Origin of the sequence: Cohnella suwonensis (assembly GCF_042655365.1) — a bacterium.
Lineage (GTDB): Bacteria > Bacillota > Bacilli > Paenibacillales > Paenibacillaceae > Cohnella > Cohnella suwonensis.
Map to the genome: position 1 here is coordinate 1 of NZ_JBHSMH010000072.1, position 57671 is coordinate 57671.

Genomic DNA, 57671 nt, shown 5'->3' on the forward strand with positions numbered 1-57671 from the left:
TCCAACATAATACTTTAATTATACAAGAAAAAGGCACAGCCCCCTCAAATTAATGAGAGTCTGTACCTTTTAGCGGAAATGGACTTTTTCAGTGGCCTCGCGATTCGCATGGGGGTGTTGTCGTTCAAGAATAGTTATGGAGGCTTCGCTTAGGATGCGGCGCTTAACCGTACGGAGATGCCGGCAGGATCCTGGACGAGCCAGTAGCCTTGATGCTCGGCGGCCGGAATGCCGACCTTGCCGAGTCGATCCAACGTGATCCGAAGCTGTTCGGCCGAAGGCAAGACGATCGTGTAGTAATCGAGACCGGTGCCGTTCTCCGGCGGACGGGGGGCTCCGGCGCCCGCCCAAATGTTCATGCCGATATGATGATGGTAACCGCCGGCCGAGATAAAATAGGCGCCCATCCGGCGGGACATGTCGGCGACGATGTCGAAGCCGAGAACGTCGCAGTAGAAGGCTTTGGCCGTCGCGAGATGATCGACGTGAAGATGGATGTGGCCGAGCACCGTGTCCGCAGGCAAGCCGGTCCACGGCTTGTCGCCCGCGAGGGCGAGCAACCCTTGAATATCGACCGCCTCCGTTCCCATCACGATGTTGCCGGCCTCGTCCTTCGTCCATTCCGACCGCGGACGGTCGCGATAAATTTCGATCCCGTTCTGGTCGGGGTCGGACAAGTACAGAGCTTCGCTGACGAGGTGGTCGCCTTGGCCGATACGAATGTTGGATTCCGCGAGCTTGCGAAGGGAGATGCCGAGCTGCTCTCTCGTCGGCACGAGAATCGCGAAGTGGTAAAGCCCGGTCGCCGATCTCTCGGGCACGAGTACCGCGTCCGGAAGTTGTTCCAGCGCGAGGAACACATTTTCCCCGTCCACGGTCATCAGCGCGACGTTTCCTTCTTGCTTCAATACCTTAAAGCCAATAATATCCGAGTAAAAACGCACCGAACGGGCCAGATCGCGCACCTTCAGCTTCAATTCCCCGAGCTTCGTATCCGCATGAATGGAATAGGACATCGTTAACATTCCCTCTTTCGCATGAACTAAATTACTTATTGTAAGTAACTATACATAATCATCTGAGGGATGTAAAGCGGATGGATGAAAGCGGAGCGGCTAGAAGTAGCTTTCCCGATTCGGATTGTTTTGTTGCCTCTCGAGCGTTTTCATGAACGAATATCTTAAGAGGCCTTTGGCATTCGCGATAGCCAAGTCGCCGCAGCGCTTCGCCTCCTCGATTTGGCCTTTGCGGAACGCGGCATTCGCGTCCAACGCGAACAGAACGGCGGGTTTCTTCAAGCGGCTCTTCGCCGTCTCGAATGCTTTCCAGTCTGAGCGAAGCAAGGCGATATGGGCGAAAAAAACGTAGCGGGTGTCCCGGTGCTTGATACGGGAGGCGAGTTGCGCCGCGGCTTCCGCGTTCTTCCATTCGATCTGAATGTCGGTCATAATAATGATTCTTTGCTGTTCGTTCTTAATGTTGCGGGCGACGGTCGCCGCATGAGCGATGTTGCCGTTCATCAGATCGACGCCCGCTTCATAGAACGGGTTTCTGACCGCCTTCTTTAAGTAAGCTTCTACTTCCTTCGGGTTGTTCGAGAAGCGCAGGACGTAAATCGCGTGCGCATACACGACGAGAATAGAGAAGACAAGTATCGATGCGAAGAGGACGATGGCGCTCAACGGGGTAAAGGCCTCAGTCCCTTTCGCACCGTACCAGATGCCTACGACGATTCCGCCAAGAAGCAGAATCGTCCATTTGATTGCAGATGCCATTTCTTTTCCCCTATTTCATAAGATTGGTGCAGATTGATGAATGAAGTATAGCATCTGATCGATCCGCGATATAGCGCACTTATTTTACCAGCGAAATGCTGATATTCTCCGTCGCTTTCTCATATAGATAGCGATAGCGGCAGCATCGATGCGGAGGGATTCGGATGGCGATCAAGCCACTGGCATTAAAGCGCGGGGATACGGTCGGGATCGTCACGCTGGGCAGCCCTCTCGCGCCGGAGACGATCGACGAGCGGATCGCGTATTTGGAGTCGCTTGGCCTCAATGTCATCCTCGGCCGCTTCGTATACGCCGCGAACGGTTTTCTCGCCGGTACCGACGAAGAACGCGCCGATGATCTGATGAGCATGTTCGCGAACGACGACGTCAGGCTGATCTTGCCGACGCGCGGCGGCGTGGGCGTGGCGGGCATTTTGCCGTATTTGGATTATCGTTTCATCAGGTATCATCCGAAAATCGTCAGCGGCTACAGCGACATCACGGTTCTGCTTAACGCGCTTACGCAGCTGTCAGGCATCGTGACTTTGCATAGCTTGCTGCTGATCGACTTCAAGCCGAGTACGCCGCCGTACAATTTCGAACAATTTTTCACGGCAACTTCTTCGTCCGTCGTTCCTCGCCCGTTAACCAATCCGGAAGGGACGCCGCTTATAGGAAAAGTGCCCGGAATCGCGAGTGGGCCGATCGTCGGAGGGAACCTGACTTCTTTCGTGGGCGCTCTCGGCACGCCGTTCGAGGTCGATACTCGGGGGAAAATCCTGCTGCTGGAAGAAGTACACGAGCCCGTCAACACGGTGTACCGTTATTTCGAGCAATTGAAGCTGGCAGGGAAATTCAGGGATTGCAACGGCATCTTAATGGGCGAATGCACGAGCTGCCAGGACGCTTACGGTAAATCATACGACGATTTCATCGATGAATTCATCGTGCCGCTCGGCAAACCGTTGATTATGAACGTGGCATCGGGGCACGGCGTATACAAAATGGCCATCCCGATCGGAGCTTACGCGACGATGAACGCGTACGACGCGACGATTACGCTGCTGGAGGCGGCGGTTAGCTACTAAGGAAAGCGAAGGAGAATAGGCATCGCATGTTCATCTAGACGTCCGGATGGGAACGATAAGGGTAGGAACTAATCGATGGAGGGACAAGCATGAAACGTTCGACAGTTATCGCTTTGGTCGTCGGAGCGCTCTCGATTATCCTGATTATGGCCGCCGTGAGCTCTTACAACGGTCTCGTATCGTCCGAGACGGCGGTGGACAACAAAGAAGCGCAGATCGACACGCAGCTTCAACGCAGGGAAGACGTAATTCCGAACTTGGTCAACACGGTCAAAGGCTACGCCGCTCACGAGAAAGAAGTGTTCCAATCGATCGCGGACGCTAGAAGCAAGCTAGCAGGCGCGGGCACGACGGAGGAGAAGTCCGAGGCGAACGCCGAGCTCGAAGGGGCGTTAAACAGGTTGCTCGTCGTCGTCGAGAATTATCCGAATTTGAAGGCGGACGCCCAGTTTACCCGCCTGATGGACGAACTGTCCGGCACGGAGAATCGGATCGCGGTCGCTCGCCAGGATTATAACAATTCGGTGACGACGTATAACACGAAGATCAAGAAATTCCCTGCGGCATTGTTCGCTTCGATGTTCGGATTCGATAAGAAAACGTTCTTCAAGGCGGCTCCCGGCGCGGAAACCGTGCCCGAAGTGCAGTTCTGATCATGGCCGCCTATCGTCGCGAATTCAAAGAAGCCGTCTTGCTGTCGCTACTCCTCGCGTCTGCATTCGTATCCTTCTTCGCGGGGGCGCGGCCGGCCGTCGCCGCTATGGATTACGGCGTGTACGTGCAAGACGAAGCGGGGATTCTCCCTCGGCAGACGAAGGACGAGCTTTACGGTCGCGCCGTCTGGCTGCATGAGCAGACGGGGACGGCCCAAGTCGGCGTCGTCACGGTCAAATCGCTTAAGGGAAGGACGCTGGAGGAGGTCGCGGTCGCCCGGTTCCGCTCGATGGGACTCGGAGACAAAGAGCGGAACGACGGCGTGCTATTGCTCTACGAAGCCGAGACCCGGCACGTGCGGATCGAAGTCGGCTACGGCCTCGAAGGCCGGATTACGGACGGCAAAGCCGGGGCGATTCTCGATCGTTACTTCGTCCCGAATCGGGACGCGGGCAGATTGGACGTCGCTTTCTCCCAGACGCAAGGAGCGCTCGTTGGTGAAACGGCGGCGGAATACGGGCTGGACGCTTCCGGCTCCGTGGAAGGCGTTCCGCCCCTGTCGTACGGTAATGACGACGGATTTTTTCAAGGGATGCCCGGTTACGTGAAGTTCATTCTCGGGATCGGCATCGTGTTGTTGCTCGTGCTCGATTTCAAGCTGACGGGCGGCGCCTTCACCTTCTTCCTTCTGAACATGTTCGGCAGGAGGGGCGGCGGCGGAGGCGGCGGAGGCCGGGGAGGCGGCGGCTCTTCCGGCGGTGGCGGCGCGAGCAGGTAAGCGGATTTCGAAAAAGCCCTGAACGAGAATCGTTCCGGGCTTTTTGGCTTGTACAGGGAAGGGGGCTTGTCCGTCCAAATGGAAAAATCCATTAAAAACTCACATTTCGGACTGATGCGGCTAAGTAAATGAATTTGTCCATTAAATTCTGCAGTTTTGAATGGAATTCGAAGAATAAGGTCGAAATAAATGGACTTTTCCATTTCGTGAGCGAGTTCGGAGCAATACGCAGCGAATTAACTGGATTATTCCATTCCGTATGGTACGGAATCGCGAAGTCGCATAACGCACCGAAAGCTCAGGCAGGAACGAGACCGCCGCACGTAGAATTGGATTAGGCAAAGCGAGAAAAATGTCGAAACGCGGAATGACGGAGAAAACGGACATGAAGAACAAGTGGTGGATCATCGCGATCGTGCTCGCGGTATTTTCGCTGGTCCGATTTGTCTGGATGGTTGGAGATCCGTCCGGGAAATATGCCGCGAAAGACGGTACGCTGGATTTGACCGGCTGGCAGGCCGATTCGGGCAAGGTCCTATCGCTACGCGGAGAATGGATCTTCTATCCGGGAGCGTTGCTGACTCCCGAATCGGGTCTTCCGTTAGACGGAGCCGTGCCGGGAGTCGTGTCGCTTAAAGTGCCCGGAGGCTGGGACAGCGTGGTCTCGAAGGACAAGAAAACCGCATACGGCTACGGGACGTACAAGCTGACGATCAAGCTGCCGCCCGGCGACGACAAGCCATACGCTCTTAGGGTGCAGATCGTAAGAACCGCGCACAAGCTGTACATCGACGGCAAGCTTGCCGGACAACGGGGCGTCCCCGGGGTTGACCGGATATCGACGGATCCCGAAGTCGAGCCGTACACGGCGAAGTGGACGCCGATCGGGAGCACGACGGAAATCGTCTTCGCGGCAGCCAATTTCGATTACGGCAGATTGGGCGGCCTGTTCGAAGACATCCGGTTCGGCGAGGCGGGCGCGGTCGATCGGGAGACGAAGCTGCGGTCGGTAGGCAACCTGTTCTTCATGGGTTTCTACGCGGTGAGCGGGCTGTTTTTTCTTATCCTGTACGCATACCGCAGAGAGAGAAAGGAACTGCTGTATTTCAGTTCGTTTTTCTGGTTGTCGCTGCTCTTCTGGGCTACGCACGGGGAAAGGCTGCTATTCTGGTTATTTCCGGGCATCGACTACGACTGGCAGACGAAATTGCAGACGTTATCGTCATTGGGACTTTACGGTTCGCTCTTTCTATTCGCGTGCGCGATGTTTCCGGAATACGGACGCGCCGGAACGCAGAGAACGCTTCTGGCGATCTTGGCGACATCCATTGCGTTCGTCTTGGCGACGGATGCCTCGGTGTTTTCCCGGTTCGAGCAGTTGCTGATGCTCCTCGACGCCCCGATGTTTTTCTATGCTTTCGTCGTTCTCGTCTCCGGAAGCTTAAAGCGGGGAGAAGGCGCGGTCTACACGTTGATCGCGGCCGCTTGCCTACTGATGGAGAGCGTCTTGCAAGCATTGAACTACTGGGGTTATTCCCCGGGAGTACCCGTTCCTCCGCTCGAGAGAATCGTGTTCGTCATTGCGATGGCGCTCTATATCGCCCACCGGTTCTTCACCGGCATGAGGCAAATCGAAGTGCTGTCGAACCGGCTTCTCGTCGCGGACCGGCTTAAGAACGATTTTCTCGCGAATACGTCCCAGGAAATCCGCTTGCCGCTGCACGGGATGATCAATCTCGCGCAGTTGATGATCGAGGAAGGCGAGGCGGGCTCGCGGGACGAGGGCAGGCAAGAGCGGCTCGCGTTGCTTGTGACGACGGGCAGAAGACTCGCGTATATGTTGGACGACATTCTCGATTTGTCCAAGCTGAACGACGGCGGGGTGGAACTGAAGCTTCGCGCGGTCGATATCCGGATGGCGATCAACGGCGTGCTGGAGGCGATGCGATATATGGCCGACGGCAAAATCAGCTTCGCGAACCGGACGGAACCGGGCGTCCCGCACATGTTCGCGGACGAGCGTCGCCTGATGCAGATTCTGTTTAATCTGCTCCATTACGCGATCAAAGCGGGCGCGAAGGGCGTCGTGTCCGTGCAAGCGGAGCCGGATGGTGGAGGCCGGAAAACGCTTGTGTCCGTGAGAGCCGCCCGCGAAGGGCTGCCCGAAGCGACGGAAACAACGGATACGTCGGAAGTGAGCCTGGACATCAGCCGCAAGCTGATCCAGCTGCTTGGCGGGGAGCTGAAGATCGGAAGCGGCGGTGCCGACGGGGACTTCTTCATAAGCTTCGCGCTGCCGGCGGCGCCCGTCTCCGGCGCTTCGAAAGGCATAGAAGAATGGGGAAGGCGGAACGAGATTGCCGCGACGAAGATAGAGGACGGATTCGCCTCTCCGAGCTCGCACGGGAGCGCCGCATCGACGGACGCGCCGCAAGCGCTCGTCGTGGACGACGATCCGGTCGCGCTCCGCGTCATGGCGAATTTGCTTGAGCAGGAAGGGCTGAGCGTCGTCGTCGCAACGGACGGACTTCAAGGCTTGAAGGAACTGGAAAGCGGCGGCGATTGGGAGCTCGTCGTTCTCGACGTCATGCTTCCCGGCATGTCCGGATACGACTTGTGCCGACGCATTCGCATGACCCGTTCCTTCTATGACTTGCCGGTACTGTTCTTGACGTCGAGAAACCAGCCCGCGGATCTGCTCGTCGGATTCGACGCGGGGGCGAACGACTACGTTACCCAGCCGATCGATGCCTCCGAGTTCCGCGCGCGCGCCAAGACGCTGCTGAAGATGAAGCGGTCGATCGGCGAAAGGCTCCATATGGAAATGGCATTCATCCAAGCGCAGATCAAACCGCACTTTCTGTACAACACGCTCAATACGATCGCCAGCTTAAGCGAGACCGATCCCGACAAAACCCGCGAGCTGCTCGTCGGCTTCGGCAATTACCTGCGCAGTAGCTTCGATCTCAGGAATCTGGATAAACGCGTACCTTTCTCCAAGGAATGGGCGCTCGTTCAATCGTATTTGCAGATCGAGCAGGCCAGGTTCGGAGACCGGATGCGGGTCGAGGTCGATCTGCCCGAATTCGCGGAGTTTTATTTGCCGCCGCTGTCCGTTCAGCCTCTCGTCGAGAACGCTTTGAGGCACGGCATACTTCCTCGTTTCGAGGGAGGGAGCTTGACGATTCGGGTGAGCAAAGAGGAGGGCGGCTACCGAGTCCGCGTCATCGACGACGGCGTCGGCTTTCCGCCGGGCAAGGCGGAAGCGGTGCTGTCGGGCGACGCCCGTGCCGGCGGCATCGGGCTTAGAAACGTACATCGCCGGTTGATCAACGTCTACGGGGCGGGACTGGAGATCGCGAGCGAACAAGGCGTCGGTACCGAAGTCGGCTTCGCCATTCCGACGATTCGGACGAACGAGGAGGAAAAAGGATGAAAGCGATCGTCATCGACGACGAAGGCCCGGCGCTGGATAGCTTAACGCGCCTATTGGAACGCAACGGGATCGACGTGGCCGGATCGTTCCGCGATCCGCGCGAGGCGTTGAAGCAGCAGGGAAGCCTCCGTTTCGACGTCGCCTTCGTGGATATCGAAATGCCCGAATTAAACGGTCTGGAGCTTGCTGCGCGATTGCAGACGTCGAAGCCCGACCTGCAGATCGTATTCGTTACCGCCTACGAGCAATATGCGGTCGAAGCGTTCGAGCTGGACGCCGCGGATTATTTGTTGAAACCGGTCCAACTCGGCCGGCTCGACATGACGCTCAAGCGGCTGCGCGCCGCTGCTCGCGGCGGTTCCAGTGATGAAGGAAAAGCTTCCTTGCATACGATTTGCCTGCTTCAACGTCTGGGCTTCCACGATGCGCAAGGAAGCCTGCTGGACATTCAATGGCGGACGGCGAAAGCGAGGGAGTTGTTCGCTTACCTGGTTCATTGCGGCGATAGATCGCCGAGCAAGGACGAGCTGATCGACACGTTATGGCCGGACGGCGACGTCGATAAAGCCGCGACGCTGCTGCATACGAGTCTGTACCATATTCGCCAGACGATGAAGAACGCGAACTTCCCGCTTAAGGTCGAGTACAAGGAAGGCAGATACCGGCTCGTGCTTCCGCAGATGACGGGCATTGACGCTTCGCAATGGGAGCAAGCCGTAGCGGTTGCCGCGGAGGTTGGAGACGCCGATAAATGGCAAGAGCTTCTGTTGGAAGGCTATCGCGGGGATTATTTGGAGGCGGAAAGCTTTCTGTGGGCGGAGCCGGAGAGGGAGAGGGTGCGAGCCTTGTGGTTAGAAGGCGCCTTGAGATTGGCGGGCTCCTTCGAAGCGAAGGCATCCGCCTCCGGAGGTGAGAGCGCGAAAGCGATAGCGATCTACCAAAAGGTACAGTCCCGGTTTCCGGAAATCGAAGACAGTTATTTCGGGCTTATGCGCCATTACGACGCTCTCGGGCAATCGTCCGAGGTGTACCATCAATACGCGAATCTCGTGCGCATGCTCGGCGACGAGTTCGGCATGCGTCCGAAGCCGGACATCCAAGCTTGGTTCGACGAGTGGTACACCGGCAGGTTGGCGTAGGCTGTTCAGATTTTGTTAAGTTTCCTCCGGTATGATTCAATGGAGGCGTTGCATCCGCGGCGGCCTACTTGAGAGTTTCAGCACGGAGGTCATTCCGATGGCGAGAATCATGGTCGTGGACGATGCCGCGTTTTTAAGGGCTATGCTGAAGGATATATTGGTTGGAGCGGGCCACGAAGTCGTAACGGAGGCGGCCAACGGTCAGGAAGCGATCGATAAGTACAAGGCGATGCGCCCGGATCTCGTGACGATGGACATTACGATGCCGATCATGGAAGGCTTGGAGGCGGTGAAGGAAATCCGCAAGCTGGATCCCGGCGCGAATATCGTCATGTGCTCGGCGATGGGTCAGCGAAGCCAAATTATCGAAGCGATCCAAAGCGGGGCCAAAGATTTCATTATCAAGCCTTTCCAGTCGGCGCGCGTGCTCGAAGCGGTGAGTCGGGCGATGGACGGTTGAAGGAGAAGGCCAAGCGCAATTCGATTCCGCCTATTAGATATTCCAACCTCGTTGCCCATTCGGGAGCAACGAGGTTTTATGTCGTACAGGAAGCGATTTCGAAGATTCGAACGCGAAAGCTCTTGCATTTGTTATGATGAAAATGATATAACAATATTAACTATGCGATCTAAACGTTTAAATGATTACGGGGGGGCGTTCGTAAAGATGGAAAAAGTCGGTATCAAAGAAATCGCTGCCCAAGCGAACGTTTCCATCGCCACCGTCTCTTATGTTCTGAACGGAACGCGCAACGTGCGATTGAATACGAAGGAACGGGTTCTCCGGGTCATTGAAGAGCTCAATTACAAGCCGAACGACATCGCCAAAAGCTTAAAGAGCAAAAAAACGAACACGATCGGCGTGATCGCGGAAGACGTCACGGTATTTAACGTTCCTGAAATCATCGACGGCATTAACGATTACGCGGACCGCCACGATCTGCATATCGTCCTGACCAACCTGAGGCTTCACAGGAGGGTGGGTCATCATTATGCAGATGTGGAAGCCTACCGCAAATATGCCGTGAATGCCGTCTCCGACCTGCTTGCGAAGCAAGTGGAAGGCATGATTTATATCGGGATTCATCCGCGCGACGTGACCGGGTTGATTGATACCCAGGGAAAACCGATCGTTTACACCTACTGCTACGCGCAGAATGATCTTTCCATTCAATATAATGACGAGCAAGCTTCTTATGACGCGGTTCGCTACCTGTTTAACAAGGGACATCGCAGAATAGCCGTGATTACCGGCCTGATGGACTCCATTCCTTCGAGGCTCCGCTTCAACGGCTATTATAAAGCGATTACGGAATATGAACTGCCTTTTGAACCGCAGCTGATCAAGGTAGGGGATTGGGGATTGGATTCGGGTTTAAGACTCACGAAAGAATTGCTGGAGCTGTCCGAACCTCCGACCGCCATTCTCGTCATGAATGACGTGATGGCGGTCGGTACGTTGCGGGCGGCACGGGAGAAGGGGGTCGGCGTTCCGGAAGACTTGTCGATTATCGGATTCGATAACCGGGAATTCAGCGATTACTTGAATCCGCGTATCACCACGATGGCTCTTCCCCTGCACGAGATGGGTTATTCGTCGATGAGGTCGCTTCTTCGTCTTGTCAATGGGGAAGACGCCGACCCGGAGCAAGTGCCCCAATGCGTATTGCTGGAAAGAGATTCGGTGGCGCCGCCTAAGAGGTAGACGCGTCTTGAGGCATCTCTGAACATTGGATTTTGGAAGGTTTCCCATACTCCCCATTCCGACTTCGATAGAGGCAGAAACGGCTTCTTCAAGGAATGGGGCGTTTTTTTTGTCTCCGAACCAGGCAAGGAAACGGTAGTCAAATGAATGGTATCGATTGTAAAAAAAAGCGCTTGCAACAAGTTCTACACCTGTGATATAAAATAGTTAGAAAATTATTTAAACGTTTAGATTCCGAGTGAAACCGCAAACAGCCCTACATTAGCGTAATCACGGGATAATGGATCCAAACAAGCAAGAGGCTAGAGTTTCACGAGTGATTCGACAAAAATATGCAAAACTACGCACGTTAATCTAAACGTTTAGATTCTGGTTGCGGTCACCGTGCATTTTGTCATCTTGCCTCCGCTGCCTTTGAAAGCGATTTCTTAACGATCGGCTATAATCCACAAAGAGGGATTTGGCATATAAAATCATTTTGGGGGATGAGGGAATGCGTAAGAAAGGGATTTTGTCACTGGCTTTGATTCTGCTTCTCGGCATGATGTTGACCGCTTGCGGAGGCGGAAACGATAATTCAAGCCCATCCGCTTTACCGTCCGATTCGCCTTCTGCTTCCGCGAGTCAGCCGGCTTCCGAATCGCAACCGGCGTCGAGCCAAGCGCCGGTCGAGCCGACGAAGCTGACGCTGTGGACGTTCGTGCAGCAGCACGCCGACTTCTACAAGTTCATGGCGGACGAATGGAACAAGAATAATCCGGATACACCGATCGAGTTGGACGCGCAAAACATTCCATACGACGACATGCACACCCGTTTGCTGCTCGCGCTGCAATCCGGCGAAGGCGCACCGGACTTGGCGGACGTCGAACAGAGCAAATTTCCGAACTTCATGAAAGGAGAAGCGCAGCTGGTGGAGTTGAACGATATCGTCGAACCGGAAATTCCTAACATCGTGAAGTCCCGAGTCGACATTTACAGCAAAGACGGAAAATACTACGGGGTCGACATGCACGTCGGCGCGACCGTTATGTACTACAACAAAGAATTGATGGATAAAGCCGGCGTGAACCCGGATGATATCAAATTGTGGTCCGATGTGGAGAAGTACGGCAAAATCGTCGTCGAAAAAACGGGCAAACCGTTCATCACTTTCGAAGGAGCGGGCAACTGGTCCTGGTGGCCGGCGATCAATCAACTGAAGTCGGACCAAGTCGGGCCGAACGGCGAAGTAACGGTTGACGACCCGCGCAACATTCGCGCAATGACGTTCTTCAAGAAGCTGGTCGACCTCAAAATCGCGGCCATCGCTCCGGGAGCGGGTCACGACACGCCGGAATACAAAGCCTACATGAACGCGGGCAGCGCCGCATCGGTCTTCATGCCATTCTGGTTCATGAACCGTTTCACCGACGAAATGCCGGATCTGAAAGGAAAAATGATCATCCGTCCGATGCCGGCATGGGATGAAGGCGGTAACCGCTCGGCAGGTATGGGCGGTACGGGCTTGACCATTACGAATCAATCGAAGCATGCGGATTTGGCGAAGCACTTCCTGGCCTATGCTAAATTATCCAAGGAAGGCAACATCCAAGTGTGGAAGCAACTCGGCATGGACCCGATCCGCACGGAAGTTTGGTCCGATCCGGCGATGAAGGAATCGAACAAGTTCACCGACTATTTCGGAACGGACATTTTCGATACGCTGATCGAGATCAAGGATGAGATCTATCCGGTTAACATCCGCGAGATTTCGCCAAAAGTGTTTGACGCCGTCCGCAACGACATCGTTCCTAAAATATTCCAGTTCGGCAAAGAACCGGAGAAAGTCATCAAGGAAGCGGCCGAGCAGCTCCGCAAAGGTTAATCCTCATCCGATCTTTACGTATTGAGCATACGAATCGCTGGCATCGCCGGGCGCAATTGCCCGGCATGCCGGTGATACTTCTGAGCCAAGCAGAGGAGGGATAACTTGCAGCCAGAGAAAGTGAAGTCCGGATGGGGCAGTTCGCAGAAGTTAGCCCCCTACTTGTTCATCATGCCGTTTATCCTTTCTTTTTTGCTCTTTTTTTCATACCCTCTCGTGAAGGCGGTCGTGATGAGCTTTCAGAGCGTTCTGCCGGGGGAGATCCGATTCGTCGGATGGGCCAACTACGAAAAATTGATGAACAAAGATTTCTTTACGGCGCTTTACAACAATACCAGGTACACGTTCTGGACGCTTCTGGTGCTTATTCCGTTGCCACTCGTATTAGCCGTTTTTCTGAACGCCAAAATGATGAAGGCGCGCAATTGGTTTCGAGCTTCGCTGTTCATTCCCGCTTTGACTTCTATCGTCGTCGCAGGGATCATCTTCCGTTTGGTATTTAGCGAGCTGGACGGAGCGATCATGAATTCTTTCGTTCACCTGTTCGGAGCGTCCAGTAAAAAATGGTTGCTCGATCCGACGCTCAGCATGTTCGCTTTGGTTTTTCTCGCGACATGGCGCTGGGCCGGGATCAACATGCTCTATTTTCTCTCGGCGCTTCAAGGCATTCCGCGGGAATTGTACGAATCCGCCGAAATCGACGGCGCGGGCACGATGGGGAAATTTTTTAAGATTACCGTTCCGCTTCTCAAGCCGATCTCCGTTTACGTGCTCACGATTACGATCTACGGCGGTTACGCCATGTTCACGGAAAGTTACATGCTATGGGGAAGCAGAGGCTCCCCGCAAAATATCGGGTTGACGATGGTCGGATACATTTACCAGCAAGGGTTCCAATATTTCGACCTCGGGTTCGGCTCCACGGTGGGCCTGACGCTGCTCGGGATCACCCTGATCGCAAGCCTAGTGCAGTTAAAACTGTTCGGCTTGTTCAAAAGGGAGGAGTAGCGGAATGCCGGAAAAACGCAAATGGTCGATCTCCTCCGTCTTCCTGCTCTTGTTGTTCGTCGGCTTGGCCGTTATAGCTTTGTTTCCGCTGTACGCTCTGTTTCTGGCTTCAATTAAACCAGCCTCGGAATTGTTCCGTTACGGATTAAACGTAAGGTTGGATTTCGATGTCATGACTTTAGCAAACTACAAGGCCATTTTCGCCGCAAAAGGCGGTTCCGAGAGTTATTTCATTTGGTATAAAAACAGCCTCATCATTACGCTGCTATTCACATTTATTTGTTTGCTTCTATCATCGATGGTCGGATATGGTTTGGCGATGTATTCATTCAGAGGCCGAAATCTTGTCTTCATTCTCGTGCTGGCCGTCATGATGATCCCGGTGGAAATCATTATTCTTCCGCTATATACGCTTTCCATTGACCTCATGATCATTGATTCCATCTGGGGCGTCATCCTTCCGTTTGTCGTAGCACCGCTTCCGATTTTTTTCTTTCGACAATTCGCGCTCGGGCTGCCGAAGGATTTCATGGATGCCGGAAGAATAGACGGATGCAGCGAAATGGGCATCTTCTTCCGGATCATGGTGCCATTGATGCTGCCCGCTTTCGGAGCGATGACCATTTTGCAAGCGTTGTTCAGCTGGAATAACTTTCTGTGGCCGGTTATCGTACTTCGTTCGCAGGATCATTTTACGCTTCCTATCGGGCTTACCGCCTTGCTGTCGCCGGTCGGCAATAACTATGAGGTACTGCTCGCCGGGTCCGTATTGACGATCTTGCCGATCTTGATTCTGTTCTTGTTTTTCCAAAGATTCTTCATTGAAGGATTGACGGTTGGAGGCGTGAAAGGCTAGGAGCAGGCGTTGGGCATTTAGAGGAGAGAAGGAGAGAAACGGGTGGAACAGGAAATGCAGGTCAAACAGTTCGGGTCGTCGTTATTGCGGTTGAATCGGGTGCGGATTGAAGATCCGTTTTGGTCCGAATATATTAGGTTGGTCCGGGAAGTGGTCGTTCCCTATCAATGGGAAGCGTTGAACGACCGGGTACCGGATGCGGAGCCGAGTCATGCGGTTCGCAATTTCAAAATAGCGGCGGGGATGGAGAAAGGCGAGTTCTACGGGATGGTGTTCCAGGACAGCGACGTGGCGAAATGGCTCGAAGCCGTCGGCTATTTGCTGGATCAGCGGCCCGATCCGGAGCTGGAACGAATCGCCGATTCGATCATCGACATCATCGATGAAGCCCAGCAGGCCGACGGCTATCTGAACACTTATTTTACGCTTAAGGAGCCGGAAGGACGCTGGACGAATCTTGCCGAATGCCACGAGCTTTATTGCGCGGGGCACATGATCGAAGCGGCGGTAGCGTACGCGAAAGCGACGGGCAAGGAGAAAATTCTTCAGGTCGCCTGCAAACTGGCCGATTGCATCGGGGAGGCGTTCGGCCCCGGCGACGATCAGATTCATGGATACGACGGCCATCAAGAAATCGAGCTCGCTCTCGTCAAGCTGTATCGGGCAACGGGCAACGGGAAGTATTTGGAGCTGTCGAAGTATTTCCTCGATGAACGCGGGAAGGCGCCTCATTTCTACGACGAGGAATTCAAGCGAAGGGGCGGGAGTACGCATTTCCCGAGTTTGCGAATCGCGAAGGATAGAGCCTATAGCCAAGCTCACCTTCCCGTCAGGCTCCAGAAGACGGCGGAAGGCCACGCGGTGAGGGTAGTCTATATGTGCTCGGGCATGGCTGACGTCGCGGCGGAAACCGGGGACGCGGAGCTGCTTCAAGCTTGTCGGGATTTGTGGTCGAACATCGTACGGCGGCGCATGTACGTGACGGGGGCGATCGGATCGATGGCCCAGGGCGAATCGTTCACGCTCGACTACGACTTGCCGAGCGATTCCGCCTACGCGGAGACGTGCGCGTCGATCGGGCTGATCTTCTTCGCGCACCGAATGCTGAAGATCGAGCCGCGTAGCGAATACGCCGACGTGCTGGAGCGGGCGCTCTATAACACCGTCATCGGAGGCATGTCCCGGGACGGCAGACATTTCTTCTACGTTAATCCGCTGGAGGTTTGGCCGGAAGGCAGCGCGAAAAACAAAGTCTTCGAGCACGTGAAGGTCGAGCGCCAACAGTGGTTTGGCTGCGCCTGTTGCCCGCCCAATATCGCCAGGCTGCTCGCTTCTCTTGGGTCCTATGTCTACGACGTGAAAGGCGGCACGATCTTCGCCCACTTGTACATCGGGGGAGAAGCCGTCTTGAATGTCGAAGGGGAAGCGGTAACGATTTCTCAGCATTCGGAGTTGCCTTGGGAAGGCCGCGTCCGGTTCGAGATCGGCCTGGAGAGGCCGACAACATTCGCGCTCGCTCTTCGGGTGCCGGATTGGAGCGGCGAGCCGCACATCTTCGTCAACGGGTCCCCCGTTCCGCCGGAGCAATTCGCTTCGGTCGACGGTTACGTCTATATCGATCGCGTATGGCTGGACGGTGACATCGTCCACCTCACCCTTCCGATGGAGGTACGCCGCATGAGAGGCCATCCGCTCATCCGCGAGACGATCGGCAAGGTCGCGATCCAGAGAGGACCGATCGTCTATTGCGCGGAGGAGGCCGACAACGGGCCGAACCTGCACCAGCTCGTTCTCGATCCGATAGCCTCGGATGGAAACGGCGATCCGGACGACGCGGGCGCGAAGTTTCAGCCCGATTTGCTCGGAGGGGTGCTGACGATCGCGTTGCCCGCTTATCGCATCGATGACGGCGGGTGGGAGCAAAGCCTGTACCGACCGGGAGGAAACGTTCGGCTTGAGCCGTCGACGATTCGTTTTATCCCCTACTTCGCATGGGCGAACCGGGGAGCCGGGGAGATGAAGGTATGGGTGTCCGAGAGAGTTAACAATTTTCCTCCGCTAGAGCGGCAGGAAATTTAGAATAAGGAAGAAATACATTAAGTTGGAGGGGATTATGTGAAAGCAAGGGAGAACGGGTCAATGAAAGCAGGAAAGAGACTTGGGGTAGGTCTGCTCGCAGCTGCAATGGTATTCGGTGTCGTAGGCTGCGGGAACAACAACAACGAGACAAACAGCGCAGCTCCATCGGGAAGTGCTTCAAACTCGCCGGAGAAGTCGCCGGAGAAATCGCCAGAGAAATCGACGGAGAAGGTCAAGATTACTTATTCGATGTGGGGAAGCGCGGAAGAAGGAAGCAAAACCCAGGAAGTGGCGGACAAGTTTAATGCTTCCCAAGACAAAATCGAAGTCGAAGTGCAAGCGATTCCTTACGAAAACTACATGACCAAGTTGAATACGCTGGCAACGGCGAGCCAATTGCCGGATACGGGGATGATGCGGGAGGATGGCGTCATCCAGTGGTCTAGCGAAGGAATGCTGAATGATCTAAGCGCCATGTACGAAGGAAGCGATAGCAAGCCGCTGGATAGCCTGGCTTACAAATATCAAGGCAAAACCGTAGCTTATGCTTCCGCCAATGAAATCCTCCTCCTTTACTACAACAAAGACATGTTCGACAAAGCAGGCGTGCCTTATCCTCCATCCGTACTTGATAAAGCATGGACATGGGACGAATTCGTAGCAACGGCCAAGAAGTTGACGAATGACAAGAAAGGCAAACATCCTGGCGAGGATGGCTTTGATTCGCAGAGCATCGTTCAGTATGGCGCATCCGTCGAAAATCTGACGTGGCAGTTGGAAGCCTGGACGCTTAGCAATGGCGGCGGTTTCTATTCCAATGACGGTACAGAGGTTAGAATCGGGGAAGACGCCAGTACAGAAGCGATTCAGAAAGTCGCGGATCTGTACTTGAAAGATCATGTTGCCCCGTTGTCCGTCGGACAAACCGATGATGGCATTCAGCGCACCATCATTGCAGGAACGGTTGCCATGGCCACGAACGGTGCATGGAACGTGGGAACCAGCCTGAATGCGTGGAAGGATGCAGGTAATCATTATGGCGTTGCCGTATTGCCTTACATGAAGGATAAGGTTACCCTCAACACGGGCGGTGCCAATGTCGTATTCTCCCAGACCAAGCATCCGCAAGAAGCGATGGAATGGCTCAAATGGTACAACCAAGAAGAAAACAACTGGGGACTCATCTCGTCGGGCATTTGGATGCCGACGCTGGATAAGTGGTATAAGGATGAAACGTTCACCCATAAATGGGTCGACAATCCGAACTTCCCTCCGTATGAAGAATACAAGTCTGCGGTAGTCGATTATGCGCGATCCTCCGCCGCGAGACCCGCTTCCTGGTTCTTTACGAATCATACGACGGACTTTAACACCTTGCTCGGATCGACTCTGGGTGATGTTTGGACCGGAAAAACGACCGCCAAGGACGCCATTACCAAAAATCTCGAAGCTTTGAAAGCAGCCAATAAAGGCGAAAAATAAAGGATAGGAAATGGAAGGATGACCGCCAAGATCACTCAAGTGGCGGTCATCCTTCAAACATGAGGTGGGGAGCGAGATATGGAAACATTTAATAAACCGCCGCAACGCCGTTCCCGTATTTATTCGAGCGAGGCACGTGTTGCATATATATGCTTGATTCCTGCCTTCCTCGGATTGATCTTCCTGACTTATCTGCCTCTTCTGGGCGTGCTGGGAATCAGTATGACGAATTGGACAGGGTTAACAAAACCCGAATTCGTCGGCCTCCATAATTATATCAAGCTATTTACCACCGACCCGTATATTAAAGAATCGATTATAGCGACGATCTACTTCGCCGTTTTATCCGTAGCCGGAAGCATGATTTATTCGCTTTTCATCGCGATTCTGTTGAACCGTAAAATTCCGGCAAGAGGTTTCTTCAGAGCTGTATTTTATGTGCCGTTTGTTTTGCCGGCAGCCGCCATTTACGTAGGATGGTCCTGGCTTTACGAGGCGAATTTTGGTTTCTTTAACTATCTTCTCTCCGAAATCGGATTAAATAAAGTTCTCTTTATTGCGGATTCCAGATATGTAGTCCCTTCTCTCTCGTTGATATCGGTCTGGCTGGCGGGGAACTTGATCGTTATATTTTTGGCCGGACTTCAGAACGTTCCAATCGTTTATCATGAAGCGGCTGAAATGGATGGCGCGAATGGATGGAAACGTTTCTGGCATATCACCTTGCCCAGCATTTCGCCGATCATCTTTTACAACTTGTTGATGAGTCTAATTGCCAATCTCCAGGTCGTTACGCCGGCCCTTTCACTGACCAACGGCGGCCCGGGCAATTCTTCCCGATTCATGACTTATCTGATGTACGATCAGGCTTTCGTCAATTACAGGTTGGGCTATGCCTGTGCGACGACCTTTATTATTTTCGTCATCCTTGCGGGCTTTACTGCTATATTGTTCAAGACGTCAAATCGATGGATCTTTTCTGAAGGGGGCGACGACAAATGAGCGAAGTAGCATTCGGCAGACTAAAGAGCAAGAAACGCAGTAATCAAACGATGAACATCATAACGCTTGTAGTCGTCGTTTTCTTTGCCTGCCTCGTACTCTTTCCTATTTGGTGGATATTCCGTACGTCTCTGATGACGAATGCCGAGATTTACAAATTTCCGCCATCTCTAATGCCGGCAGATTGGCTGTTTTCCAACTATGAAAAAACACTGAAGGTATTCAAGTTTTGGAAATATTTATGGAATACGATGGCGATTATCGTTCCTTCCTGTTTGGCGGGAACGTTTACGGCCACCTTATGCGGATATGCTTTTGCAAGGTTACGGTTTCGGGGCAAACGGTTGCTCTGGGCCCTTTGCATCGGTTCTATGCTTTTGCCTGCCATGGTTACGCTCATTCCGCTGTACATCGGGTGGACACGGGGGCTCGGGATTCATGACAGCTATCTGCCATTGATTCTCCCTTATTTCTGCGGCGGCGGCGCTTTTAATATCTTTTTGATCCGACAGTTCATCATCTCCATACCGAGAGAACTCGACCAAGCGGCAACGATAGACGGCGCCGGATACTTCCGCATCTTGTTCAGCATAATTATCCCGGCGATCAAGCCTGCCATGATCGTCGTCGCGTTGTTTATCTTTATCGGCTTATGGAACGATTTGCTCCAACAGATGATTTACATTAATTCGAGCGAAAAATACACTATTGCGTTGGGGCTTACCAATTTTAGAGGTCAATTAAAGTCAGACTGGTCGCTGACGATGGCGGCCACGTGCCTGTCCTTTGCTCCGGGCGTCATTTTCTATCTGATCGGTCAAAAGTATTTCGTAGAGGGAATCACGATGACCGGAATAAAAAGTTAGTCCGGCAGACTGTCCAGGAAACGATTCCTTATCCGTGTAAGCCATTCCTGCGCCCCGAACTCCGTCATTCCGTCGCTGCTCATCATCGCGGTGCGGGGAGCGGGCAGCGTGATCGTCATTTTCATGGCCGGCATGCAGGACGTGCCGCAGTACCTTCTCGAGGCGGTGGAAATCGATGGCGGGGGATGGTGGAGGAGGCTGAGGTCGGTAACGATCCCGCTCATGTCGCCCGTTATTTTCTATAATATCGTTCTGGCGTTCATTAACTCGCTGACGGCGTCGCGCAGACGTACGTGCTCGGCCGCAACGGAGGCGGACCCGATCAGAACCCGTTCACGTTCGTCGGCGTATGGAGTCGGTGCCGGCGGTCATGTTCGATCCGCGCCTGCCGCCTTGCGGTAGGCGCTTGGCGTTTGTCCGGCATGATTCTTGAACGCGGACAAGAAGGAGGCGATGTCCTTGTAGCCGACTTCCTCGGCGATCGCGGCGATCTTCAGCGGCGTATGGCGAAGCAATTCGCAGCTTCTGCGGATTCTCATCGACTGCAAATAGAGATGGAACGGCTGGTCGGCATGACGGAGGAATAAACGCTGCAGGTGGCGTTCGCTCCACAGGCTGACCCGGGCGAGGCGGGAAAGCGTTAACGGTTCGGCCATATGGCTTTCCATATAAGCGAGCAATTGATCGAAGCGATCGAACTTGCGGGAGGCCGGAGAGGGAGCATCCGATCTGGCGCGTAAGGCGACGACGAGCAGCTGGAGCAGCAAGGCGCACAGGAAATCGTTCGTTCCTTGGCGGGGAAGCGAATATTCCCGGTGAAGCTGTAGGAACAGCTTACCGATCGCGTCGTCCGCATCCCGCAGCGTGTAAGAGGAGAGCCGGCCATCCTGCATGAGGCGCAGGTCGGCGAGCAGAGCCGGGTCGGAGGCGATACCCGCCAGCTTCTCCAGCAGACGGGGCGAGAACAGGCAGTTATAGACGATAAGCGCTTGCTTGTCCGGGTTCGTCGACGCCGGCCGGAACACGTGGGACGTGCCGATCGGAATGAAGATCAGCTGGCCTTTGGCGGCTTCGCGTACTTCTCCGTCGATATGGTGAAAACCGCCGCCTTCGGCGACGTAAGCGAATTCGATGAAATCGTGATCGTGCAGCGGAATATGGAACGTTTCCGTTGCCCTGTTCACGTAGAGAGGGAAACCGTCGTCGAAAAAGTGCTCGGACTTGAACGTCTGGACCGATCGGATCATGCGAATCACTCTCCCGGTATTGATTTGTCGGTCCGGATGAAATGTCCGTTATACCTAGTAATGATGTCCGAAATACCGCAATACTTAACTTGATGATCATTATATCATAGACGTAAATCCCGAATATCCGAAAGGAGCTATTTAGGTCTATGATCGAGATTAAGGACTTGCTATGCGAATACAAGGATCGGCCGATCGGCATCGATGTCGCAATCCCCAGAATCAGTTGGAAAATCATATCCGACCGGAGGGCGACGGTGCAAACCGCGTTCGAAATCGAGGTCGCGGAAACCGAAACGTTCGAGAGGCTGGCGTGGTCGTCCGGGAAAGTGGCGTCTACCCAGTCCGTTCACGTCGAACTGGAGGGCTTAAGGGTCGTTTCCCGCAAGCGCTACCATTATCGGGTGCGGGCATGGGAAGGCGAAGGCTCATCTTCCGCGTGGGCGTCATCCTACTGGGAGACGGGCGTTCTGGACAAAGCGGAGTGGCGGGCGAAGTGGATCGCGGAGCCGCTCGCGGCCGGAGAAGCCGAACCGGACAGAAGTCCTCTCCTTCGCAAAGCTTTCGAGGCGAAGGGCGGCGTGAAGCAAGCCCGCATTTATGCGACGGCGCAAGGGCTGTATGAACTGGAGCTGAACGGCCGCAGGGTCGGGAACGACTATTTCACGCCAGGGTGGACGAGTTACGGCAGCCGGCTTCAAGTGCAGACCTACGACGCGACGGATTTGTTGACCGCGGGAGACAACGCGATCGGCGCCGTGCTCGGCAACGGGTGGTTCAAAGGGAATCTGGCTTGGGACGGGCAGAAAAATATTTACGGGGACAGAAAAGCGCTGTTCCTCGAGCTGCACATTTCCTACCTCGACGGCACGGAACAGGTCGTGCTGTCCGACGGAAGCTGGCGCGCCGCGGGCAGTCCGATTCTTCTGTCGGAAATCTATCACGGCGAAACGTACGACGCGCGGCTGGAGCTTGAAAGATGGAGCCGTCCCGGCTTCGACGACGGAGAGTGGAAGGCGGTCGATCTAATCGATCGTTCGAACGACGCGCTAATCGCCCAAGAGAACGAGACGGTGAGAAAGCAGGAGGAAATCAAGCCGATCGGCATGTTCTCGACGCCCAAAGGCGAGACCGTTCTGGACATGGGGCAGAACATGGTCGGATGGTTGAAGTTTACGGTGTCGGGAGCTGCCGGAAGCGAGGTGGAAATCCATCACGCCGAAGTATTGGACGCGGACGGGAACTTCTACGTCGACAACCTGCGCGCCGCGAAGCAGACGATCCGTTACGTCTTGAAGGGCGGAGCGTCCGAGACGTTCGAGCCGCGCTTTACGTTTCAAGGCTTCCGCTACGTCCGGCTGATCGGATTCGGGGACGCGATTTCGGCGGACGATTTTACGGGCATCGTGCTGCATTCCGACATGCCGCGGACGGGAAGCTTCGCCTGCTCGGATCCGCTCGTCAATCAGCTTCAGCACAACATCGAGTGGGGGCTGAAGGGCAATTTCCTCGACGTGCCGACCGATTGCCCGCAGCGCGACGAGCGCCTTGGCTGGACGGGGGACGCGCAGATGTTTATCCGCACGGCAACGTACCTGCGCAACGTAGCTCCGTTCTTCACGAAGTGGAGCCGGGATTTGAAAGCCGATCAGCGGGAAGACGGGGGCGTTCCGTTCGTCGTTCCGCACGTGCTGAACGCGGGCTCGTTCTCGTCGGCGGCATGGGGGGATGCGGCGGTCATCTGTCCGTGGACGATCTACTTGAGCTACGGGGACAAGCGGATTCTGGAAGAGCAATACGATAGCATGCAAGCTTGGATCGGTTATATGCGAAGCCAAGGAGAAAATGAATATTTGTGGAATACGGGCTTCCACTTCGGCGATTGGCTCGGGCTCGATTCGAAGCCGGATTCGTATATCGGCGCGACGGACAGGGACTTTATCGCGACGGCGTTCTATGCTTACTCGGTCTCCCTCGTGCGGAAAACGGCGGAAGTGCTCGGGAAGGCGGAGGACGCGGCGGCTTACGGAGAACTGTACGAAAGGATCGTAGACGCGTTAACCGAGGAATTCGTTACGCCGTCCGGCAGATTGTCCGTTCCGACCCAAACCGGTCAAGTGCTCGGGCTCATGTTCGGGCTGCTCGAAGGCAAAGCGAAGACGCGCGCGACGGGCAAGCTGCTGGAGCTGCTCGAGGAAAGCAAGTTCCACCTGACGACCGGCTTCGTCGGCACGCCTTACTTGAACCACGTGCTAAGCGACAACGGACTTACCGATGCGGCTTACAAGTTGTTGTTCCAGCAAGATTATCCTTCGTGGTTATACCAAGTGACCAAGGGAGCGACGACGATCTGGGAGCATTGGGACGGCATCAAGGAAGACGGGAGCTTCTGGAGCCGGGACATGAACTCGTTTAACCACTACGCGTACGGGGCGATCGGCGATTGGCTGTACCGCGTCGTCGCGGGCATCGATACGGCCGAAAGCGGGGCGGGCTACAAGCGGATTACCGTCCGTCCTCGGCCGGGAGAAGGATTGACATGGGCGGAAGGGCGGCTCGAGACGATGTACGGGGAAGTTCGCTCCAATTGGGAAAAGGAAGCGGACGGAGGCGTGCGGCTCGAAGTGACGATTCCGGCGAATACGTCGGCGGAAATCCGGTTGCCGGGGGCGAAGCTGGACGCTGTGACGGAGAGCGGCGACGCGTTGGCCGAAGCCGCGGGCGTCCGGTCGGCGAGTCAAACGGGCGGAGATGCCGTCTTGGAAGTCGGCTCGGGCAGCTATACGTTCCGCTGGTAGTCGTCGCCATATCGCATAGAAAAAGAACAATTTCCGGATGCTGTCAACCGGGAATTGTTCTTTTATAATAGAGTCGAATGGGAAAACCGAGCAGAAATGCAAAAAGGAAAAGGGGACGTCATCGTGGAAGGCGCGTACAAATCCAAGCTTACCGAAGATCAGCTGAATAGAGCCGTCAAGCCGATCTTTAACCGGGAGATCAGGAACATCGAAGAACTGGCCGACGGCTGGGCGAACAGCGCTTACGCGATCGAGCTCGACGACGGCCGGCGGGTCGTCCTGAAGGCGCGTCCGTCTTCGGAAGTACGGCTTATGAGGTGCGAAGTCGATACGATGAGGACGGAAGTCCATTCGATGCGGCAGTTGGCCGAGGCGGACCCGACTTATCCGATTCCGAGCCTCTACGCTTACGACGATACGTTGCGGGTGTTGCCCGTCGAATACTTCGTCATGTCCTACATGGAGGGAACGCCCTACAACAAGGTCAAAGGCGAATTGCCGGAAGCGGATCGTAACGCGATCGAGGTTCAACTCGGGGAGCTGAACCGTCGAATTAACGAGGTCAAGGGGCCGCGATTCGGTTATTACGCGCGCCCCGATCACGCGACGTGGCGGGAGGCGTTCGCGGAGATGATCTACGGCGTGCTCGAGGACGGCAAGGAGATGAGCGTCGAGCTACCGGTTCCTTACGAAGAGCTGGAGAGGGAAATCGGCCGCCGGCTGCACGTTCTGGACGAGGTGACGGAGCCGAGGCTGGCGCATTGGGACCTATGGGACGGCAACGTGTTCGTGAAGGACGGCCGAATTACCGGTATCGTAGACTTCGAACGGGCGATGTGGGGCGACCCTCTTATCGAGCATTACTTCGGCAAGTTCAATCCGTCTCCGGGTTTCAGGAGGGGCTACGGCAGAGCTCCGGCGACGCCGGCCGAGCTGGCCAGACGAGAGCTGTACGATCTATTTCTCGATCTGATCCTCGTTATCGAATGCTCTTTTCGAAAATACGAGGACGAGGGGCACATTCGTTGGACGAACGAGAATTTGGCGGAAAGCTTGAAACGGTTTATGAGAAAAGAGACGTTATCGTGACGCAACCCCGGCAACAAGTCGCGATTTCGGTCGTAGGCAGCATCAATATGGATATCGTCAACGAAGTTCGGGAGCATCCGCGACCTGGCGAGACGATTCACGGCTTGTCTACGTCGTATTACCCAGGGGGCAAAGGCGCGAACCAAGCGGTGGCCGCGGCCCGCGCGGGCGCCGGCACGGCGATGGTCGGGGCCGTCGGAGATGATGTCTTTTCGGGTGAATTGATCGCTTCCCTCGACCGCAGCGGCGTCGACACGGCGTCGGTTGCTCGCAAGGCCGGCACGTCCGGGCTTGCGTTTATCACGGTGGACGGAAGCGGAGAGAACAGCATTATTTTATCGGAGGGCGCGAACGGACAACTGACGCCGGACGACGCGAGAGAATTCTCAAGCCGGGCGCGGATCGCGCTGCTGCAGAATGAGATTCCGTGGGAGGTCAACGCTTACGTCCTTCGGGAAGCGCAAAAAGGAGCGGTCAAAGTGATCTATAATCCGGCTCCCGCGCGTCCGATTCCGACTGAGGCCTATCCTTGCATCCATACGCTGATCCTGAATGAAACCGAAGCCGAGGAGATCGCGGAAACGAAGGTCGGCGATGATCCGAACGGCGCGGAAGCGGCGGCGGACGTGCTGCTCGGGCGAGGCATCCAAGCGGTCATCGTGACGCTCGGATCGGGCGGCTGCTATTATAAGGACGCGTCGGGCATCGCCGAGCGAAGGGAAGCTTACCGGGTGAAGGCAGTCGACACGACGGCGGCGGGAGATACGTTCATCGGGGCTTACGCCTGCGCTCTGACAGAAGGCCTGTCCGTACGGGAACGGTTATCGTTCGCTTCCGCCGCAGCGGCGCTGGCGGTTACCGCCCATGGCGCGCAAGTATCGATTCCGGACAGGGTCGCGATCGAAGCATTTATGAATGCGCGATAAATCGACGCGACTTAAGCCGCCCCAATAATACTCCTTCATCAAACCTTCATACAATTTTCATCATACCTTCATGCAGCTTCGGCTCGCATAAGGTATGATTTTTCTATACTCGGACATCTCATATGAAGGAAGTGTTTCCCACATGCGCAAAACGATCATCATCGGCACCGGACCGGCGGGACTGACCGCCGCGATTTATTTGGCTCGCGCCAACTTGAACCCCCTCGTCATCGAAGGTCCAGAACCGGGCGGACAATTGACGACGACGACCGAAGTGGAAAATTTCCCGGGCTTCCCGGAAGGCATCATGGGCCCGGAGCTCATGGCGAACATGCGCAAGCAAGCCGAACGGTTCGGCGCGGAATTCCGCACCGGCTGGGTCAATAAAGTCGACACGTCCAAGCGTCCGTTCAAGCTCGAAGTGGAAGGCCAAGGGGAGCTCGAGGCGGAGACGCTCATCATCTCCACGGGCGCTTCGGCCAAGTACCTCGGCATTCCGGGAGAACGCGACAACGTCGGCCGCGGCGTCAGCACGTGCGCGACTTGCGACGGCTTCTTCTTCCGCAACAAGAAAATCATCGTCGTCGGCGGCGGGGATTCGGCGATGGAGGAAGCGCATTTCTTAACGAAGTTCGCGTCCGAGGTCGTTCTCGTGAACCGTCGCAGCGAGCTGCGCGCTTCCAAGATCATGCAGGACCGCGCTCGCAACAATCCGAAAATCAGCTGGAACCTGAACCGCACTCCGCTTGAAGTCGTCAGCGGACCGCTCGGCGTCACCGGACTAAAAGTGCGTAACAACGAGACGGGAATCGAAGAAGTCATCGAGACGAACGGCCTGTTCGTGGCGATCGGCCATACTCCGAACACGAAATTCCTGGAAGATCAGCTCGATACCGACGAAACCGGCTACTTGCTCGTCAATCCCGGCACGACGGAGACGAACGTTCCCGGCATCTTCGCCTGCGGCGACGTGCAGGATAACAAATATCGCCAGGCGATCAGCGCCGCTGGAACCGGCTGCATGGCGGCGCTAGACTGCGAACGTTTCCTCGAGGAAGCGGAATCCGCCGTCCACGCGTAAGCTTGAGGCGATCTCGCTATAATAAACGGCCCCGGACGTCATCATCGATGACTGCCGGGGCCGTTTCGTTTAATGATCCGGCTCGTTCTCGGCCTCGCATGCTCGTTCAGCTTGATCGAGGGCGGACGAGTATTCTTCTTCGTTGTCCTCGGCCAGCTTGCTGCCGAATTGATCCAGCCTGCCCGGGCTGGCGGCGGGGCCGTCGTTGTCCGGTTTGTTGTTGCGTCCCGTCAATCGTATCCCTCGCCTTCTTTAATCGTTCCCCGAATTGGCGTTGTTGCCGTGGCTTTTCTTGTCGGACGTTTTCGTTTTCGTGTTTTTCCTCGATTGGCCCTGTTGCTTGGACATGGCGCATCCTCCCTTCGGAAAGCGGATAGCCATAATGTGCTTCCGCGAACGCCGATCCATACGGGGAGCGTCGGTAAACGTCCGTTATTCGTCCGCGAGCCGATAGCCGACGCCGCGGACCGTCGCGATATACCGCGGTTCCTTCGGGTCGTCCCCGAGTTTGCTGCGCAAGCTGCGGATATGGACGTCGACCGCGTTGCTGCCTCCGAAATACGATTCGCCCCACACTTCGTTCATGAGCGCTTGACGGCTCATCACTTTGCCGCCCCCGGCCATGATCGCCCGCAGCAGGTCGTATTCCGTCTTCGTCAAGTCGACGCGCGATCCGGCGCGGGCAACCGTCATTCGCTCGGCGTCGAGGGAAAGTTCCTTGAACAGGAACGTCCGGTGCTCCCCGGGAAGCAGCGAAGCGTCCGAGGCGAGCCGTTCGATGACGGCGTAGACGTCGTCGATCGATCCCGGCCAGACGACGCGTTGTTCGCCTTCGGGAACGGCCGCGTCCATCGAAGAGACGAGGGCGAGGACGGGAGACGTTCCTTTCGCGGGAAGCGCGGCGCTCATCGACTGCGGCAATTCCGCCGTCCGGTCGATAACGATGATGTGCCCCTGCACCATGCCGAGCAGCGGGTCGTCCGCATGATGGAGCAGCAGAACGTCGTAGCAGCGATTAGCCAGCTCTGCGACGAGGGAGCGAAGCGACGCGGGTCGCGGGCTTACGATCAGGATTCGGTTCGTAATGACGCAATAGCCTTGGTCGTTCAAGACGTTGTCTCGTTGCTGCTGCATGAGCCGCACACCCCCTTAAATAGAATGCGTTCTTCCGCCAGCGCGAAGCCGGTCTGTTCCGCGACGGCGCGAAGCCACTCGGCGGGAGGCGGCACGCATGTTTCCTCCACTTTGCCGCAGGCGGTGCAGACGACGTGTTGGTGGTCGTCCGTCCGGGCGTCGTACCGGCAAGCGCCGTTCTCGAGCTTCAGCTCGTGAATCAAGCCTTCTTCGGTCAAATATTTCAACGAATTGTACACCGTCGCGTAAGCGAATTGGTGACCGTCCGCCTTTAATCTTTCGATGATGTCCGACGCCGTCGGATGGTCCCCCGCGGAGGCGAGCAGATCGTAAATTTTCTTGCGCTGCAACGTCATGGCTCCGGCTTTTCGCATATCCGTCCACCCGGCCTTTTTTAATTTAGAATTAGTTTAAGTTTAATGAATCGCAAGGCAACAGTCAATGAGGCGGCTGCTCCCGTTCGAGCAAAAACGGCAAAGGTTGCCAAGGTCTTGCCTTCGGCGCATAATGGCGTAAGAGAGGTGAGCGGAATGCTTCGAGTGGTGGCCGTGAACGATAAACGGCAATGCGTGGAGGGTATCCCGTTGGAGCGTCTGAACGACGGCGACATCGCATGGTATTGGGTGGATTTCGATTGTCCGACGGACGACGAGATCCGGCTCTTGGACGAGTTTTTCGGTTTTCATCCGCTGGCGATCGAGGATTGCCTGCACTTTCTTCAGAGGCCGAAGGTCGATCATTACGGCGACACCCATTTTTTCGTGCTGCATTCGCTGAATCCTGAGACGCAGGAAGCGGAAGAGGTCGATTTCTTCCTCGGGCCGAGGGGCATCGTGACGTTTCACTTGGCCGCATCGCAAGAGGTCGAGGAAGTCGGCCGGGCGATCGGAAGGGCCGTCGCGCAAGACGGAACCGATCAAACTTATGTCGCCTATAAGCTGCTGGACAAGCTCGTCGATCAGTATTTTCCGGTGCTGTACAAAATAGAAGACCAATTGAACGACCTGGAGGCGCTGGGGGAGAGGGATGCCGACATACAGGCGCTGACGGAGCAAGTGTACGACATCCGGGCCGACCTGCTGCGGATCCGCCGGACCGTATTCCCGATGCGGGACTTGTTGTACCGGGTGCTGAACTCGAATAAAATTCCCGGGGTAAACGAGCGGCTCGCCTATTTCACCGATATTTACGATCATTTGCTGAAGCTGACGGAGATGATCGAGTCGAACCGGGAGATGACGGCCGACCTGAGGGACAGCTACGATTCGCTGAGATCGAACCGGATGAATTCGATCATGAAGAGACTGACGGTCATGACGACGATCTTCATGCCGCTGACGTTCATCGCGGGCGTGTACGGCATGAACTTCGTCCACATGCCGGAGCTGGAATGGCATTCGGGTTATTTCATCGTGTTGGGCGTTATGGCGGGGCTCGGGCTGGGCATGTACGGGTGGTTCAAAGCGAAGGGCTGGTTCGATTAACGACGGAATATGTCACTTATCATTACATTTTGCGGGAATTAAATACGGATTTTTGTGAACGAGCCAACTTGTGTTATATTATATAACATAACGTTGGCTTTTTTAGGTTGAGGTCATGCTGCGGGAGGGGATTGCATGCGAGACGAAGGGATGTTGGATACGATCATCCGGGGCGGGCAAGTCGTGTTGCCCGATCGCGTAACCGTGGCGGACATCGGCATCAAGGACGGCGCGATCGCCGAAATCGCGCAAGAAATCCGGCTCCCGGCCAAGGAAACGATCGATGCCGCGGGACGGTACGTCATGGCCGGCGTCGTAGACGCCCACGTACATTTCAACGAGCCCGGGATGGGCGATTGGGAAGGCTTCAGAACCGGCTCCGCCGCGCTCGCGGCAGGAGGCTGCACGACTTATATCGATATGCCGCTGAACGGACTGCCGCCGACGGTTAACGAAGATGCGCTGAGAGAGAAGCTCGAAGCGGCGAACTCCGCGGGCTCTTACGTCGACTACGCGCTTTGGGGCGGGCTCGTGCCGAACAACCTGGACGATCTTGGCGCTCTTGCGGGAGCCGGGGTCATCGGGTTCAAGGCATTCATGTCCTACCCGGGAGAAACGGGGGACGGCTGTTTCAGGGAAGTCGACGATATCGCCCTGTTCGAAGGAATGAAGGCGATCGCGCTCCTGAACAAGGTGCTCGCCGTCCATGCCGAAAGCGAAGAAATCATCGTCGCGCTGTCCGAGAAGTTCCGCGGCCGCAAAGTCAGGACGTCGGCCGATTTCCGCGAAACGCGGCCGCTTGCCGCCGAGCTCGACGCCGTACGTCGCGTGTTGCTGTTCGCGGAGAGAACGGATTGCCCGCTGCATCTCGTCCACATCAGCAGTCCGCAGGCAGTGGACCTGATCTGGGAAGCGAAGCAGAACGGCGTGAACGTCACGGTGGAAACTTGCCCCCATTACCTCGTCTTCACCGACGAGGAGGCGGACCGGATCGGCGCGCTCGCGAAGTGCGCCCCGCCGATTCGCGGCCTGAGGGAAAGAGAAGGGCTGTGGGCGAGAATCGCCGAAGGCAAAATCGACCTCGTCGCATCGGACCATTCTCCTTGCCCGCCCGGCATGAAGCTGGGAGGCGACGATTACTTCGCCGTCTGGGGCGGAATCGCGGGCGCGCAAAGCACGCTCGAGCTGATGATCGACGAAGGACACTTCACGCGCGGATTGCCGTTGCCGCTTCTGTCGCGGCTCTTGTCCGAGGCGCCGGCCAAGCGGTTCGGGCTTTCTCCCCGGAAAGGAAAAATCGCCGTGGGATCGGACGCGGATCTGGCGTTGATCGATCCGAACGCCGATTACGTGCTGAAGGAAGAGCACCTTCAATACCGCCATCGGCAAAGCGTATACGCCGGAAGGCGGTTCCGCGCCCGCGTCGTCCTGACGCTGAGCCGGGGCGAGGTCGTCTATTCGCTCGAGGACGGCATCGGCGCGAAGCGCGACGGCGAATGGCTGCGCGCGATGCCGGAAACTGCTCGCAGAAGGCAGATTCTATAATATCGTCCTTGCAACGATAATCGCCCGAATCGTGCTCCCTCAGGAGAACGGTTCGGGCGATTCATCTTTGCGCGAAGCGGTCGCTATTGGCCGTTACATATGGACGCCGTAACCCGAGCCGTATCCTCGGTCGACGATTTCGTCTTCTTCTTGAATGTCGTGATTCACGTTGTCCTCGGATCCGCCGTTCTCCTGAATGTCCGTATAACCCCGATCAACGATTCCCTCCATGACTCCGGCGCCGTCGTCGTCGTAATAGCTGTCGTCGCCTCCTTGGAAGCCGGGCAGACGCCCGTTTTCGTCGACCTCCGTGTAGCCGCTGTCCTCCGACAGGTTATGGACGTCGAAAATATCGTTGTTCCCGCGATATTGCCCGAACCCGTCGGAAGCCTTCGGCGAAGGGACATTCTCGGACGTCGGCGCGGTCTGCCCTCGCGTGGCGAGCAGTTCTTGCATGACGGCGTCTTTCTTGTCGCGGACGCCGGGGATGGGCTCGATCCGTTTGACCTTGCTGAGCAGTTCCTTTAGCACGCCGTCTTTCTTCCCGTGCATCTCGCGCATTTGTTCTTCGGCAGTGTCCGGGGTATGGTTCTCATAGCCGAGAAGCTCCATCGCGGAAGCTTGCATGTTCTTCGTCGAGATGGCACGGCCTTGGGCGTCGCGCTGGCGAATTTTGTTTCCGTGTTCGTCGCGCTTTTGGATTTTCTTGCCGGTCGCCTCGTCCCTCGCGTGTTCGCCGGTATCCATGTCCGTCTCGTATTCGAATTGCGGCTTGCCGATGAACTCGACGCCGAGCTGCTCGACCGACACTTTGTTTTTCTGGAGCTGCTTAACGGTTTGCATCATCTGCCTCGACTCGGGCATGTAGTGGCCGCTTGCGTCGGAGACGAGCTCGACTTGCCCGTCGCGAACTTGCATCTCCCCCGCTCCCGCGACATCCTGGCCGGCAAGGAAGCTCGTATGATGGAACCGCTCCATGTTCGGAAGCTTCTGGTTTCGCAGCATTTCCTGCTTCTCCGGTTCATCGGCCAAGCTCGTGATCTGCGCCTTTCGATCGTCTTTGATTTGCTTGGAGCGGGTGCGGTTTTCCTTGATCGCATCGTTGGAATGGAATCCGCCCTGCTCGTCCATGACGAAAATATGGCGGTCCGGCCTTGAACCCATCACGGCGGCCCTCTCGGAGCCGATCGTGTTCAGCGAACTTCCGTCCGTCTTATTCTTCATCTTGCCGTGCTTGTCGAAGCTTCTCCCGTATTGGGCGCGCTGGCTTTCGTCGGCGTAGAACGTCGTCGAATCGATATCGACGCCGTGGATCGTCCCTTTCGGAACGACCGTTTGGTCGAACGCGACTTCTTTGTTGGGCTCCATCTCTAAGCCGCTGTCCGATACCCGCTTGGGCGGAAGGGACGGCTTCGGCCGAGGTTCGACCTCCGTCGCATTACTGCCGCCGTATACGCCGTCCGAGTACGAATCGTCGTCTTCGGCGACCGTGTCCGAGCCGCCTCCGACGTGGACGTCGTCCCCCGAATAGAACCCTCCGTCCCCCGAATAGAACCCTCCGTCGCCCGATTCGGTAGACGAAGGCATTTGCATCGGAACGGGCACGGAATAGCTGCTATACCCGGGCGGGACGGGCGTCGGAGCGGAAGTCCCCGCGTCGATAGGCGTTTCAGGTGCTAATTGTTCGTCTGGGAGCGTCGCGTACATGCCGTAGTTCGACCCGAGCTCCTGCGTCGCCTGGTTACCTATCGATTGCTGTAAGTTCAACGTGGGCTCCTGCTGGGGCGCCCGGTGATCGCCGATCGGGGCTCGTTCGCGATGCGATCCGATGATCGGCGCTTGGGAAGGCTTTGCTCCGATGAACGGCGCCCGCCCGCCGGAAACGGCGTTGCTGCGTTGCCTCGTCATGGAAATCGTCTCCAATAATCAACTTTGTTTCCATCGTACGATTTTTCGACGGTTCTCGCAATATGATCGGTGAGCGTTCACGTATCCGAGGGTTGGACTTTCGCCCTCGCCCTTGTCCATACGCCGCGCCCCGCCGGAGAATAATCTAGCAGCATAACGGTCGGCGGATACGCCGGGCAGGAGGAGGAAGCGTGAAGGTCGTCATCCTCGACGGAGGCTAAGGGACCCGCATCAGCGAGGAAACGGCTTTGCGGCCGAAGCCGCTGATCGAAATCGGAGACAAGCCGATTTTGTGGCACGTCATGAAAATCTATTCGTTCTACGGCCAGACAAACTGCAAAAGTGCAGGTTGATCCCTCCCTAATCGGCAAAATAACTCTACAACCTGCACCCACTACAGTTTGTTGAGTCGAAATGGAGCGTTTCTCGCGAAAAGTAGTAATTGGCCTGCATATTTGCAGTTTGTCCACGAACATTTGAATAAACGAGCCAAGCAACCTGCAAATTTACAGTTTGATTAGCACGTCGGGGCGCAAATGGAAAAGCGTGAATGGCAGTATGGAGAAAAACGATTCATGCTCGTTGGTTCGGACTTTCTCGATAATCCATGCCTTTGTGAGCAAGCTCTTTTCATGTAATATAGGTGAATACATAGAGGGGAGAGAGCGAAATGGCAATCAAAGCGGTCGTATTCGACTTCGACGGAACGCTTATGGACACGGAAACATGCGCGTACGACGTCTTCGCCGAAATCTACGGGGAGCATGGCCAAAGGCTGCCGCTGACGGACTGGGAGCGCAACATCGGCACGCACGACGCCTTCGACGTCTACGGCGAATTGGAAAGGCTGACGGGGCGGCCGATAGACAGGAAAGCGTTAAAAGCGAGATTCGAAGCGCAACACGTCGAGACGGCGCTTAAGCTCGGCTTGTTGCCGGGGGTAATGGAGCGTCTGGAAGAAGCGCGGCGGTCGGGTTTGACGATCGGTTTGGCGTCGAGCTCGAACCGGGAGTGGATCGAGAGCCACTTGCGCCGGCAAGGGATCCGCGACTATTTCTCCGCGGTGTGCACGTCCGACGACGTCGAACGGGTCAAGCCCGATCCGGCGCTGTACCGTCTGGCCGTCCGGAAGCTCGGCGTCAGGGCGGAAGAGGCGGTCGCCGTCGAGGATTCCGTCAACGGCCTGCGGGCGGCCAAAGCCGCCGGGTTGTTCGCGGTCGCCGTTCCGAACCGGATGACGGCGCGGATGGATTTCTCGGAGGCGGATCTCGTCGCGGACGGAATGAACGGATTTACGTTCGCGCAAATCGAAAAGGACCGCCCTTCGGCGGCCGAATAACGGCCTGAAGGACGATTCTCCAAGATACGGTTTCCCTATCGAATTATCGGATCAGGCCGCTGCGGATTTCGCGATGCTTGCCGACGATTCGGCGGAAGCGCTCCTCTTCTTCGGCGTTATCGAATCGGTCGCGAGGCACGATCCAGAATTGTTTTTTGCCGAGGAAGATATAGTAGAACGCTTTCGTCTCCCAGACGCTTTTGACGAGATCCCAGCTCGCTTCCGAATTCACGTCTTCCGAGCTGAGGCGGATGTCGTCCTCGCCGACGGAGATTGCGAACGTCTTGCGGTAAGTCGGATCGGTCGACAGCTTCGCGGGCTGCCAGAAAGCGGCGGTCACATACGAGAGACCGAGAATGACGAGGACGAACAAGGCGATCCACAGCAACGACGCGTTCGAGGTGAAGGCGTAAGCGACGATTTCGAGCAGAATGACGGCGAGCCCGAGGCTGTTCGACAGCCAGAAGCGCAACGAATTGTGGTGATAACCTCGCAGCGCCCGAGTCAAATAGTCGCTGTATTTGTAAGTGATGTTCAAAGGGATTTCCTCCTATGTCAGTCCTTGCGTTAGGCGAGAGCGGATTTGGCGCGTTGCAGCGCGGCGATGATTCTGTCGAGCTCGGCGGCGTCTTCGACGAACAGGGAGACGTATTTCGGACGGTATCCGCTCGTGGACAGCTCGATGTGCACTTGCTTTTTGTCGTTGTCGGCGCGAATATCGATAAATTCGGATGAGTAGATCATTTCGTTCGGCATCGTCGAACCTCCGGATTAAATTAATCAAACTATACCATATTTCGGGTCGACGGGTGAAAAGGACATGTCATGCCGCAGCGAACGAGCTGGTACGTACAAGTGGCGGGTATGCTATAATGGCTCCAATCCGCAAGAGATGAAGGCTGCACGCGGCTATCAATCGCCGGTGCAGCCTTTTTTTGCATGATGGGCAATCTATGGGGCGGAAGGCATGCGGGACTTAGTAAAAAAACGCAAAAAATGTGCGTTTCCGTGAAAAGACTTCGGCCGGCTTTCCCTCCTATGATGGGAGGGAAAGGAAGCAAACCTATGGGGATCGAAGCGGAAGAAAGGAGCCGTCCGGTGAAAAAATCGGTTTTGTTCATCGTATATGGACTCGTGACTTGTATGTTCATGCTCTTTTTCTGGTACTTCGGCATTCCGGAGGACAAGCAGTACAAATGGGACCAGAACTCGAACGGACTCGTCGGGGACATCGAAGATAGATACGTGATGGTCACGTTCCAATCGGGGCTGGATTATTGGCGCAGCATCATGAAAGGCTTCGAGGACGCGGCGCGGACGCTGAACGTGACGCCGGAGTTCAGGGGCGCGACCCAATACGACGCGAACGAGCAAATCACGGTATTGGAGCAGATCATCGCGAAGAAACCGGCGGGCATCGCCATTACGGCAATCAACCCGGAAGCGTTAAACGTAACGATAGACAAGGCGATAAATGCCGGCATTCCCGTCGTCCTGTTCGATTCGGGCGCGCCGGGCAGCAAAGCGTACTCGTTCCTCGGGACGGATAATTATAGCGCGGGCGCGCAAGCCGCGCGGCAATTCGGGCGGCTTGCGAACGGACGCGGCAAAGCCGCGATCATCACGCAGCCGAACCAGTTGAACCACGAGCAGCGGACGAAGGGCTTCGCGGAGACGATCGCGGCGGAATTCCCGAATATTCGCATCGTAAAAATCGCGGACGGGAAAGGCAGCGTGCAAGGCTCCATGCAGGCGGCCAAAGCGATCATCGAGCAATATCCGGACGTGGACGGCTTCTTCGCGACGCAAGCGAACGGCGGCTACGGAATCGGGCTCGCGCTGAAGGAGATGGGGAAGGAACAAAGAAAAATCGTCATCGGCTTCGATACCGACAAAGGTACGCTGGATATGGTCAAGGATGGGACGATTAACGTGACCTTGGCGCAAGGAACGTGGAATATGGGCTATTGGTCGCTTATGGAGCTGTTCCATCAGCACCACGGAATCGTCCAGCCCGACAGCGAGGACATGAACGGAGCGCATCCGCTCCCGCCCTTCATCGATACCGGCATTACGATCGTTACGCGGGCTAATGTAGAGAACTATTACGCCAAATGAGAAGCGGGGAGGATCGACCGTGCATTCCGATAACCGACAAAACCGCTCGTTCTGGCGAAGGCTGCTGCCGGGAAATATGCCGATCCGGTACAAGCTGCTCGTCCATTTTTTGCTGATCACGATATTGCCTTCCCTCGTGCTGGGCGTATTGACCGATTGGGTCGTCAACCGGACGATCGAACGGCAGATGAACGAGAATACGCTGCAATTGATCTCGAAGGTGAACCGTTCGCTGGAGTTTTACGTCGGCAACGTTCAGAATACGACTTATTTGATGAGTTATAATCCGCAAGTCCGCCAATTTCTCTATGAGAACAGACCGGTTCAATCGACGAAAGACGTCGCTTTGGAATTCATGAGAGGTTTCTCTACGCTGCAAACGGAAATCGCAGGCATGCTCGTCGTTAATTCGCGCGGCGAATATTTGAGCAACGACATGTACGCGCGGTCCTCTTCCAAGGACCTCACGCTGGAGACATGGTATCAGGAAGCGGTCGCGAGCAAAGGCATTTTTAAGATCATCGGACATCCTTACGGACGCAGCGTGACGACCCATGCGAATTATAAGGACGACGAAGTCGTCTCCGCCGTCAGGGCGATTCTCGATCCGGACACGCAGAAGGTGATGGGGGTCGTGCTGATCGACTTGAAGCTGCGGGTCATCGTCGAAGCGGCGCACGACGTTCGGCTAGGCAAAACGGGTCTTCTGATGGTCATGGACGACACGGGATCGCCGATCTACGTGCCCAAGCAGCTCGGATTTCAGTCCATTCCGTTCGAGTGGATACAAGGGCAACCTTCCGGACAGTTCGTCAAGACAGTGGGCGGGCGGGAGCTACAGTTCATTTTCCGCCAATCGACGTTTACGAATTGGTCGACGATCGGGGTTTTTTCCACGAAAGAGGCGGCTCCCGAAGTCAGGCAAATCCGGTTGTACGTCGGCTTGTTCGTGTTCGTCGTCTGCCTGCTCGGCATTACGGCGTCTTTCATGTTATCGCACGGCATCTCGCGTCCGATTCAAAGGCTCAAGGACTTCATGCATAGGGCGGAGTCGGGCGATCTGACGACGAGATACTGGGGCGACGCGATGGACGAGATCGGGATGCTGGGCCGCAGCTACAACAAAATGCTGACGAAGATCAACGATTTGCTGCACTTGACCGAGAAGCAGGAGCGGCAGAAACGCGAAGCCGAATTGCGGATCTTGCAAGCCCAGATCAAGCCGCATTTTCTGTACAATACGCTGGATACGATCCACTGGATGGCCCTCAAGCAAGGGGCGAACGACGTCTCGGAGATGGTCGAGGCGTTATCGAAGCTGTTCCGCATCGGTCTGAGCAAAGGTAACGAGTTCATCCCGCTAGCCGAGGAATTCGAGCACATTCACAGCTATTTGCAAATCCAGAAGCTCCGTTATAAGGACAAGCTCCAATACTCGCTGGAGCTGGATCCGGATATGGCCCATATCCCGGTGCTGAAGGTGATCCTGCAGCCGATCGTCGAGAACGCGATCTACCACGGCATCAAGGAACGACGGGGTCCCGGACGCATTCAGGTGAAAAGCGCGATAGAGGATCGGCATATTCGGTTGACGGTCATCGACGACGGGGTCGGGATGAACGAGGCCGCGCTCGCGAAAATGAGAACCATGCTGCTGGAAGATCCGGCGACGAAGGTTCAGTCCGAGAGCACGGGCTCGGGTTACGGGTTGTCCAACGTTCAAGCCCGTCTGCGGTTGACTTACGGAACCGCGGAAAGCGGCATCGAAGTGAAGAGCGAACCGGGAGTCGGCACGAGCGTAACGTTAACTTATCCGCTTCAAGGGGAGGAAAATCGCTCATGAACGAGACAAGCTGGAAAGTGATCCTCGCCGACGACGAACCGATTATCCGGGAAGGCATCCGGGAAGCCGTCGATTGGGAAACGCTCGGTATGCGCGTCGTCGCGGAAGCGGAGGATGGCGAAGAAGCGCTGGAGCTGGCGACCTCTTTGGGCGTCCATGTGATGCTCGTCGATCTCAACATGCCGATCATGAACGGACTTACGCTCATCCAGAACGTGATGCAGGTGCTTCCGGCGTGCAGAATCGTGATTATCACCGGCCACGACGAGTTCAATTACGCGCAGCAAGCGGTCCGTTTCGGCGTGGCCGAATATTTGTTGAAGCCGGTTAATCCGGCGCATCTGGCAGAAGTGTTGCGGAAGATCAAGCTAGAGCTGGAGCAAGCGCATGAGCAGGAGAAGCACATCGAGCTCGCTTCGCGGCAAATTCGCAAAAATATCCCGCTGCTTCGCGAGAGGTTTTGCAACGAGTGGATCGAGAACGCGCTTAGCGAGCAGGAAGTGATCGAGCAGCTGCGGTTTCTCGAATTGCCGGATAAGCCGCCCGCGATGCTGGGCATCATACGTTGGCCCGAGATCGATCTCGGCCACTCCGTCCGTCCGGAACGGGAGCGCCAGCTTATGCTGTTCGGGATCGAGAACATCGCGACGGAAATCGTCTCTCCGCACCCGGTCGTCGTCTTTCGCAACGCTCTCGGCTTCATCTGTCTGATCGTCTGGGATACCCGGGACGTCGCCTTGTTCCATGCCGTCGAGCAAGCGGTCGTCGAATACTTGAAGCTTCAAATCATCGTTCATGCGGAGCCGGCGGACAGCGAGGCGGGGGGAGTCGCCGCAGCTTACGACAAGGCGCGCGGAGGCGTATACAAGGAAGCGGCGATCTCCCCGCTCGTGAGAAGAGCCAGGCAATATTTGCGCGATCATTACGGGGATCCCGCTCTTTCCCTCGAAATGACGGCCAAGTCGATCGGCGTGTCGTCCGTCTATTTGAGCCGATTGTTCAAGCAGGAGATGGGAACGAGCTTCGTCGCGCTGCTGACGCAAATCCGCATCGCCATGGCGGTCAAGCTGCTCGATTCGACGAATCGCGGCATGGCCGACATCGCGGAAAGCGTCGGCTACGAATCCCAGCACTACTTCAGCACCGTGTTCAAGAAGACGGTCGGCGTGTCCCCGATCCGGTATCGCAAAGGCGAATCTTACGAAGAAGACCCAGAATAAACCAAAACCATTCTTCACTCGCGAGAATGGTTTGTTTTTTGAAAAAAGTTGTCGTTATCCTCGAAAGACCCGATCGTGCTCCCATGATAAATTTGATCTAGTCCAAATAACGAAAGGGGAACTAGAAAAAGATGAAGAAATATTCCTTAATTGCTCTCACACTCGCATTCATGCTTCTTCTCGCCGCGTGCGGCAGCAACAATGGCAACAACGGCAACAGCGGCGGCAATAACGCCCAACCTTCCGAAAGCAGCCAATCGGCCGCAGGAGAAAAAGGCACGATCGGCATCGCGATGCCGACCAAATCGTCCGAACGCTGGGTGAACGACGGCGCGAACATGGTGAAGGAATTCGAAGCGCTCGGCTATAAGACGGATCTCCAATACGGCGAAGACGTCATCGAGAACCAAGTTTCCCAGATCGAGAACATGATCACCAAAGGCGTAAAACTGCTTGTTATCGCTTCCATCGACGGCGAGTCGTTGACGGAGGTGCTGCAAAAAGCGGCGGACGCGAACATTCCGGTCATCGCTTACGACCGTCTGATCAAGAAATCGGAGCACGTCAGCTACTACGCGACGTTCGACAACTTCAAGGTCGGCGTTCTGCAAGCTTCGTACATCGAAGAGAAGCTCGGGCTGAAAGACGGCAAAGGGCCGTTCAACATCGAGTTGTTCGCGGGCTCTCCGGACGATAACAACGCGTACTTCTTCTTCGACGGCGCGATGAGCGTGCTGAAGCCTTACATCGACAGCGGCAAGCTAGTCGTCAAAAGCGGCCAAACGAAATTCGACCAAGTCGCAACCCTTCGCTGGGATGGCGGCGTAGCCCAGTCCCGCATGGATAACTTGTTGTCCGCGAACTATACTTCCGCCAACTTGGACGCCGTATTGTCTCCGTACGACGGCATTACGATCGGCATCTTGTCCTCGCTGAAAGGCGTCGGCTACGGCTCCGCGGACAAACCTCTGCCGGTCACGTCGGGACAAGACGCCGAGCTCGCTTCCGTGAAGTCGATTCTCGCCGACGAACAAACGTCGACGATTTTCAAAGACACCCGCGAGCTTGCCAAAGTCGCAGTTAAAATGGCAGACGCCGTTCTGACGGGCGGCACACCTGAAGTGAACGACGAGAAAACGTACGACAACGGCGCGAAGGTCGTTCCTTCCTACCTGCTTGTACCGGTTTCCGTCGACAAAGCGAACTACAAAGAAGTGTTGGTCGACAGCGGCTACTTTACCGAAGACCAGCTGAAATAAAGATTCGGTAACGGGAAGCCCTTCGAATGATTTAGCGATAGCCGCCTGGCGGCCGTCGCTAAATCATTTCTACTTTAATCAAGGAAGGCGGGGTGACGGAATGTCCGTTCCGATTCTGGAAATGCGCAAGATCACGAAGACGTTTCCCGGCGTCAAGGCGCTGGAGGACGTGCAATTGCAGGTCATGGAAGGCGAGGTTCACGCTCTCTGCGGGGAGAACGGAGCAGGCAAGTCCACCTTAATGAAGGTGCTAAGCGGCGTCTATCCGTACGGCTCCTACGAAGGCGATATTCTATACAAAAACAAAACGTGCGAGTTCAAGGATATCAAGCAAAGCGAAAATGTGGGCATCGTAATTATCCATCAGGAGCTTGCCTTAATTCCTTACTTGTCCATAGCGGAAAATATTTTCCTCGGCAACGAACAGAAGCGTGGCGGCGTCATCGATTGGAACGAAACGATCGTACGGACGAGAGAATTGCTCGCGACCGTCGGACTGAACGAAAACCCGAACACTCTTATCGCAAGCCTGGGCGTCGGCAAGCAGCAGTTGGTCGAAATCGCCAAGGCCTTGTCCAAGAAAGTGCAGCTGCTCATTCTGGACGAGCCGACCGCGGCGCTTAACGAGGAAGACAGCGAGAACTTGCTGAAGCTCATTCTTCAATTGAAAGGGCAAGGCATTTCCTCGATTATCATCTCACATAAATTGAACGAAATCGCCAAAGTGGCGGATTCCATTACGATTCTGCGAGACGGGAAAACGATTGAGACGCTCGACATGCGCGCGGACGAAGTCACCGAGGACCGAATCATCAAAGGAATGGTCGGCCGGGAGTTGACGCAGAGGTATCCCGAACGCGACCCGAAAATCGGCGGCACGATTTTCGAAGTGAAAAATTGGACGGTATACCATCCGAACCAGGCCCGCAAAGTCATCGACAACGTACATTTCCATATCCGTAAAGGCGAAATCGTCGGCATCGCCGGATTGATGGGCGCCGGACGGACCGAGCTCGCGATGAGCATCTTCGGGAAGAGTTACGGCCGCGGGATCAGCGGTCAAATCCTGAAGGACGGCCGGGAGGTTCAATTCCGCTCGATCAGCGAGGCGATCGATAACGGCGTTGCTTACGTGACCGAAGACCGGAAGCATTACGGCCTCGTCCTGATCGACGACATTAAACGGAACATCTCGTTGACCAGCCTGAAAAAAATATCGCGCCGGACCGTCGTGAACGAGAACGAGGAGGTCGTCGTCGCCGAGTCGTTCCGCAAGAAGATGAACATCAAGACGCCAAGCGTCCTGCAAATAACCGGCAACCTCAGCGGCGGCAATCAGCAGAAGGTCGTGCTGAGCAAGTGGATTTTTTCCGAGCCGGACATTCTCATTCTGGACGAGCCGACCCGCGGCATCGATGTCGGCGCCAAATACGAAATCTACACGATCATCAATCAACTGGCCGCGGAAGGCAAAGGTGTGCTCGTCATTTCGTCGGAGCTGCCGGAAATTCTCGGGATGTGCGACCGGATCTATATGATGAGCGAAGGCCGAATCACCGGGGAAGTGAACCGGGAGGACGCGACGCAGGAACAATTAATGAAGTATATGACCAAAGGCAAGGGGGAGTAAAGCGATGGAAGTTCTAAAAAGCATGCTCAAAAATAACGTGCGGCAATATGGCATGATCGTCGCGCTGGTCGTTATCACCGTCCTGTTTCAGGTGCAATCGGACGGCATATTGTTGAAGCCGCTGAACATCACGAATATCATCCAGCAATACAGCTTTATTCTGGTGCTAGCGATCGGAATGGTTCTCGTTATCATAACGGGTCATATCGATTTGTCCGTCGGTTCGATCGCGGCGTTCGTCGGCGCCTTCGCGGCTATTATGATGGTCGATTACGGTATGCCGTATTATGTCGCTATCGTGCTATCGCTGCTGATCGGAGCGCTTGCGGGCGCGTGGCAAGGGTTCTGGATCGCCTATATGAAGATTCCTTCTTTTATCGTGACGTTGGCCGGGATGCTCATTTTCCGCGGCCTCACGATGGATATTCTGGACGGAAAATCGATCGCTCCTTTCCCGAAGGAGTTCCAGAAAATGAGCAACGGTTTCCTTCCGGACTTCGCGGACGGGAAGCTGCACATGCTTTCGATCGTGATCGGCATCGGCTTATCGCTGTTAACGGTATTACAGGAAATCCGGAACCGCCGCACCCAATCGAAATACGGCTTCGACATCCTGCCATTGCCTTGGTTTATTTTGAAGCTGGCAGCCATCGTAGCCGTCATCAACGTATTCACGTATGTTCTGGCCGAATATAAAGGGATTCCTTTCATCCTGATTATCCTTTTCTTCCTTGTCGTCGTGTACTCGTTCGTCATGAAAAGAACGGTCATGGGCCGTCACACGTACGCGCTCGGGGGCAACGAGAAAGCGGCGAAGCTGTCCGGGGTGAAAACGAAACGCGTCACTTTCTGGGTATTCGTCAACATGGGCGCGCTGTCCGCGCTGTCCGGCCTGATCTTCGCCGCCCGGTTGAACGCGGCAACGCCGAAGGCGGGCGTCAACTTCGAGCTTGACGCGATCGCGGCCGCCTTTATCGGAGGCGCCTCCGCATCCGGCGGCATCGGAACCGTCATGGGAGCGATCGTAGGCGGTCTCGTTATGGGAGTGATGAACAACGGCATGTCGTTGATCGGCGTCGGCATCGATAGGCAGCAAGTGATCAAAGGTCTCGTGCTGATGTTGGCCGTCGGATTCGACATTTACAACAAGAGGAAGAGCTCTTCATAAAAAAATCATTGTATTTTGCTTAGAATAATGCAATATTTTGTCGATTGATGTTGCAACCTTTTGTTTTTTCCGTTGTGTATACTTTGTACAACTACGACAACGGGAAGGCGGAAGGCCTATGATAGGGAAAGCAATGGGATTCGCGTTAAAGGCATGCGGCTTGGCGTCAATCGCGGCGTACGCTTCGATCGGCTTGTTCGCGGGAACGTCTTACGCCGAGGATGGCCAACCGGTAAGCTCGGCCGGACAGCCGACGACATCGGCAGCGACGCCGCTGGCGTTGACGTCGGCGCCGATCGTAGAGCCGAACAGCGTTTTTAATCCGAACGATCAGTATTTGGACAACGGCACGGTGAGCGCGACCGTATCGGGCAGCACCCTTACCGCGAGCGCGGCGACTTACGCGACTCAAACCGTCGATACGATCGGCATTACTTTTTATTTGCAGAAATGGAACGGAACTTCATGGGATACGGTAAGCGCGGGCACGATGAAAAGCGCGACGTCTAGAAACTCTTATTCGACCGCGATGAGCTATTCCTTAACGGCGGGTTATTATTATCGGGCCCGGACCGTCCACTGGGTCATGAATGGAGCGGTATACGAAGAGGGGACGCGGACCAGCAATTCGGTACTGGCAAGCTGATGGGCCATTGGGACGATTGGATTCGCGAAACCCATCCTCAGCCGGAATCGGAGGACGTGCCCGATTCGACGCTGATTTCGATCGCTTTCCGGAAGGAAATGAACCGGCTTACGCTCAACATGAGGAATATTCTCGTCTTGGACGGGAACAATGGGGGGCGGCTCATCTCCGACCGCTTCCTTTACCGGTACGAAACCGAACGTCGCACGCTGTTGATCTACAGGAAGGACGAATCGGAAACATTAGGACCGAGGAATTCGATCGAGATCATTCTGACCGGCAGAATCGCCGATAACCGGAACGCGAAGATGAACATCCCGTTTCATTTCAATTTCAAGACGAGATAAACGAAGAAGAGACCGTCCGATAGGGCGGTCTCTTTAAGCTCAGTCCCACATCTCTTCGTAAATCCGGATCACCTGATCCCGGGTTAGCAACCCGGATATGAGGATATAAAGGCCATTCTTATTCAACAATTCGATGCTGCTCGATCGATCGGTCGTCGTCAACGTGGCGGCGGAATCGCTGAGTTGGATTTGTTCGACGTTGACGCCTTCGGCGGAGATGCTGGGACCGATGCCCGAGTTGGGCGGGAGTTGACGCAGACCGACCGAAAAGAAGTTGCCTTGGTCGTTCATGAACGAATAGTAGACGTAGTCCGCCTTTTCTTTATGATTCGCGAATTCGAGTTGCGTTTCGTGCAAGGCGTAACCGTCGGGAACATAACGGAACGCCGGCGCGGTAAACGATAACATCCGGCTTGCCTGTTGTTGCGTCGCGATCGCGTAGACGAAGTCGCCGTCTACGCGATCGATCGTCAATCCTTCCAAATAATCGGGCGGCGGAGGCGTCTTCGCCTTGGCGGCCTCTTCGTCGCTATCGCGGCCGAAGAAATAGGCGATGACGCCCGACGGGTACGTTTTGATTTTCGTATAGACGGGGTCGATCGCTTTGGCCGCGTCGGTATTGCCGAAGAGGAGCGCACCGACGAGAAGGGAAGCGGCGACGATGCCGAGTTTGGTCATCGCGGAACGCAGTCCGGTTCGCCTGCGCCGCGCGGCGAGCCGTTCCTGCACGATCCTCCAGGAAGCGGAAGGGTCGGGGGTCGCGAAATCGCGGTCGCCCGCGTCCGTCTCGAAAGCGGCGTCGAACGCAGCCTCGAACCCTTGTTCGAAACCCGCTTTACTCATCGCGGTTCCCCCCTTCCCCATTCAGCATTCTCCTTAAGTAGCTGCGAGCCCTGTGAAGCTTATGTTTGACCGCCGATTCCGTATCCTGAACTTCGGCGGCGATTTCTTTGTAGGACATGCCTTGTTTCCACTTAAGCTCGATTAAAGTTCGTTGTTCGGGCTTCATGTCCAGCAGATGGCGGGAAACCTGCTCCTCGAGCGATTTCGCGACGACCTCCTGCTCGAACGACGGCGTCGCGTAAGCAGCTTGTCCGCCCTTGTCCCAGTGGAACTCCAAGCTGATGTCGTTACGGAATTTGCGCCTTTTGCGAAGGTGGTTGATCGTATGGTTTTTGGCGACGACTTTAATCCAAGCCTTCATATGTTCATCGCTCTCGACGGAAGGGCGCTTGCTGACGGCGGTCAGGAAGGACTCCTGAATGATGTCTTCCGCGGCGGAGTGGTCATTGATCATCGAATAGATCGGACGATAGAGGAATCGGTAAAATTCGCGGTAGATTTCTTCCTGCAGCGAGCGGTTCAACCCGTCGAAGCCCGGGCCCAGCAGAAGGAGCAAGTTGTCGCGCATTCGAAAATCACCTAATTTCGACAAATGTGGAAGCCAAGAGCGAATTCGCTCCCTTTCAGTGTAGTCGAAATGGAAGGCATAGAGAAGCAATTTCTTCCGGGCTCAGGGCAATCGCTTACGAGATCAATGGATCGGCAGGAGTCGTTTAGGTCAAGTCGACGGATGCGATAACCGCCATTTTGACCGTTATGACCTTTTAGAGAACCCGTCCCCCTACATAACGGTCATCTTGACCGTTAAGTCCTCTACAACCCCCAATAGACAAGGCAAATGGGAACTTTAACCGACAATTTGACCGTTAACCATCTACTAAGATGTCGTTTTTTTATTGACAACGGTCATTTTGACGGTTATCCCTTATCGGATGGCGGTCTCGCGTTTTCGTAAGCGATTGCCCTGCTTCAGGGCTTGCCAGCGTTGCTTATAGGTGCCCGAATTGTGTACGATACTGAGATGTAAGTTCAAAAAGTCCGATTTTGATCACGAAGTATATCTGGGAGCTTATACTGCATCGAATCTTGAATTCAGCCGGGACTTCCGGTTCTCACGTAGGTTTGCCTACGCTCCGATCCTCATTCCCTAGCTTCTTTCAACCTTCTCGGTGCTGAAAACCGAACTTTTGAACTTGAATTAAAGAAGAAATTGGCAAAGACAGGAAGGGGGCGCTTCGCATGAGCCGATCGTTGATGTGGAAAGTGGCGCTGATCGCGGTCATCGTTGGGGCATTGCTTTGGATCGATTTTACATACTTGAAGGCAAATCCGGAGTCGATCAGGGAATGGGTGCTCAGCTTCGGTTGGATGGCTCCGGCGTTGTATATCGGCATGTATATCGCGCGTCCGTTCATCCTGTTTCCCGCGTCGGTCATGTCGATGGCCGGAGGACTGGCTTTCGGAACCTGGTACGGCATGGGGTACACGCTGATCGGTTCGGTGACCGGCGCGGTTCTCTCTTTTCTTCTCGCTAGGAAAATAGGGGCGGGCTTATTCAAGGGGAAAGACGATCCGAGGCTCGCGTCGATCGAACGGGCGATGCAAAGACGCGGATTCACGATGGTGCTTCTGCTAAGGATCGCGCCGTTCGTGCCGTTCGATCTCGTCAGTTACGCAGCGGGAGCGGCGAGGGTGAGCTTGCGGGCTTTCCTGCCGGCGACGATCATCGGCACCTTGCCGGGGACGTTCGCTTACAACTTCTTGGGAGCGAGCTTCTCGAAGGGGAGCTGGAAGGACGTCGTCATCGCGGGCGCGGTGTTCGCCGTGGCGCTCGCCGTTCCCTTCCTGTTCCGCCGCAAGGTGGAACAGGAAGTGGAAAGCGAAGGAGGCGATTCGATCAGAGCGGAATCGGAACGGCTCCCGTCAGGCCGTAAAAGAGCTCGAGGGTAACGAAGCTGCCGGGTTCGGCGGGCGCGTTAAGCACCGTCTGCGGAATGACCCGGCCGTTGTAATTCACGCGCACTTCCGTGTTGCCTCCGATCGGGATGCCGGCGACGTTGCGAATGAAGCCGAACGGCCCGAAGCCGACGAGTCCGGTCGATTCCAACGCCTGGCGAATCGTGATGCCGGGATAGAAAGGAATGTAGTTCGTGTAATTGACCCTAGGGAACGCGGCGCCCCCGAAAATCCGGACGGTAATAAAGGCGGGCGGCGGCACGGGATGAGGCGGGAACGGCGGCGGAATCGGAATCGGGATCGGAATCGGAATCGGGAACGGCCCTGGCGGGAACGGCCCTGGCGGGAACGGTCCGGGCGGGAAAGGTCCGGGCGGGAACGGCCCCGGTCCACCCGGTCCACCCGGTCCACCCGGTCCACCCGGTCCACCCGGTCCCCCGGGTCCTCCTCCGAAAATGCCGCCCGGTCCGCCGCCCCCTCCGAACAATCCGCCGAACAGGCCGCGTTCCTGCGGGAATACCCACCAAGGCACGTGGCGCACGACAGGGGCTGCCGTTTCGCCGCTTTGGTGCAGATGAACGATGTCGTCTTTGGCGACGTCTTTTTTATTTTTTCCGGATGCGGCTTTCGCCGCGGCGGATTGCGACTGGCGGGACGAGAGCTTCGCTTTCGGATCGGCAGTCGCTTTGCGTACGAGCGGCTTCGCCTCCGGCGACCGTAACTTAGGCATTCATGTTCCTCCTTTGCCCATACATAGGCAGATAACGGTTAATGCAGGATATGCGCCCGCCCGGATTCGGTGCGTTTGCCGGCCGACGATCTCATCATCCGCGCGACTTGAAGCGATGTCCTTCGCCCGCGCGATGCGAATAAGTTAATCGGTTAAACAAAGTTAACGAAATTAACGTACATAATTTCGGAAAAACCCCCTTGTAATCGCTTTATTTCCGACATATAATCGCCTCATAAGGTTAAACGCTTAAGTATAAAGCGAACATCCGAGGATGATCGACTACAATTCGAAGCAGGTGACGGGAAGCATGAAGCGCATTACGATTCGGGACGTGTCCGAAAGAGCGGGCGTGTCGACGGCGGCGGTATCCTACGTTCTGAACGGGCGCGAAGGGAAGGTATCCGCCGACACCGTCGCCAAGGTCCGCAAGGCGGCCGAGGAACTGAACTATATACCGGACTTCTCCGCGAGAAGCCTCGCGAACAACAAATCGAAGCTGATCGGCGTCGTCATTCCCCAGACCGAAGACCGAAAGCAGCTACTGCTGCAAAATCCGTTCTACTCCGAGTTAATCTGCGGCATCGAGGCGAGGTTAAGGCAATCCGGCTACCATATGATATTGTCCGGCGTCGAGAAGGGCGAAGGATACTTGGACACCTCGATGCAGCGTAATCTAGACGGAGCGATCATTACCGGAATCTATCAGGAAAGCTTCTACGAGGATTTGAAGAAGGTAAGGATGCCGATCGTCTTGATCGACAGCTACATCTACGACAGCCATTTCGATTCTGTCGGCATCGACGACGAGTTGGGCGGGTATATGGCGACGAAGCATTTCATCGAAAACGGTCACGCGAATATCGCGCTCGTCACGGGACTTATTCGCAAGGACGGGGTCGTGGAGAAAAGATTCCTCGGCTACAAGCGGGCGCTCAAGGAATCGGGGTTGTTTTACAATCCGGATTACGTCTTCGAGCATTCGGTAACTTACGAATACGGCCAAGAAGCCGCGCGCCACATCGCCTCGAACCACCCGGAAATCACGGCGATCTTCGCGACGAGCGACCTGATGGCGATGGGGGCCATGCAAGGCATACGCGACGAAGGCAAGGAGGTGCCGACAAATATTTCAGTCATCGGCTTCGACGATATCTCCGTGGCGCGAATGTGTACCCCCCCGCTCACCACGATCAAGCAAGACGCGATCGCCAAAGGGATCATGGCCGCGGAAAGGCTGCTGGCGGCGATCGAGCATGCCGATCCCTCCGTTCCCGCCGTGCCGAAGGAGCCGATGGCGATGCCTCTCGCTCTCGTGGAACGCCAATCGGTGCGGAGGCAAACGTTCTAGCACGAGAATCGAATACTCGCGGATTCGTTGGGGAGGTGGTTGCGACAGGCATCGCGCAATGGCATGGCCGCTATTCCGAATCGCCCGAAGTTCACAAAGATTAAGGAGAGGGTTCGAATGTTGAAAAAAAGCGGGGTTATCCTGCTGGTTGCCATCATGACTTTCATTAGCGCTTGCGGTTCCGGCAATAACAATAACGCGGAAAGCGGGTCCGCGTCTCCTTCCGCCCCCCCGTCGGCGTCCCCGTCGGCATTGCCGTCCGATTCGCCGGAACCGGCCAAAGATCCGGTGACGATCAAGCTGATGATGTACACCGCGAACGGACAAGAAGAAACGCTCAAAGCGATGGTTGACGCCTTCCAGCAAGCCAATGCGGACGTGAAGGTCGACTACGAAGTCGTTCCGTACGCCGACTACGATACGAAGCTGACGACGCTGCTCGCAAGCGGCGGGGAACCCGACCTCTTCGAGGTAGGCTACGAGAATTTCCGGACGTACGCGGCCAAGGATTTGCTGCTCGATCTGACGCCGACAATCGCGGCAGACGCTTCATTCAAGCCCGAAATCTACAAGAAACTCGCCTACGACGCCTTTAATTACGACGGCAAGCAAATGGGCGTAACGGAAAGCTTCTCCGATGTCGTTCTGTTCTATAACAAAGATCTGTTCGACGCCAAGGGCATGAAATATCCGGACGCTTCGTGGACGTGGAAAGAAGAATTGGAAGCCGCGCAGAAGCTGACGGACGCCAAGAAAGGCATTTGGGGTACTTACGCGCCGATCCAATTTTACGAATTCTATAAGACGATCGTGCAGAACGGCGGAGGCGTGTTCGACGCGTCGGGCAAGCCGACGGTGAACAGTCCGGCTAACGTGCAAGCGCTTCAATGGATGCTCGACAAGGCGAGCAAGTACAAAGTGTCACCGGCGCTGAACGACGACACGTTTAACCAACCGGACGCCGATTTGAACGCGTTCAAGGACGGCAAGCTCGCGATGGCCCGGTTCGGCATCTGGAACTTCGGCGGCTTCAAGGACGTGCCGTTCAAATGGGACATCGCCCTCGAGCCCGGCCAAACGCAAAAGGCGCATCACTTCTTCGCGGACGGTCTCGTTGCCTCCAAAAACACGAAAAACGCGGACGCCGCATGGCGCTTCATGAAATTCATATCCAGCGACCCGTCAGCCGTCAGCCTGCGCATTAACGCGGGATGGAGCGTGCCCGCCGTGGCGGACGACGCGGTCATGGACGCGTATTACAAAATCGCGCCTCCGGAATCGAAGAAGGTCGTATCCGAAGCGCTCGATACGCTCGTGCTTCCGCCGGTCGGGCCGAAACCGGAAAAATGGAACGAGCTGAAGACGGCGGTAGGAGACGAACTGGATAAAGCGAAGCTCGGCAAGCAATCCGCTCAGAAGGCGCTCGACAACGCGCAGAAGAAAGTCGAAGAGCTGCTGAAATAAGAAGTTCGCTTCGCCGGCAATCGCTTTACCCGGTTCGCCGGACGGCGGGGCAATCGTATTCGGGTACGGTTGCCCCGACCATCCTCTTATTGTAAGTTGACGTCGAAATTTCGTATAGAGGTTTCGGCGAAGTTCCCGCGGAGAAAGGAAAATGATCATGGTAGGACAGCGCAAATGGAACCGCCGCATCGCCGTCGTCGTCTTCCTGTTTCCCGCGTTACTCGGTCTGCTCGCGTTCCAATTGTTGCCGATGGTTTCCTCCGTCGTCATCAGCTTCACGGATTGGGATCTGCTCGGCAAATGGACGAACCTTCATTTCATCGGGTGGGACAATTACGCGCAAGTGTTCGATGACGAGAAATCTGGAACTTCCTTCAAGAACGTTCTCGTGTTCCTGGTCGGCTACATGCCGGCGATCGCGATTCTCGGAACGTTGTTCGCCGTGATGCTCAATCGCGGAATCAAAGGCATCAAGTTTTATCGCGCCGCGGCTTTCGTACCGGTCATTACGTCATGGGTCGCCGTTTCGATCGTCTGGCGATGGCTGCTGAACGGGCAAAGCGGGCTGTTGAATTATTTGCTGTCGCGGATCGGCATAGAAGGGCCGATCTGGCTGCAAGACGACCATTGGGCGCTCATCGCGATTATCGCGGTCACGATATGGAAAGATATCGGCTTCGTCTCTATTATTTTGCTGGCCGGGCTGCAGGATATTTCCGACGATTACTATGAAGCGGCGGAATTGGACGGGGCTTCGGCATGGAGCAAACTGTGGAGGATTACCGTTCCGATGCTGTCCCCGACGCTGTTCTTCGTCGTGACGATCTCGCTCATCAACTCCTTCCAGTTGTTCGACCAGGTGTTGATCATGACGAACGGCGGTCCGGCGGGGGCGACGAGCACGATCGTCGAGCAAGTCTACAAAAATGCTTTCCAGTTCAACAAAATGGGGTTCGCGGCGGCGCAGTCTTGGGTGCTCTTCCTTCTTATTTTCACGGTAACGATGATCATGCAACGGCTGCAACGGAGGTGGGTCGTCTATGAAAGATAGAAGCTTCGTCCTCAAGAACGCGCTGACGCACTTGATTCTGGCCGCCGCATCCGTGATTCTCGTTTTCCCGTTCGTCTGGATGTTATCCGGAGCGTTCAAGGAAAAGCTGGAGGCGGTCAAGATGCCGCCGAAGCTGCTTCCCTCGCATTGGAACTTCGATAATTTCAATACGATCGTGCAGTTTTTTCCGCTCTACCGTTTTCTGCTGAACAGCGTTGTCGTCGCCGTCGCGACGACGGTTCTCCAACTGCTCATCTGCGCGATGGCCGCTTACGCGTTCGCGAAGATCCCGTTTCGAGGGAGGCAGGGCGTATTCGTCCTCTTCCTGACGACGATGATGGTGCCGAGCCAAGTGACGCTCGTGCCCTTGTTCATCCTCTTCTCTCAGACGAACCTGACCGACACTTACGCCGGCCTTATCCTTCCCGGCTTGTTCAGCGCCTACGGCACGTTCCTCCTGCGCCAGAACATCATGACGATTCCCGGCGAGCTGATGGAGGCCGCGTTCATGGACGGCGCCTCGTACTACCGGGTCTTCCGAAGCGTCGTACTGCCGCTCGTCAAGCCGACGCTCGCGGCGTTGACGATTTTCGCTTTCATGAGCTCTTGGAACAGCTTCCTGTGGCCGCTTATCGCGACCCACAGCAAGGAGCTGATGACTTTGCCGCTCGGCCTGAGCCGGCTTCAAGGCAAATGGTCCACGGATTGGAACTTGCTCATGGCGGGCAACGTCGTCAGCTTCATTCCGATCTTCGTCGTTTATTTGTTCGCGCAGCGTTATTTCATTAAGGGAATGACGATGACGGGCATCAAGTAACTTACCAAATCGAGAAGCCGCCGGGCGGCCCAGTTGGAGGAATGGAAATGAAAGAAGTACGGATCGGGTTAATCGGCCTCGGAGGCATGGCATCCGTCCATGCGGAACAGCTATCGCGCGTGGAAGGCGCGTCGATTCGGGCGATATGCGACCGCGACGCCGCGAGGGTGGCGGAATGGGGCGACAAGCTCGGCATCGGAGAGAACGCGCGGTATTTCGAACCGGAGCACTTGATTCGGGAAGCGGACGTCGACGCGGTTCTGTCGATTACGCCGAATAACGTCCATTACGACATCATTCGTCTTTGCCTCGTTCACGGCATGCCGATCATGACCGAGAAGCCTTTCACGCGCACGTTCGCGGAGGCGAAGGCGCTAATGGACCTATCCGCGCAACATCCGACGACGTGCATGGTCGGATTCTCCTACAGATACACGCCGTCTTACCGAATGGCGCGGGAGCTCATCCGGTCCGGCCGAATCGGAACGGTACGTCACGTCTTCCTGCAATATTTGCAGCAATGGGGAGGTCCGTTGTTCGATACGAAAATGAATTGGAGGCTGGACCGATCGATTACGGGAACGGGCACGCTCGGCGATCTCGGCTCGCACATGATCGATGCGGCGAGGTTCCTGATCGGCGAGCCGACGGAAACGTCGGCGTTGATGAGCAACCTGATCGCGGAGCGCGAGGATCCCGCGACGGGCAAGCCGGTCGCCGTCGACATCGACGACTTCGCGGCGTTCACGGCGGTGCTGGAGCCGGGCGTCCCCGCGGTGTTCCAGACGTCGCGCAACGCTTATGGAAGCAATAACCAATTCGAAATTACCGTGTTCGGCGACGTAGGCACGCTCCGCATGGGATGGGAATACGGCGACAAGCTGATCTGGACCCGCCCGGACGCGGAGGGCAAGCCGGCGACCGAAGAGCTCGAAGTGCCGGAACGGTACCGTCTGCAACAGATGCAGGATTTCGTCGACCTCGTACGGGGCACGGTGCGCGAGGAAACGGGTACGCTGCGCGACGGCTACTTGAACCAGCTCGCGTTGGAGGCGGTAGAGCGGTCTTGGCGTTCGAAGACGACGGTAAAGCTGGCCGACGTCGAAGCCGGCTTCTCCGCCGCCGATGCGTTGGAGGTGTAGGCATGAGCGCCAATACGAGAGTTACCGTGTGGAACGAATACCGGCACGAGCGCAAAGACGCGGAAGTCGCGAAAGTATACCCCGAAGGCATCCACCGAGCGTTGCAGTCCGGTCTGGCCGCGTTCGGCTTCGACGTCGCGACAGCGACGTTGGACGAACCCGAACACGGTTTGACCGAAATCGCGCTTGACCGTACCGACGTTCTCGTCTGGTGGGGGCATATGGCCCACGAAGAAGTCGACGACGGGATCGTGGCTCGGGTGCAACGGCGCGTGCTGGAAGGGATGGGCTTGATCGTCCTGCATTCCGGCCACTATTCCAAAATATTCCGCAAGCTGATGGGTACGACATGCGGGTTGAAGTGGCGCGAAGCGGACGAGAAGGAGCGGCTCTGGATCGTCAAGCCGTCGCATCCGATCGCCGCGGGGTTGCCCGAGTTCATCGAACTGGACAAGGAAGAAATGTACGGAGAGCACTTCGATATTCCGGACCCGGACGAACTCGTGCTCGTGAGCTGGTTCGAAGGCGGGGAAGTGTTCCGCAGCGGCGTGACTTACGCCCGCGGCCAAGGGAAAATCTTCTACTTCCGCCCGGGCCACGAGACTTACCCGACTTACTACAAGGAGCCGATCCTGAAGGTCATCGCCAACGCGATCCGATGGGCGGCGAGCGAACGGGGAGCCGCTCCGTTCTACGGCAATGCCCAACCTCTCGAATCCATTTCCTTGAAAACCTAGAGTACTTCGGCACGGGTACCGCCGGCCAAGGCTTCGTCGCCTTTCGCCGGCGGACGCGTCCGTTCGATTCCTGCAATTTTACGAGTTGAACAAAGCCTCCTTTCGGCATCCGGAGCAAGCTCGCGTCCGAAAAGCGCGTCAGGTTAAAAAAGGCGCCGGAAAAACCAAGTCGAGTAAAACCGAAAGTTCTTCAGTGGCCTCGCCACGGCTGCCGGGCTTTTTACTTGCCGTACAAAAAAAGTGGGCTTGCGGCAACGGAGCCGCAAGCCCGAAATATATAATTGAAAAGGGGGGTCATGTAAGTATTGTAACCCCTCAAGATGAAGAGAACATGAAGGCAAGATTACGGTTTCATTACAAAGCGCGGCTAAAAAATATATCGATTCAATATATATATTTGTTCTGTGAAAATAAAGTATTAGACCGGGAAAATAAAATCCTAGACTGGCAGCTGCGTTAAGTGAAAGGACAGTTTTTGACCGAAGTATGGTATATTGAAAATAAATGACCTCTAAGGGGGCCCATAAGAAATGATGACCTGGGAAGAGCTAGATAAATGGTTACAAGGATTTGTTAGAAAGCCGCTTTATATGCAAACCTCCTTTACTTTAAACGCTGGATTCTTGGACGAAGAAAAGACCTTTTTTAATAATTACTACTTCTTTTCACAAGTTCATCATGTAACTTGCTTTCCCGGACAATTGCATATAGAAGGATATAAAGAAAACGAAATTTTCAATTATTATCATTACGATGATACAATAATTAGCAAGCGGGATGATTTTGTAACGATTAGATACAAAGGAAATTATCCAAATGAGCTTAAAATCGAATTTTCAAGAATTTCTTACACGTAAGCGTTGTTGGAAAGCAGCTACATAATGAATAAAAAAAGATTCATAAGACAACATACCGTAAGAGCCGATAACGGTTAAGCCAGAAGATTTTACCAAATCGCCAAGCGAACGATAACGATAAAACAGCGGCAGTCTAGGACTTTATTTTCATGTCCATGGCTGCCGCTGTTCCAATTAGTTGGGTCAGTCTAGAACTTATTTTACCCAAAAACCATATACCGATTTTTCTTTACATGAGAAAATATATAGCGATTAGACTGCAGGGGAGAGATACAGGTGAGAGGTTTATTTCTGGCGGACAAATCCCATCCCTCGTTCAACGCGAAGACCTTCTACGAGATCTTCAATGAGTATACGATCGAACGGCTGACCGAACTGATCGAGATTACTCCGTTTATCGTCGACACGGGTCACCTGGAGCAGTTCCGCTCCTTGCTTGCCGACACGGAGCTCATATTCTCCACATGGGGATTCGGCAAACTGTCGGAGTCGGAGCTTCGGGAATATTTCCCGAGTTTGAAAGCTATCTTCTACGCGGCGGGTTCGGTGAGAACGTTCGCGCGGCCTTTCTTCGACTGCGGCATTCGGGTGTTCAGCTCGCAGGCCGCAAATGCGGTGCCGGTCTCGGAATATACGATCGCGCACATTCTTCTTGCCAACAAAGGCGTTCATCGGACGAGCCAAACTTACAAGCAAAAGGGCTATCAGCTCGCGCGGGCGTATAATGAACGCTTCGAGGGGAATTTTCATTCGCGGGTCGGCATACTAGGAGTCGGAAGAATTGGTCGAAAGGTTATCGAGCTATTGAAGCCTTTCGATGTTGACGTTCTCGCATTCGATCCGTTCCTCTCGAAGGAAGACGCGGAGAAGCTCGGAATAACGTTAGCTTCGCTCGATCAGATCTTCTCTACGTGCAGCGTAATTTCCAATCATTTAGCCGACAACGAGGCGACATCGGGGATCGTGAACTACGAATATCTTAGCCAATTGAACGATTATGCGACGATTATCAACACGGGGGCGGGCCCGCAAATCGTAATGGACGATCTCGTCGCGGTTCTTCGAGAGAACGACACGATTACCGCCGTTCTGGACGTGACCGAACCGGAGCCGCTGCCTTCGGGACATCCTCTTCTCGTAATGGACAACGTGATTTTGACGCCTCGCATTTCGGGCAGCATTGGCAATGAAGTGGCGCGCATGGGTGAATATATGTGCGAAGAATGCGAGGCGTACGTAAAGGGCAAACCGCAACGATATGAAATTACGCAAACGATGCTGGACACGTTGGGGTAACCCGGGGAGGACGACATGGAGTCTTGGAACGCTCTTCCCGCGATTGTTGCCGAAGCGGCCAAACAATACGCGCTATATCAGTTGCTCCGCGACGAGCTGCCCACGTTCGATTCGGCAGAGAACGTATTCTCCTTTTTCGGGATCGGGTTTTCGCATTCGACGTACGTCACGGCCATCCTGCGCTTCGACGACTTCCGCAGACTGGGGAGGAACTGCGAGGCCAATGAACTTCAGGTTTTGAAGTATGAGCTTCTCAAACTGTCTCAAGACTCGCTGCGCAAGGAATTCGTATGCGAGGGAACAGTAACCGGGGAGGACCATGTTACGATCATTTTTAACGCTATGGGTTTCTGCCAGCCAACGTTGATGCTCTTAAAGCAGCGGTTTAACGATATAGCGGATGAGTTCGGAAAACTCTATAGGAACACGATAAGCGTTGGAATCGGCGATACCGCGGAAGACATCCACGGCGTAAGACGAAGCTATGAGGAAGCCATCGCGGCAAGCGAATATCGGGCGCTGTACGGCAGGCAATCCGTGATCGCTTACTCGGATATTGCGGAATCCGAGCAGTCGACGCCCGTCTATCCTTACGAAACGGAAGCGCTTCTGCTGCATGCCATTCGACATGGGAATAGCGATCAAGCGGAGCTTCAGTTGGATTTGTTCTTCGAATCGATCCTACATGGCGCGGTTCGGGAAATGCATCTGTTCTTCATGCAATTAGGCGGTTCGATAAGCCGAGTGCTTCCATTGAATCTCGAAGCGGCTGAGGGAAAGCATCGCTTCGAATTGGGGCGGTTGAATAGAGACTTGCTTGAGTCGCAGTCGCTGGAAGAGAAGAAGCAATGGTTCACTGACTGGTTACGTTCGCAAATGGCAATCAAAGACTTGGAAGACCATCAGAAGA

53 protein-coding genes and 1 pseudogene (1 of these 54 running past the window's edge) are annotated in these 57671 nt (G+C 55.5%); 42 read left to right on the forward strand and 12 right to left on the reverse strand.

Annotated elements, in window-relative coordinates:
* Positions 1-149 precede the first annotated feature (149 nt).
* Positions 150-1016, reverse strand: coding sequence for a VOC family protein (locus ACFPPD_RS18450; RefSeq protein ID WP_209749173.1), 867 nt, complete (start codon positions 1014-1016; stop codon positions 150-152).
* Between the two features lie 99 nt (positions 1017-1115).
* A complete protein-coding gene (locus ACFPPD_RS18455; protein ID WP_209749174.1) occupies positions 1116-1775 on the reverse strand; it encodes a hypothetical protein in 660 nt (219 codons plus the stop codon).
* A 164-nt stretch (positions 1776-1939) separates the two neighbouring features.
* On the opposite strand from ACFPPD_RS18455, the gene ACFPPD_RS18460 reads away from it, so the two are divergent.
* From ACFPPD_RS18460 to ACFPPD_RS18530, 15 genes are all read left to right on the forward strand, one after another.
* Positions 1940-2863 carry a S66 peptidase family protein gene (locus ACFPPD_RS18460; RefSeq protein ID WP_209749175.1) on the forward strand — a complete coding sequence of 308 codons (924 nt, stop codon included), beginning with the start codon at positions 1940-1942 and terminating at the stop codon, positions 2861-2863.
* Between the two features lie 89 nt (positions 2864-2952).
* Positions 2953-3516: a LemA family protein gene (locus ACFPPD_RS18465; RefSeq protein ID WP_209749176.1), complete on the forward strand. Its 564-nt coding sequence runs from the start codon at positions 2953-2955 to the stop codon at positions 3514-3516.
* 2 nt (positions 3517-3518) lie between these two features.
* Positions 3519-4295, forward strand: coding sequence for a TPM domain-containing protein (locus ACFPPD_RS18470; protein ID WP_209749177.1), 777 nt, complete (start codon positions 3519-3521; stop codon positions 4293-4295).
* 385 nt (positions 4296-4680) lie between these two features.
* The gene (locus tag ACFPPD_RS18475; RefSeq protein ID WP_209749178.1) at positions 4681-7731 is read left to right on the forward strand and encodes a hybrid sensor histidine kinase/response regulator; all 3051 of its coding nucleotides are present in this window, start codon (positions 4681-4683) and stop codon (positions 7729-7731) included.
* Positions 7728-8870 carry a response regulator gene (locus ACFPPD_RS18480; RefSeq protein ID WP_209749179.1) on the forward strand — a complete coding sequence of 381 codons (1143 nt, stop codon included), beginning with the start codon at positions 7728-7730 and terminating at the stop codon, positions 8868-8870. The genes ACFPPD_RS18475 and ACFPPD_RS18480 overlap by 4 nt, the downstream gene beginning before the upstream one ends.
* Before the next feature lie 97 nt (positions 8871-8967).
* Complete coding sequence (locus tag ACFPPD_RS18485) at positions 8968-9330, forward strand: response regulator (protein ID WP_209749180.1); 363 nt, start codon at positions 8968-8970, stop codon at positions 9328-9330.
* 207 nt (positions 9331-9537) lie between these two features.
* Positions 9538-10575, forward strand: a complete 1038-nt coding sequence (locus tag ACFPPD_RS18490; protein WP_209749181.1) for a LacI family DNA-binding transcriptional regulator — start codon at positions 9538-9540, stop codon at positions 10573-10575.
* Between the two features lie 493 nt (positions 10576-11068).
* A complete protein-coding gene (locus ACFPPD_RS18495) occupies positions 11069-12442 on the forward strand; it encodes an ABC transporter substrate-binding protein (protein ID WP_209749182.1) in 1374 nt (457 codons plus the stop codon).
* A gap of 105 nt (positions 12443-12547) precedes the next feature.
* On the forward strand, positions 12548-13450 hold the full coding sequence (locus ACFPPD_RS18500; RefSeq protein WP_378082821.1) for a carbohydrate ABC transporter permease: 903 nt from the start codon (positions 12548-12550) through the stop codon (positions 13448-13450).
* Between the two features lie 4 nt (positions 13451-13454).
* A complete protein-coding gene (locus ACFPPD_RS18505) occupies positions 13455-14306 on the forward strand; it encodes a carbohydrate ABC transporter permease (RefSeq protein WP_209749183.1) in 852 nt (283 codons plus the stop codon).
* Between the two features lie 42 nt (positions 14307-14348).
* On the forward strand, positions 14349-16385 hold the full coding sequence (locus tag ACFPPD_RS18510; protein WP_378082824.1) for a glycoside hydrolase family 127 protein: 2037 nt from the start codon (positions 14349-14351) through the stop codon (positions 16383-16385).
* A gap of 60 nt (positions 16386-16445) precedes the next feature.
* Complete coding sequence (locus tag ACFPPD_RS18515; protein WP_209749184.1) at positions 16446-17867, forward strand: ABC transporter substrate-binding protein; 1422 nt, start codon at positions 16446-16448, stop codon at positions 17865-17867.
* 78 nt (positions 17868-17945) lie between these two features.
* On the forward strand, positions 17946-18869 hold the full coding sequence (locus ACFPPD_RS18520) for a carbohydrate ABC transporter permease (protein WP_209749185.1): 924 nt from the start codon (positions 17946-17948) through the stop codon (positions 18867-18869).
* Positions 18866-19735, forward strand: coding sequence for a carbohydrate ABC transporter permease (locus ACFPPD_RS18525; RefSeq protein ID WP_209749186.1), 870 nt, complete (start codon positions 18866-18868; stop codon positions 19733-19735). Before ACFPPD_RS18520 ends, ACFPPD_RS18525 begins: the two co-directional genes overlap by 4 nt.
* 66 nt (positions 19736-19801) lie before the next feature.
* Positions 19802-20137, forward strand: coding sequence for a carbohydrate ABC transporter permease (locus ACFPPD_RS18530; RefSeq protein WP_378082869.1), 336 nt, complete (start codon positions 19802-19804; stop codon positions 20135-20137).
* Here the strand turns inward: ACFPPD_RS18530 and ACFPPD_RS18535 are convergent.
* Positions 20104-20982: a helix-turn-helix domain-containing protein gene (locus ACFPPD_RS18535; RefSeq protein ID WP_209749188.1), complete on the reverse strand. Its 879-nt coding sequence runs from the start codon at positions 20980-20982 to the stop codon at positions 20104-20106. The genes ACFPPD_RS18530 and ACFPPD_RS18535 overlap by 34 nt on opposite strands.
* 149 nt (positions 20983-21131) lie before the next feature.
* Between ACFPPD_RS18535 and ACFPPD_RS18540 the strand changes: the two genes are divergently transcribed.
* The 4 genes from ACFPPD_RS18540 to trxB all read left to right on the forward strand — a co-directional run bounded on the left by ACFPPD_RS18540 (position 21132) and on the right by trxB (position 26876).
* Positions 21132-23780, forward strand: a complete 2649-nt coding sequence (locus ACFPPD_RS18540; RefSeq protein WP_209749189.1) for a family 78 glycoside hydrolase catalytic domain — start codon at positions 21132-21134, stop codon at positions 23778-23780.
* Between the two features lie 96 nt (positions 23781-23876).
* Complete coding sequence (locus ACFPPD_RS18545; RefSeq protein WP_209749190.1) at positions 23877-24869, forward strand: phosphotransferase family protein; 993 nt, start codon at positions 23877-23879, stop codon at positions 24867-24869.
* A complete protein-coding gene (gene rbsK, locus ACFPPD_RS18550; protein ID WP_378082830.1) occupies positions 24866-25795 on the forward strand; it encodes a ribokinase in 930 nt (309 codons plus the stop codon). Before ACFPPD_RS18545 ends, rbsK begins: the two co-directional genes overlap by 4 nt.
* A gap of 142 nt (positions 25796-25937) precedes the next feature.
* Positions 25938-26876, forward strand: a complete 939-nt coding sequence (trxB, locus tag ACFPPD_RS18555; RefSeq protein WP_209749192.1) for a thioredoxin-disulfide reductase — start codon at positions 25938-25940, stop codon at positions 26874-26876.
* 69 nt (positions 26877-26945) lie between these two features.
* Here the strand turns inward: trxB and ACFPPD_RS18560 are convergent, their stop codons facing one another.
* The 3 genes from ACFPPD_RS18560 to ACFPPD_RS18570 all read right to left on the reverse strand — a co-directional run bounded on the left by ACFPPD_RS18560 (position 26946) and on the right by ACFPPD_RS18570 (position 28384).
* Positions 26946-27110, reverse strand: a complete 165-nt coding sequence (locus ACFPPD_RS18560) for a hypothetical protein (RefSeq protein ID WP_209749193.1) — start codon at positions 27108-27110, stop codon at positions 26946-26948.
* A 198-nt stretch (positions 27111-27308) separates the two neighbouring features.
* On the reverse strand, positions 27309-28010 hold the full coding sequence (locus ACFPPD_RS18565) for a response regulator transcription factor (RefSeq protein ID WP_209749194.1): 702 nt from the start codon (positions 28008-28010) through the stop codon (positions 27309-27311).
* A complete protein-coding gene (locus ACFPPD_RS18570) occupies positions 27983-28384 on the reverse strand; it encodes a Fur family transcriptional regulator (RefSeq protein ID WP_209749195.1) in 402 nt (133 codons plus the stop codon). Before ACFPPD_RS18570 ends, ACFPPD_RS18565 begins: the two co-directional genes overlap by 28 nt.
* Before the next feature lie 156 nt (positions 28385-28540).
* On the opposite strand from ACFPPD_RS18570, the gene corA reads away from it, so the two are divergent.
* Positions 28541-29494 carry a magnesium/cobalt transporter CorA gene (gene corA / locus ACFPPD_RS18575; protein WP_209749196.1) on the forward strand — a complete coding sequence of 318 codons (954 nt, stop codon included), beginning with the start codon at positions 28541-28543 and terminating at the stop codon, positions 29492-29494.
* A gap of 135 nt (positions 29495-29629) precedes the next feature.
* A complete protein-coding gene (gene allB / locus ACFPPD_RS18580) occupies positions 29630-31039 on the forward strand; it encodes an allantoinase AllB (protein WP_378082833.1) in 1410 nt (469 codons plus the stop codon).
* 93 nt (positions 31040-31132) lie between these two features.
* Here the strand turns inward: allB and ACFPPD_RS18585 are convergent, their stop codons facing one another.
* The gene (locus tag ACFPPD_RS18585) at positions 31133-32947 is read right to left on the reverse strand and encodes a hypothetical protein (RefSeq protein ID WP_209749197.1); all 1815 of its coding nucleotides are present in this window, start codon (positions 32945-32947) and stop codon (positions 31133-31135) included.
* Positions 32948-33177: 230 nt separating this feature from the next.
* Between ACFPPD_RS18585 and ACFPPD_RS18590 the strand changes: the two are divergent.
* Positions 33178-33279 (forward strand): annotated as a pseudogene (locus ACFPPD_RS18590) (glucose-1-phosphate cytidylyltransferase); the annotation flags it as partial.
* A 338-nt stretch (positions 33280-33617) separates the two neighbouring features.
* Positions 33618-34286 (forward strand): HAD family hydrolase, encoded by a 669-nt coding sequence (locus ACFPPD_RS18595; RefSeq protein ID WP_209749198.1) that lies wholly within the window; start codon positions 33618-33620, stop codon positions 34284-34286.
* Positions 34287-34329: 43 nt separating this feature from the next.
* Here ACFPPD_RS18595 and ACFPPD_RS18600 read toward each other — a convergent pair whose 3' ends face one another.
* Both ACFPPD_RS18600 and ACFPPD_RS18605 read right to left on the reverse strand, forming a co-directional pair.
* Complete coding sequence (locus ACFPPD_RS18600; RefSeq protein WP_209749199.1) at positions 34330-34824, reverse strand: YcxB family protein; 495 nt, start codon at positions 34822-34824, stop codon at positions 34330-34332.
* 29 nt (positions 34825-34853) lie between these two features.
* A complete protein-coding gene (locus ACFPPD_RS18605) occupies positions 34854-35042 on the reverse strand; it encodes a hypothetical protein (RefSeq protein ID WP_209749200.1) in 189 nt (62 codons plus the stop codon).
* A 342-nt stretch (positions 35043-35384) separates the two neighbouring features.
* Here ACFPPD_RS18605 and ACFPPD_RS18610 point away from each other — a divergent pair, with 342 nt between their 5' ends.
* From ACFPPD_RS18610 to ACFPPD_RS18645, 8 genes are all read left to right on the forward strand, one after another.
* The gene (locus tag ACFPPD_RS18610; RefSeq protein ID WP_378082837.1) at positions 35385-36404 is read left to right on the forward strand and encodes a substrate-binding domain-containing protein; all 1020 of its coding nucleotides are present in this window, start codon (positions 35385-35387) and stop codon (positions 36402-36404) included.
* A 19-nt stretch (positions 36405-36423) separates the two neighbouring features.
* Positions 36424-38247, forward strand: coding sequence for a cache domain-containing sensor histidine kinase (locus ACFPPD_RS18615; protein ID WP_378082840.1), 1824 nt, complete (start codon positions 36424-36426; stop codon positions 38245-38247).
* Positions 38244-39467 carry a response regulator gene (locus ACFPPD_RS18620; protein WP_209749201.1) on the forward strand — a complete coding sequence of 408 codons (1224 nt, stop codon included), beginning with the start codon at positions 38244-38246 and terminating at the stop codon, positions 39465-39467. Before ACFPPD_RS18615 ends, ACFPPD_RS18620 begins: the two co-directional genes overlap by 4 nt.
* A gap of 131 nt (positions 39468-39598) precedes the next feature.
* On the forward strand, positions 39599-40726 hold the full coding sequence (gene chvE / locus ACFPPD_RS18625; RefSeq protein ID WP_209749202.1) for a multiple monosaccharide ABC transporter substrate-binding protein: 1128 nt from the start codon (positions 39599-39601) through the stop codon (positions 40724-40726).
* Positions 40727-40826: 100 nt separating this feature from the next.
* Entirely contained in the window at positions 40827-42356 is a 1530-nt protein-coding gene (gene mmsA, locus ACFPPD_RS18630) for a multiple monosaccharide ABC transporter ATP-binding protein (protein WP_209749203.1), read from the forward strand.
* A gap of 4 nt (positions 42357-42360) precedes the next feature.
* Positions 42361-43524 carry a multiple monosaccharide ABC transporter permease gene (mmsB, locus tag ACFPPD_RS18635; protein ID WP_209749204.1) on the forward strand — a complete coding sequence of 388 codons (1164 nt, stop codon included), beginning with the start codon at positions 42361-42363 and terminating at the stop codon, positions 43522-43524.
* A gap of 118 nt (positions 43525-43642) precedes the next feature.
* Complete coding sequence (locus ACFPPD_RS18640; protein WP_209749205.1) at positions 43643-44170, forward strand: hypothetical protein; 528 nt, start codon at positions 43643-43645, stop codon at positions 44168-44170.
* Positions 44170-44517 (forward strand): hypothetical protein, encoded by a 348-nt coding sequence (locus ACFPPD_RS18645; protein WP_209749206.1) that lies wholly within the window; start codon positions 44170-44172, stop codon positions 44515-44517. The genes ACFPPD_RS18640 and ACFPPD_RS18645 overlap by 1 nt, the downstream gene beginning before the upstream one ends.
* Before the next feature lie 39 nt (positions 44518-44556).
* Here ACFPPD_RS18645 and ACFPPD_RS18650 read toward each other — a convergent pair whose 3' ends face one another.
* Positions 44557-45360, reverse strand: coding sequence for a DUF4367 domain-containing protein (locus tag ACFPPD_RS18650; RefSeq protein ID WP_209749207.1), 804 nt, complete (start codon positions 45358-45360; stop codon positions 44557-44559).
* Complete coding sequence (locus ACFPPD_RS18655; protein ID WP_209749208.1) at positions 45353-45928, reverse strand: RNA polymerase sigma factor; 576 nt, start codon at positions 45926-45928, stop codon at positions 45353-45355. The genes ACFPPD_RS18650 and ACFPPD_RS18655 overlap by 8 nt, the downstream gene beginning before the upstream one ends.
* A gap of 671 nt (positions 45929-46599) precedes the next feature.
* Between ACFPPD_RS18655 and ACFPPD_RS18660 the strand changes: the two genes are divergently transcribed.
* Entirely contained in the window at positions 46600-47310 is a 711-nt protein-coding gene (locus tag ACFPPD_RS18660; protein WP_209749209.1) for a TVP38/TMEM64 family protein, read from the forward strand.
* On the opposite strand, the gene ACFPPD_RS18665 is transcribed toward ACFPPD_RS18660, so the two are convergent.
* On the reverse strand, positions 47258-48046 hold the full coding sequence (locus ACFPPD_RS18665; protein WP_209749210.1) for a hypothetical protein: 789 nt from the start codon (positions 48044-48046) through the stop codon (positions 47258-47260). The two genes, ACFPPD_RS18660 and ACFPPD_RS18665, sit on opposite strands and share 53 nt — an antisense overlap.
* Positions 48047-48320: 274 nt before the next feature.
* Here ACFPPD_RS18665 and ACFPPD_RS18670 point away from each other — a divergent pair, with 274 nt between their 5' ends.
* From ACFPPD_RS18670 to ACFPPD_RS18715, 10 genes are all read left to right on the forward strand, one after another.
* Positions 48321-49397, forward strand: coding sequence for a LacI family DNA-binding transcriptional regulator (locus ACFPPD_RS18670; RefSeq protein ID WP_378082846.1), 1077 nt, complete (start codon positions 48321-48323; stop codon positions 49395-49397).
* Positions 49398-49514: 117 nt separating this feature from the next.
* Positions 49515-50861, forward strand: coding sequence for an ABC transporter substrate-binding protein (locus ACFPPD_RS18675; RefSeq protein WP_209749211.1), 1347 nt, complete (start codon positions 49515-49517; stop codon positions 50859-50861).
* A 151-nt stretch (positions 50862-51012) separates the two neighbouring features.
* Positions 51013-51912 (forward strand): carbohydrate ABC transporter permease, encoded by a 900-nt coding sequence (locus tag ACFPPD_RS18680; protein WP_378082850.1) that lies wholly within the window; start codon positions 51013-51015, stop codon positions 51910-51912.
* On the forward strand, positions 51902-52729 hold the full coding sequence (locus ACFPPD_RS18685; protein WP_209749212.1) for a carbohydrate ABC transporter permease: 828 nt from the start codon (positions 51902-51904) through the stop codon (positions 52727-52729). Before ACFPPD_RS18680 ends, ACFPPD_RS18685 begins: the two co-directional genes overlap by 11 nt.
* A gap of 47 nt (positions 52730-52776) precedes the next feature.
* Positions 52777-53871: a Gfo/Idh/MocA family protein gene (locus tag ACFPPD_RS18690; protein ID WP_209749213.1), complete on the forward strand. Its 1095-nt coding sequence runs from the start codon at positions 52777-52779 to the stop codon at positions 53869-53871.
* Between the two features lie 2 nt (positions 53872-53873).
* Entirely contained in the window at positions 53874-54608 is a 735-nt protein-coding gene (locus ACFPPD_RS18695) for a ThuA domain-containing protein (protein ID WP_209749214.1), read from the forward strand.
* A gap of 85 nt (positions 54609-54693) precedes the next feature.
* Complete coding sequence (locus ACFPPD_RS18700) at positions 54694-55068, forward strand: hypothetical protein (RefSeq protein ID WP_209749215.1); 375 nt, start codon at positions 54694-54696, stop codon at positions 55066-55068.
* Positions 55069-55138: 70 nt separating this feature from the next.
* The gene (locus tag ACFPPD_RS18705; protein WP_209749216.1) at positions 55139-55465 is read left to right on the forward strand and encodes a hypothetical protein; all 327 of its coding nucleotides are present in this window, start codon (positions 55139-55141) and stop codon (positions 55463-55465) included.
* Positions 55466-55741: 276 nt separating this feature from the next.
* The gene (locus tag ACFPPD_RS18710; RefSeq protein ID WP_209749217.1) at positions 55742-56761 is read left to right on the forward strand and encodes a hydroxyacid dehydrogenase; all 1020 of its coding nucleotides are present in this window, start codon (positions 55742-55744) and stop codon (positions 56759-56761) included.
* Positions 56762-56776: 15 nt separating this feature from the next.
* A protein-coding gene (locus ACFPPD_RS18715) for a helix-turn-helix domain-containing protein (RefSeq protein WP_209749218.1) crosses the window boundary here: on the forward strand, positions 56777-57671 show its 5' portion. 326 nt of this gene lie beyond the right edge of the window; only the first 895 of its 1221 coding nucleotides appear in the window; the start codon lies at positions 56777-56779; its stop codon lies beyond the right edge, outside the window.

Coding starts and splice junctions, on each gene's coding strand:
- ACFPPD_RS18450 (WP_209749173.1), bottom strand. CDS start 1,016: ATGTCCTATTCCATTCATGCGGATACGAAGCTCGGGGAATTGAAGCTG.
- ACFPPD_RS18455 (WP_209749174.1), bottom strand. CDS start 1,775: ATGGCATCTGCAATCAAATGGACGATTCTGCTTCTTGGCGGAATCGTC.
- ACFPPD_RS18460 (WP_209749175.1), top strand. CDS start 1,940: ATGGCGATCAAGCCACTGGCATTAAAGCGCGGGGATACGGTCGGGATC.
- ACFPPD_RS18465 (WP_209749176.1), top strand. CDS start 2,953: ATGAAACGTTCGACAGTTATCGCTTTGGTCGTCGGAGCGCTCTCGATT.
- ACFPPD_RS18470 (WP_209749177.1), top strand. CDS start 3,519: ATGGCCGCCTATCGTCGCGAATTCAAAGAAGCCGTCTTGCTGTCGCTA.
- ACFPPD_RS18475 (WP_209749178.1), top strand. CDS start 4,681: ATGAAGAACAAGTGGTGGATCATCGCGATCGTGCTCGCGGTATTTTCG.
- ACFPPD_RS18480 (WP_209749179.1), top strand. CDS start 7,728: ATGAAAGCGATCGTCATCGACGACGAAGGCCCGGCGCTGGATAGCTTA.
- ACFPPD_RS18485 (WP_209749180.1), top strand. CDS start 8,968: ATGGCGAGAATCATGGTCGTGGACGATGCCGCGTTTTTAAGGGCTATG.
- ACFPPD_RS18490 (WP_209749181.1), top strand. CDS start 9,538: ATGGAAAAAGTCGGTATCAAAGAAATCGCTGCCCAAGCGAACGTTTCC.
- ACFPPD_RS18495 (WP_209749182.1), top strand. CDS start 11,069: ATGCGTAAGAAAGGGATTTTGTCACTGGCTTTGATTCTGCTTCTCGGC.
- ACFPPD_RS18505 (WP_209749183.1), top strand. CDS start 13,455: ATGCCGGAAAAACGCAAATGGTCGATCTCCTCCGTCTTCCTGCTCTTG.
- ACFPPD_RS18515 (WP_209749184.1), top strand. CDS start 16,446: ATGAAAGCAGGAAAGAGACTTGGGGTAGGTCTGCTCGCAGCTGCAATG.
- ACFPPD_RS18520 (WP_209749185.1), top strand. CDS start 17,946: ATGGAAACATTTAATAAACCGCCGCAACGCCGTTCCCGTATTTATTCG.
- ACFPPD_RS18525 (WP_209749186.1), top strand. CDS start 18,866: ATGAGCGAAGTAGCATTCGGCAGACTAAAGAGCAAGAAACGCAGTAAT.
- ACFPPD_RS18535 (WP_209749188.1), bottom strand. CDS start 20,982: ATGATCCGATCGGTCCAGACGTTCAAGTCCGAGCACTTTTTCGACGAC.
- ACFPPD_RS18540 (WP_209749189.1), top strand. CDS start 21,132: ATGATCGAGATTAAGGACTTGCTATGCGAATACAAGGATCGGCCGATC.
- ACFPPD_RS18545 (WP_209749190.1), top strand. CDS start 23,877: ATGCAAAAAGGAAAAGGGGACGTCATCGTGGAAGGCGCGTACAAATCC.
- trxB (WP_209749192.1), top strand. CDS start 25,938: ATGCGCAAAACGATCATCATCGGCACCGGACCGGCGGGACTGACCGCC.
- ACFPPD_RS18565 (WP_209749194.1), bottom strand. CDS start 28,010: ATGCAGCAGCAACGAGACAACGTCTTGAACGACCAAGGCTATTGCGTC.
- ACFPPD_RS18570 (WP_209749195.1), bottom strand. CDS start 28,384: ATGCGAAAAGCCGGAGCCATGACGTTGCAGCGCAAGAAAATTTACGAT.
- corA (WP_209749196.1), top strand. CDS start 28,541: ATGCTTCGAGTGGTGGCCGTGAACGATAAACGGCAATGCGTGGAGGGT.
- allB (WP_378082833.1), top strand. CDS start 29,630: ATGCGAGACGAAGGGATGTTGGATACGATCATCCGGGGCGGGCAAGTC.
- ACFPPD_RS18585 (WP_209749197.1), bottom strand. CDS start 32,947: ATGACGAGGCAACGCAGCAACGCCGTTTCCGGCGGGCGGGCGCCGTTC.
- ACFPPD_RS18595 (WP_209749198.1), top strand. CDS start 33,618: ATGGCAATCAAAGCGGTCGTATTCGACTTCGACGGAACGCTTATGGAC.
- ACFPPD_RS18605 (WP_209749200.1), bottom strand. CDS start 35,042: ATGCCGAACGAAATGATCTACTCATCCGAATTTATCGATATTCGCGCC.
- ACFPPD_RS18620 (WP_209749201.1), top strand. CDS start 38,244: ATGAACGAGACAAGCTGGAAAGTGATCCTCGCCGACGACGAACCGATT.
- chvE (WP_209749202.1), top strand. CDS start 39,599: ATGAAGAAATATTCCTTAATTGCTCTCACACTCGCATTCATGCTTCTT.
- mmsA (WP_209749203.1), top strand. CDS start 40,827: ATGTCCGTTCCGATTCTGGAAATGCGCAAGATCACGAAGACGTTTCCC.
- mmsB (WP_209749204.1), top strand. CDS start 42,361: ATGGAAGTTCTAAAAAGCATGCTCAAAAATAACGTGCGGCAATATGGC.
- ACFPPD_RS18640 (WP_209749205.1), top strand. CDS start 43,643: ATGATAGGGAAAGCAATGGGATTCGCGTTAAAGGCATGCGGCTTGGCG.
- ACFPPD_RS18645 (WP_209749206.1), top strand. CDS start 44,170: ATGGGCCATTGGGACGATTGGATTCGCGAAACCCATCCTCAGCCGGAA.
- ACFPPD_RS18650 (WP_209749207.1), bottom strand. CDS start 45,360: ATGAGTAAAGCGGGTTTCGAACAAGGGTTCGAGGCTGCGTTCGACGCC.
- ACFPPD_RS18655 (WP_209749208.1), bottom strand. CDS start 45,928: ATGCGCGACAACTTGCTCCTTCTGCTGGGCCCGGGCTTCGACGGGTTG.
- ACFPPD_RS18660 (WP_209749209.1), top strand. CDS start 46,600: ATGAGCCGATCGTTGATGTGGAAAGTGGCGCTGATCGCGGTCATCGTT.
- ACFPPD_RS18665 (WP_209749210.1), bottom strand. CDS start 48,046: ATGCCTAAGTTACGGTCGCCGGAGGCGAAGCCGCTCGTACGCAAAGCG.
- ACFPPD_RS18670 (WP_378082846.1), top strand. CDS start 48,321: ATGATCGACTACAATTCGAAGCAGGTGACGGGAAGCATGAAGCGCATT.
- ACFPPD_RS18675 (WP_209749211.1), top strand. CDS start 49,515: ATGTTGAAAAAAAGCGGGGTTATCCTGCTGGTTGCCATCATGACTTTC.
- ACFPPD_RS18680 (WP_378082850.1), top strand. CDS start 51,013: ATGATCATGGTAGGACAGCGCAAATGGAACCGCCGCATCGCCGTCGTC.
- ACFPPD_RS18685 (WP_209749212.1), top strand. CDS start 51,902: ATGAAAGATAGAAGCTTCGTCCTCAAGAACGCGCTGACGCACTTGATT.
- ACFPPD_RS18690 (WP_209749213.1), top strand. CDS start 52,777: ATGAAAGAAGTACGGATCGGGTTAATCGGCCTCGGAGGCATGGCATCC.
- ACFPPD_RS18695 (WP_209749214.1), top strand. CDS start 53,874: ATGAGCGCCAATACGAGAGTTACCGTGTGGAACGAATACCGGCACGAG.
- ACFPPD_RS18705 (WP_209749216.1), top strand. CDS start 55,139: ATGATGACCTGGGAAGAGCTAGATAAATGGTTACAAGGATTTGTTAGA.